General features: G+C 61.4%; 55 protein-coding genes and 1 riboswitch (1 of these 56 cut by a window edge). Of the genes, 29 read left to right on the plus strand and 26 right to left on the minus strand.

Translation table 11 applies throughout. From position 1 onward, the window contains the following. Positions 1-328 (plus strand): hypothetical protein (locus tag AC1D1Z_RS09645; protein WP_477850326.1); only part of this gene is annotated, 328 nt, incomplete at its 5' end. Positions 329-553: 225 nt separating this feature from the next. Then, positions 554-1,264: a methyltransferase family protein gene (locus AC1D1Z_RS09650; RefSeq protein WP_026188458.1), complete on the plus strand. Its 711-nt coding sequence runs from the start codon at positions 554-556 to the stop codon at positions 1,262-1,264. 51 nt (positions 1,265-1,315) lie between these two features. On the opposite strand, the gene AC1D1Z_RS09655 is transcribed toward AC1D1Z_RS09650, so the two are convergent. Together AC1D1Z_RS09655 and AC1D1Z_RS09660 are read right to left on the minus strand one after the other, a co-directional pair. Beyond that, positions 1,316-1,846, minus strand: coding sequence for a gamma carbonic anhydrase family protein (locus AC1D1Z_RS09655; RefSeq protein WP_018242733.1), 531 nt, complete (start codon positions 1,844-1,846; stop codon positions 1,316-1,318). Positions 1,847-1,856: 10 nt separating this feature from the next. Then, positions 1,857-2,552, minus strand: a complete 696-nt coding sequence (locus tag AC1D1Z_RS09660; protein WP_018242732.1) for a fumarylacetoacetate hydrolase family protein — start codon at positions 2,550-2,552, stop codon at positions 1,857-1,859. Positions 2,553-2,836: 284 nt separating this feature from the next. Between AC1D1Z_RS09660 and AC1D1Z_RS09665 the strand changes: the two genes are divergently transcribed. Continuing rightward, the gene (locus tag AC1D1Z_RS09665; RefSeq protein WP_130652713.1) at positions 2,837-3,589 is read left to right on the plus strand and encodes a nucleotidyltransferase domain-containing protein; all 753 of its coding nucleotides are present in this window, start codon (positions 2,837-2,839) and stop codon (positions 3,587-3,589) included. Positions 3,590-3,633: 44 nt separating this feature from the next. Continuing rightward, the gene (locus AC1D1Z_RS09670; protein ID WP_018242730.1) at positions 3,634-4,173 is read left to right on the plus strand and encodes a GNAT family N-acetyltransferase; all 540 of its coding nucleotides are present in this window, start codon (positions 3,634-3,636) and stop codon (positions 4,171-4,173) included. Positions 4,174-4,221: 48 nt separating this feature from the next. On the opposite strand, the gene AC1D1Z_RS09675 is transcribed toward AC1D1Z_RS09670, so the two are convergent. Further along, the gene (locus AC1D1Z_RS09675; protein ID WP_477850330.1) at positions 4,222-6,195 is read right to left on the minus strand and encodes a CHASE2 domain-containing protein; all 1,974 of its coding nucleotides are present in this window, start codon (positions 6,193-6,195) and stop codon (positions 4,222-4,224) included. Further along, entirely contained in the window at positions 6,195-9,983 is a 3,789-nt protein-coding gene (locus AC1D1Z_RS09680) for a FecR domain-containing protein (RefSeq protein ID WP_477850332.1), read from the minus strand. The genes AC1D1Z_RS09675 and AC1D1Z_RS09680 overlap by 1 nt, the downstream gene beginning before the upstream one ends. 128 nt (positions 9,984-10,111) lie before the next feature. Between AC1D1Z_RS09680 and AC1D1Z_RS09685 the strand changes: the two genes are divergently transcribed. Next, positions 10,112-10,651: a Pycsar system effector family protein gene (locus tag AC1D1Z_RS09685; RefSeq protein WP_130652711.1), complete on the plus strand. Its 540-nt coding sequence runs from the start codon at positions 10,112-10,114 to the stop codon at positions 10,649-10,651. 102 nt (positions 10,652-10,753) lie between these two features. Here AC1D1Z_RS09685 and AC1D1Z_RS09690 read toward each other — a convergent pair whose 3' ends face one another. Then, positions 10,754-11,242 (minus strand): RidA family protein, encoded by a 489-nt coding sequence (locus tag AC1D1Z_RS09690; RefSeq protein ID WP_130652710.1) that lies wholly within the window; start codon positions 11,240-11,242, stop codon positions 10,754-10,756. Next, positions 11,236-11,961 (minus strand): SDR family NAD(P)-dependent oxidoreductase, encoded by a 726-nt coding sequence (locus tag AC1D1Z_RS09695; protein WP_130652709.1) that lies wholly within the window; start codon positions 11,959-11,961, stop codon positions 11,236-11,238. The genes AC1D1Z_RS09690 and AC1D1Z_RS09695 overlap by 7 nt, the downstream gene beginning before the upstream one ends. A 193-nt stretch (positions 11,962-12,154) precedes the next feature. On the opposite strand from AC1D1Z_RS09695, the gene AC1D1Z_RS09700 reads away from it, so the two are divergent. Continuing rightward, positions 12,155-13,057, plus strand: coding sequence for a LysR family transcriptional regulator (locus tag AC1D1Z_RS09700; protein ID WP_113544290.1), 903 nt, complete (start codon positions 12,155-12,157; stop codon positions 13,055-13,057). 113 nt (positions 13,058-13,170) lie between these two features. Further along, positions 13,171-13,947, plus strand: a complete 777-nt coding sequence (locus AC1D1Z_RS09705; protein WP_028732776.1) for a DUF1194 domain-containing protein — start codon at positions 13,171-13,173, stop codon at positions 13,945-13,947. Positions 13,948-14,070: 123 nt separating this feature from the next. Here AC1D1Z_RS09705 and ampC read toward each other — a convergent pair whose 3' ends face one another. Then, positions 14,071-15,228: a class C beta-lactamase gene (gene ampC, locus AC1D1Z_RS09710; protein ID WP_477850337.1), complete on the minus strand. Its 1,158-nt coding sequence runs from the start codon at positions 15,226-15,228 to the stop codon at positions 14,071-14,073. Between the two features lie 123 nt (positions 15,229-15,351). Between ampC and AC1D1Z_RS09715 the strand changes: the two genes are divergently transcribed. Then, positions 15,352-16,236 (plus strand): LysR family transcriptional regulator, encoded by an 885-nt coding sequence (locus tag AC1D1Z_RS09715; protein WP_130652707.1) that lies wholly within the window; start codon positions 15,352-15,354, stop codon positions 16,234-16,236. Positions 16,237-16,354: 118 nt separating this feature from the next. On the opposite strand, the gene AC1D1Z_RS09720 is transcribed toward AC1D1Z_RS09715, so the two are convergent. Further along, the gene (locus tag AC1D1Z_RS09720; protein WP_028732774.1) at positions 16,355-17,044 is read right to left on the minus strand and encodes a VOC family protein; all 690 of its coding nucleotides are present in this window, start codon (positions 17,042-17,044) and stop codon (positions 16,355-16,357) included. A gap of 174 nt (positions 17,045-17,218) precedes the next feature. Continuing rightward, positions 17,219-17,653 carry a 6,7-dimethyl-8-ribityllumazine synthase gene (locus AC1D1Z_RS09725; protein WP_018242719.1) on the minus strand — a complete coding sequence of 145 codons (435 nt, stop codon included), beginning with the start codon at positions 17,651-17,653 and terminating at the stop codon, positions 17,219-17,221. 78 nt (positions 17,654-17,731) lie between these two features. Beyond that, positions 17,732-17,874: riboswitch (FMN riboswitch) on the minus strand. 243 nt (positions 17,875-18,117) lie between these two features. Here AC1D1Z_RS09725 and AC1D1Z_RS09730 point away from each other — a divergent pair. After that, positions 18,118-18,564, plus strand: a complete 447-nt coding sequence (locus AC1D1Z_RS09730) for an SRPBCC family protein (RefSeq protein ID WP_130652706.1) — start codon at positions 18,118-18,120, stop codon at positions 18,562-18,564. 233 nt (positions 18,565-18,797) lie between these two features. Next, complete coding sequence (locus AC1D1Z_RS09735) at positions 18,798-19,109, plus strand: GCG_CRPN prefix-to-repeats domain-containing protein (RefSeq protein WP_028732772.1); 312 nt, start codon at positions 18,798-18,800, stop codon at positions 19,107-19,109. A 114-nt stretch (positions 19,110-19,223) separates the two neighbouring features. Here AC1D1Z_RS09735 and AC1D1Z_RS09740 read toward each other — a convergent pair whose 3' ends face one another. Further along, complete coding sequence (locus AC1D1Z_RS09740) at positions 19,224-19,448, minus strand: hypothetical protein (protein WP_018446333.1); 225 nt, start codon at positions 19,446-19,448, stop codon at positions 19,224-19,226. Between the two features lie 203 nt (positions 19,449-19,651). On the opposite strand from AC1D1Z_RS09740, the gene AC1D1Z_RS09745 reads away from it, so the two are divergent. The 3 genes from AC1D1Z_RS09745 (at position 19,652) to AC1D1Z_RS09755 (ending at position 22,729) form a co-directional block, all read left to right on the plus strand. Beyond that, positions 19,652-20,770, plus strand: a complete 1,119-nt coding sequence (locus tag AC1D1Z_RS09745; RefSeq protein ID WP_130652705.1) for an adenylate/guanylate cyclase domain-containing protein — start codon at positions 19,652-19,654, stop codon at positions 20,768-20,770. A 73-nt stretch (positions 20,771-20,843) separates the two neighbouring features. Continuing rightward, positions 20,844-21,488 carry a winged helix-turn-helix domain-containing protein gene (locus AC1D1Z_RS09750; protein WP_477850342.1) on the plus strand — a complete coding sequence of 215 codons (645 nt, stop codon included), beginning with the start codon at positions 20,844-20,846 and terminating at the stop codon, positions 21,486-21,488. Further along, entirely contained in the window at positions 21,485-22,729 is a 1,245-nt protein-coding gene (locus AC1D1Z_RS09755) for an MFS transporter (protein ID WP_477850344.1), read from the plus strand. The genes AC1D1Z_RS09750 and AC1D1Z_RS09755 overlap by 4 nt, the downstream gene beginning before the upstream one ends. On the opposite strand, the gene AC1D1Z_RS09760 is transcribed toward AC1D1Z_RS09755, so the two are convergent. Both AC1D1Z_RS09760 and AC1D1Z_RS09765 read right to left on the minus strand, forming a co-directional pair. Next, complete coding sequence (locus AC1D1Z_RS09760; protein WP_130652702.1) at positions 22,716-23,648, minus strand: LysR family transcriptional regulator; 933 nt, start codon at positions 23,646-23,648, stop codon at positions 22,716-22,718. The genes AC1D1Z_RS09755 and AC1D1Z_RS09760 overlap by 14 nt on opposite strands. Before the next feature lie 174 nt (positions 23,649-23,822). Continuing rightward, positions 23,823-24,746 carry a phytanoyl-CoA dioxygenase family protein gene (locus AC1D1Z_RS09765; protein WP_130652701.1) on the minus strand — a complete coding sequence of 308 codons (924 nt, stop codon included), beginning with the start codon at positions 24,744-24,746 and terminating at the stop codon, positions 23,823-23,825. Positions 24,747-24,843: 97 nt separating this feature from the next. On the opposite strand from AC1D1Z_RS09765, the gene AC1D1Z_RS09770 reads away from it, so the two are divergent. Further along, complete coding sequence (locus AC1D1Z_RS09770; protein WP_130652700.1) at positions 24,844-25,668, plus strand: helix-turn-helix transcriptional regulator; 825 nt, start codon at positions 24,844-24,846, stop codon at positions 25,666-25,668. Between the two features lie 25 nt (positions 25,669-25,693). Here the strand turns inward: AC1D1Z_RS09770 and AC1D1Z_RS09775 are convergent, their stop codons facing one another. Further along, positions 25,694-26,716, minus strand: coding sequence for an LLM class flavin-dependent oxidoreductase (locus AC1D1Z_RS09775; protein WP_130652699.1), 1,023 nt, complete (start codon positions 26,714-26,716; stop codon positions 25,694-25,696). Positions 26,717-26,760: 44 nt separating this feature from the next. Here AC1D1Z_RS09775 and AC1D1Z_RS09780 point away from each other — a divergent pair, with 44 nt between their 5' ends. The 3 genes from AC1D1Z_RS09780 to AC1D1Z_RS09790 all read left to right on the plus strand — a co-directional run bounded on the left by AC1D1Z_RS09780 (position 26,761) and on the right by AC1D1Z_RS09790 (position 29,178). Next, entirely contained in the window at positions 26,761-27,078 is a 318-nt protein-coding gene (locus AC1D1Z_RS09780; protein WP_376775522.1) for an inositol monophosphatase family protein, read from the plus strand. A 309-nt stretch (positions 27,079-27,387) separates the two neighbouring features. After that, positions 27,388-28,341 (plus strand): ADP-ribosylglycohydrolase family protein, encoded by a 954-nt coding sequence (locus tag AC1D1Z_RS09785; protein ID WP_130652698.1) that lies wholly within the window; start codon positions 27,388-27,390, stop codon positions 28,339-28,341. Between the two features lie 189 nt (positions 28,342-28,530). Further along, positions 28,531-29,178 (plus strand): metallophosphoesterase family protein, encoded by a 648-nt coding sequence (locus AC1D1Z_RS09790; protein ID WP_112903946.1) that lies wholly within the window; start codon positions 28,531-28,533, stop codon positions 29,176-29,178. Positions 29,179-29,281: 103 nt separating this feature from the next. On the opposite strand, the gene AC1D1Z_RS09795 is transcribed toward AC1D1Z_RS09790, so the two are convergent. Both AC1D1Z_RS09795 and AC1D1Z_RS09800 read right to left on the minus strand, forming a co-directional pair. Next, the gene (locus AC1D1Z_RS09795; RefSeq protein ID WP_477850348.1) at positions 29,282-29,644 is read right to left on the minus strand and encodes a hypothetical protein; all 363 of its coding nucleotides are present in this window, start codon (positions 29,642-29,644) and stop codon (positions 29,282-29,284) included. Between the two features lie 5 nt (positions 29,645-29,649). After that, positions 29,650-30,447, minus strand: coding sequence for a DUF899 domain-containing protein (locus AC1D1Z_RS09800; RefSeq protein WP_130652696.1), 798 nt, complete (start codon positions 30,445-30,447; stop codon positions 29,650-29,652). 119 nt (positions 30,448-30,566) lie between these two features. Here AC1D1Z_RS09800 and AC1D1Z_RS09805 point away from each other — a divergent pair, with 119 nt between their 5' ends. The 3 genes from AC1D1Z_RS09805 (at position 30,567) to AC1D1Z_RS09815 (ending at position 33,702) form a co-directional block, all read left to right on the plus strand. After that, positions 30,567-31,787 carry a helix-turn-helix domain-containing protein gene (locus AC1D1Z_RS09805; protein ID WP_130652695.1) on the plus strand — a complete coding sequence of 407 codons (1,221 nt, stop codon included), beginning with the start codon at positions 30,567-30,569 and terminating at the stop codon, positions 31,785-31,787. Positions 31,788-31,836: 49 nt separating this feature from the next. Beyond that, a complete protein-coding gene (locus tag AC1D1Z_RS09810; RefSeq protein ID WP_115157653.1) occupies positions 31,837-32,469 on the plus strand; it encodes a Vgb family protein in 633 nt (210 codons plus the stop codon). A 318-nt stretch (positions 32,470-32,787) separates the two neighbouring features. Continuing rightward, positions 32,788-33,702 (plus strand): phosphotriesterase family protein, encoded by a 915-nt coding sequence (locus AC1D1Z_RS09815; protein ID WP_130652694.1) that lies wholly within the window; start codon positions 32,788-32,790, stop codon positions 33,700-33,702. Positions 33,703-33,812: 110 nt separating this feature from the next. Here AC1D1Z_RS09815 and AC1D1Z_RS09820 read toward each other — a convergent pair whose 3' ends face one another. Next, positions 33,813-34,346 (minus strand): GNAT family N-acetyltransferase, encoded by a 534-nt coding sequence (locus tag AC1D1Z_RS09820; RefSeq protein WP_018446317.1) that lies wholly within the window; start codon positions 34,344-34,346, stop codon positions 33,813-33,815. An 86-nt stretch (positions 34,347-34,432) separates the two neighbouring features. Between AC1D1Z_RS09820 and AC1D1Z_RS09825 the strand changes: the two genes are divergently transcribed. Then, a complete protein-coding gene (locus tag AC1D1Z_RS09825; protein ID WP_130652693.1) occupies positions 34,433-36,178 on the plus strand; it encodes a sensor histidine kinase in 1,746 nt (581 codons plus the stop codon). Positions 36,179-36,188: 10 nt separating this feature from the next. Next, positions 36,189-36,590: a response regulator gene (locus AC1D1Z_RS09830; protein WP_018242699.1), complete on the plus strand. Its 402-nt coding sequence runs from the start codon at positions 36,189-36,191 to the stop codon at positions 36,588-36,590. 65 nt (positions 36,591-36,655) lie between these two features. Here AC1D1Z_RS09830 and AC1D1Z_RS09835 read toward each other — a convergent pair whose 3' ends face one another. The 3 genes from AC1D1Z_RS09835 to AC1D1Z_RS09845 form a co-directional block, all read right to left on the minus strand. Then, positions 36,656-37,027, minus strand: a complete 372-nt coding sequence (locus AC1D1Z_RS09835; protein ID WP_130652692.1) for a nuclear transport factor 2 family protein — start codon at positions 37,025-37,027, stop codon at positions 36,656-36,658. A 190-nt stretch (positions 37,028-37,217) separates the two neighbouring features. Then, entirely contained in the window at positions 37,218-39,041 is a 1,824-nt protein-coding gene (locus tag AC1D1Z_RS09840) for a HAMP domain-containing methyl-accepting chemotaxis protein (RefSeq protein WP_130652691.1), read from the minus strand. Positions 39,042-39,240: 199 nt separating this feature from the next. Beyond that, entirely contained in the window at positions 39,241-40,653 is a 1,413-nt protein-coding gene (locus AC1D1Z_RS09845) for an aminotransferase-like domain-containing protein (RefSeq protein WP_130652690.1), read from the minus strand. Positions 40,654-40,755: 102 nt separating this feature from the next. Here AC1D1Z_RS09845 and AC1D1Z_RS09850 point away from each other — a divergent pair, with 102 nt between their 5' ends. Then, positions 40,756-41,619, plus strand: a complete 864-nt coding sequence (locus AC1D1Z_RS09850; RefSeq protein WP_130653547.1) for a DMT family transporter — start codon at positions 40,756-40,758, stop codon at positions 41,617-41,619. 61 nt (positions 41,620-41,680) lie between these two features. Here the strand turns inward: AC1D1Z_RS09850 and AC1D1Z_RS09855 are convergent, their stop codons facing one another. The 4 genes from AC1D1Z_RS09855 to AC1D1Z_RS09870 form a co-directional block, all read right to left on the minus strand. Then, positions 41,681-42,016 (minus strand): antibiotic biosynthesis monooxygenase family protein, encoded by a 336-nt coding sequence (locus AC1D1Z_RS09855; protein WP_018242693.1) that lies wholly within the window; start codon positions 42,014-42,016, stop codon positions 41,681-41,683. A 526-nt stretch (positions 42,017-42,542) separates the two neighbouring features. After that, positions 42,543-43,070 carry a cupin domain-containing protein gene (locus AC1D1Z_RS09860; RefSeq protein WP_130652689.1) on the minus strand — a complete coding sequence of 176 codons (528 nt, stop codon included), beginning with the start codon at positions 43,068-43,070 and terminating at the stop codon, positions 42,543-42,545. A gap of 199 nt (positions 43,071-43,269) precedes the next feature. Beyond that, positions 43,270-43,656, minus strand: coding sequence for a cupin domain-containing protein (locus tag AC1D1Z_RS09865; protein ID WP_028732752.1), 387 nt, complete (start codon positions 43,654-43,656; stop codon positions 43,270-43,272). A gap of 118 nt (positions 43,657-43,774) precedes the next feature. Further along, positions 43,775-44,992, minus strand: coding sequence for an ROK family protein (locus tag AC1D1Z_RS09870; protein ID WP_113544272.1), 1,218 nt, complete (start codon positions 44,990-44,992; stop codon positions 43,775-43,777). Positions 44,993-45,187: 195 nt separating this feature from the next. Between AC1D1Z_RS09870 and AC1D1Z_RS09875 the strand changes: the two genes are divergently transcribed. The 6 genes from AC1D1Z_RS09875 (at position 45,188) to AC1D1Z_RS09900 (ending at position 52,112) form a co-directional block, all read left to right on the plus strand. After that, a complete protein-coding gene (locus AC1D1Z_RS09875; protein WP_130652688.1) occupies positions 45,188-46,462 on the plus strand; it encodes an ABC transporter substrate-binding protein in 1,275 nt (424 codons plus the stop codon). Positions 46,463-46,595: 133 nt separating this feature from the next. Beyond that, positions 46,596-47,480 carry a carbohydrate ABC transporter permease gene (locus AC1D1Z_RS09880; RefSeq protein WP_018242688.1) on the plus strand — a complete coding sequence of 295 codons (885 nt, stop codon included), beginning with the start codon at positions 46,596-46,598 and terminating at the stop codon, positions 47,478-47,480. After that, the gene (locus tag AC1D1Z_RS09885; protein WP_115157262.1) at positions 47,480-48,331 is read left to right on the plus strand and encodes a carbohydrate ABC transporter permease; all 852 of its coding nucleotides are present in this window, start codon (positions 47,480-47,482) and stop codon (positions 48,329-48,331) included. Before AC1D1Z_RS09880 ends, AC1D1Z_RS09885 begins: the two co-directional genes overlap by 1 nt. A gap of 46 nt (positions 48,332-48,377) precedes the next feature. Next, on the plus strand, positions 48,378-49,523 hold the full coding sequence (locus AC1D1Z_RS09890) for an ABC transporter ATP-binding protein (protein WP_130652687.1): 1,146 nt from the start codon (positions 48,378-48,380) through the stop codon (positions 49,521-49,523). Between the two features lie 17 nt (positions 49,524-49,540). Beyond that, positions 49,541-51,679: a beta-galactosidase gene (locus tag AC1D1Z_RS09895; RefSeq protein WP_130652686.1), complete on the plus strand. Its 2,139-nt coding sequence runs from the start codon at positions 49,541-49,543 to the stop codon at positions 51,677-51,679. 211 nt (positions 51,680-51,890) lie between these two features. Then, a complete protein-coding gene (locus tag AC1D1Z_RS09900; protein WP_018446301.1) occupies positions 51,891-52,112 on the plus strand; it encodes a hypothetical protein in 222 nt (73 codons plus the stop codon). Positions 52,113-52,381: 269 nt separating this feature from the next. Here AC1D1Z_RS09900 and AC1D1Z_RS09905 read toward each other — a convergent pair whose 3' ends face one another. The 3 genes from AC1D1Z_RS09905 to AC1D1Z_RS09915 all read right to left on the minus strand — a co-directional run. Next, the gene (locus AC1D1Z_RS09905) at positions 52,382-52,627 is read right to left on the minus strand and encodes a hypothetical protein (RefSeq protein WP_155256924.1); all 246 of its coding nucleotides are present in this window, start codon (positions 52,625-52,627) and stop codon (positions 52,382-52,384) included. A gap of 1,052 nt (positions 52,628-53,679) precedes the next feature. Next, positions 53,680-54,327 (minus strand): hypothetical protein, encoded by a 648-nt coding sequence (locus AC1D1Z_RS09910; RefSeq protein ID WP_130652685.1) that lies wholly within the window; start codon positions 54,325-54,327, stop codon positions 53,680-53,682. Positions 54,328-54,517: 190 nt separating this feature from the next. Further along, positions 54,518-56,221, minus strand: partial view of a M48 family metallopeptidase gene (locus tag AC1D1Z_RS09915; RefSeq protein WP_477850360.1) — the 3' portion only. The gene runs 498 nt beyond the window's last position; 1,704 of the gene's 2,202 nt are visible here — the last part of the coding sequence; its start codon lies off the right edge, out of view — the gene reads right to left on this strand; the stop codon is at positions 54,518-54,520.

A 56,221-nucleotide genomic window follows, 5' to 3' on the forward strand; every position in this document is an offset into this window, starting at 1 on the left:
GAACTATCACTGGTTCGCTTACGGCAAGGCGGCTATCGTGACCGCCTGCAAGGGAACGATCCTGCAGCTCGAGCGGGAAGAGACGGTCTATTCCGAGCGTTGGGGCCGCCGCGCCTACACGGGCACCGGCAAGCGTTATCCCGGCGGCATCTGTCCCATTTCGGCGGTCGCCTGCGTTTGCGATACGCCCGACGACGTCAATGCCGTTATTCAACTGGATGTCGAAGCGCAGGACGAATTTTATCAGCTGATCGCCAAGGCCGAAGCCAGAGTTCAGGCTCTTGCCTCTTCATCACGAAACAGCCAGTTTCTGGAAGCTGCCGAGTAGGCGGCTCTTTACCGAATCCGCCCTGAGCCGTTATTGCGGCAACGGCAGAATTTCTCCGACATCTCGAATCCTGGATGCAAAGGCGTCGCTGCGATCAAGGCAGCTTTCGTCGCTACCCTGCCATTAGGGAGCGTTCCGTCTCCTCAATCCGGTGCGGTAGTGTTAGACTCGGGCGGCAGCCGTTGGGATGCAAACAGCTCGTTCCCGGTTGAACGGAGAGCGGTCATGACAGAGCAAGACACTCGGCCCAATCACTCGTTCGCAGCGACGGCGCCATCGCTCGGCTCGCTCGCCATCACCATTGCCGTGATGTTTGCCGCGCTATTCTGGCCGGCCGGTACGCTCGACTGGCCGCGTGGCTGGATCTTTCTGGGCCTCTTCCTTGCACTGACATGTGTCGCGATCGTCTGGATCTGGCGGACAAATCCGGAGCTGTTTGCGGCGCGCAGCCGATATCAGAAAGGCACCAGGCCCTGGGACGCGGTGGTGGCGACGCTGACAATCATTCTCTTTGCCGCCATTCTTCCGGTCGGTGCGTTCGACGATGGGCGTTTCCATTGGGCGCCGCAGCCCGGTTGGATCGTCCTCATCGGCTATCTCCTGATGACATCAGGTTATCTCGGCCTAACCTGGGCGCAATCCGTCAACCGGCATTTCGAGCCGACGGTGCGCATCCAGACCGACCGCAACCACAAGGTAATCGACACCGGACCCTACGCCGCCATCCGCCATCCCGGATACGCAACCGCTATCGTGCTCAGCATCGGCATGGCACTGTCGCTTGGATCGCTCTACGCGCTGATCCCCGCCGGCCTGCTCGTTATCGTCCTCTTCGGCCGTACGCTCGGCGAGGAAGCCGAACTGCGCAAGGGCCTCGAAGGCTATGCGGACTATATGGCGCGTGTGCGTTGGCGCTGGATTCCGGGCGTGTGGTGAACGCCTTGGCGGGCGCAAAGGGCGCCTGACCACCAGCCTCGCGTTATCCTATCAACCGATCTGCCTGAGATCGCGCGCGAAGCGTTGCCAGTTTGCGACGTAGTTTTTTGCCGAGCGGCGGATGGCTTCGATTGCCGCCTCGTCGAGCACGCGCACCGCGCGGGCAGGTGTTCCGACGATCAGGGAATTGTCGGGGAATTCCTTGCCTTCGGTCACCAGCGCATTGGCGCCGACAAGGCAGTTGTTGCCGATCTTCGCACCGTTCAGGATGGTCGCACCCATGCCGATCAGCGTGTTGTCGCCGATGGTGCAGCCGTGGAGGATGGCGTGATGGCCGATGGTGCAGTCTTTGCCTATCGTCAACGGGAAGCCCATGTCGGTATGGGCCATCACGCCTTCCTGGATGTTGGTGCCTTCGCCGACGGTAATCGGCTCGTTGTCACCGCGCAGCACGGCGCCGAACCAGATACCGACATTCTCGCCGAGCTCGATCTGGCCGATGATATTGGCGTCCGGTGCGATCCAATAGAGGCCGGCGGCGGGCAGTTTCGGCGTCGATCCGCCAAGTGCGTAGACGGGCATCGCTTTCTCCTCAGACGACCTCGACCGATAGGGTGGCGACGCCGTCGATGCCGCAGTTGATGCGATCGCCCCTGGCCACCGCGCCGACGCCGGCGGGCGTGCCGGTCATGATGATATCGCCTGGTGCGAGGGTGAAGAGCTTCGACAGTTCTGCGATGATCTCCGGCACCTTCCAGATCATCTGGTTGAGATCGCCGTCCTGCACGCGCTTGCCGTTCTGTTCCAGCCAGATCTTGCCTTCGGCGGGGTGGCCGAGGCGGCTTGCCGGAATGATCGACGAGACGGGGGCGGAATGTTCGAAGGCCTTGCCGACTTCCCAGGGACGGCCGAGCTTCTTTGCCTCGCCCTGTAGGTCGCGGCGGGTGAAATCGATGCCGACGGCATAGCCGTAGATGCAGTCGAGCGCGTCGGCGGCCTCGATGTTCGCGCCACCCGATTTCAGCGCCAGCACGCACTCGACCTCGTAATGCACGTCGTTCGACAGCGGCGGATAGGGAAAGGCCTTGCCCGCCGGCAGCAGGTTGTCGGCATTCTTCTGGAAGAAGAAGGGCGGCTCGCGGCTGGGATCATGGCCCATCTCGAGCGCATGGTCGGCATAGTTACGCCCAACGCAATAGACGCGGCGCACCGGAAAACGCTCGGCGCTGCCCTCGACCGGCAGCAGCACCGGTTGCGGAAGCGGGATAACGGTGACGGGATCGGACATTGGCGGGTTCTTCCTGTTTACGAGTCTTGCGCCATCTTAGACGGAAAACATCGCGCCGGGAAAGCCGTCCTTGGCGTCCGGCTTCGGTGCATTGACGCTCTCACGGTGGCGGGTTAACCTTAGCCATGAGCAGGATTTTTGCAATTTCGACGACGTCTACGACCACCGCGCCGCGGTGGGTGGTAGACGCGTGAACTGAATTCCGTTCATCGCTGCTAAGACCAACCCGCCGGAGACGAGCGGGTTTTTTGTTCCCGCCCGTGTCCGCATTCGAGGACGAGATCGTGGACGATATCCAGAAGCATATTCTTGCGGAGCGGGCGCTGGCCGCTGCCCGCAACTGTGTCGCCAGCCGCTTTGCCGGGGCTGCTTTCACTTATGTAGCCGGCTCCCTCATGCGCGGCGAAGGGACCGCCTTTTCGGATATCGATCTGGTCGTCGTGTTCCCGTCTCTCGAAAGAGCCTGGCGGGAATCGTTCACTGAGGACGCTTTCCCGGTCGAGGCCTTCGTCCATGATCCGCAGACGCTGGCGCATTATCTCCATCAGGATGCCGACAGCGGCTATCCGATCATGGTCAACATGGTCGCGACGGGCTGTATAATGGGATCGGATATCGACAGCGCGCGCGTCATCCAGGCAAAGGCGGCAAGGATGCTTGCGGCGGGGCCGAAACCTCTTGCCGGGGTAGATTACGACTTGCTGCGCTATCAGGTCACCGATCTGGCCGACGACCTGCGCGGAACGCGCCCGCCCGAAGAGATCGCCGCCATCGCCGCGCTGCTCTATCAGAAGCTCGCCGACCTGATCCTCCTCGGGCGTGGCGCGTGGTCTGGCCGGGGAAAGTGGGCGCCGCGTCTGATGAGAGAGCTCGACGCGCAATTGGCGGCCGAATTCGACATGGCATTCGGGCTGGCGGCAGCGGGTGACGGCGCTCGATTCCTGGCTTTGGCCGACCGAGAGCTTGCCGTGCATGGTGGCCGCTATTTCGAGGGATTCAGGCAGAACGCGCCGCTGGAAGCGCGCCGCCTGGAATAGTTTGGTATCGGTCACATTGCCGCGTTTTGAAAATTGGATGGAAGATGCTTGAGTATGAATTCAAGGGTGCCTTGCCGTCGGCGGTAAGGCGTACCGCCAGATTGCGTCTCAGAATTCCCGTGGAAGGGGATATCGATTTCCTGACCCGACTTTTTTCGCAGCCGGAATTGGTCGCGCACCGACCGGTACCACGGCCGGACTCGCGCGAGGAAAGTGCAGCGCGGCTTGCGCGCGACATCGGGCATTGGAAAGATCACGGGTTTGGGCGCTGGGCCGTCGAGGCGAACGGTGCGCTGATCGGTTTCGGCGGCGTAACCCTTTCCAAGGAATTCGACGGCCTCAATCTTTCCTATCATCTGCAACCCGAAAGCTGGGGGCAGGGGTATGCCACGGAATTGGTCAGGGAAGCCCTGGTGTTTGCCTTTGATGATCTGCATGGGGAGCGGGTGATCGGATTGGTTCGTACCGCCAATGCCGCTTCAAGACGTATTCTTGAGAAGTGTGGCTTCAACTTCGAGCGGGAGGTGATGCTGCATGGCGCGCCAACCAACATGTACGCCTTTGGCAAAACGAGCGGCTTATGAACGAACATCCGTGCGCAATTATCAGGCGTGACGAGACGTCGCCGCCGGTCATTCCTCGCCGGATTCAGCCAGCGCATCGCGGACGATCGCGTAATAGGGGGCAAGCTCGGGGATATCGGCGGCCAGCCTGTCGAAGGCGGAGTCGGATGGCGCAAGGGTGCCGGCGTATTTCGCTTGCGTGAAGGCCCGATGGGCGGCAAGGGCTTCGGCCTCGGCCTTGTGCACGACGGTATAGACAGGCGAGGGGACAGTGCGGCCTTTGACGATGATGCGATCGAGCTCGACGACGGTGTGGGTGCCGGCGACCAGCCTTGCGGTCTCCTCGCCGAGCAGCAGTGCTACGCCATAATTCTTCGAGGCGCCTTCGAGGCGGGAGGCGAGGTTGACGCTGTCGCCGAGGCAGGAATAGTCGAAGCGGCGGGTCGAGCCCATGTTGCCGACGATGCATTCGCCGGTGTTGATGCCGACGCCCATCTTCAGCACGTGCGGCTTGCCGCCGCGCGCCGCCGCCTCCCGTTCCAGCTCACGGTTCAGGCTCGATATCGCCGCCTGCATGGCGAGCGAGGCGGTGACCGCGTGGAGCGCATGGTCGGGATCGTCGAGCGGGGCGTTCCASAAGGCCATGATGCAGTCGCCCATATATTTGTCGATCGTGCCGCCATGATCCATCACGACGTCGGAAAGCGGCGTCAGCAGCCGGTTGATCAGGCCGGTCAGTTGCTCCGGATCGTCCTTCAGCGTCTCGGCGATGGTTGTGAACCCACGCACATCCGAAAACAGCACGGAGAGCGTGCGCCGCTCGCCGCCAAGCTTCAACTGCGAGGGATCGTTCGACAGGCGCCGGACCAGATCGGGCGAGATATATTGGGCGAAGGCGCGGATGATCTGCCGCTTGTTGCGGCGCTCCTCGGCATAATCGAAGGCGGCCTGGCCGAAGGCGACCGAGACATAGGCAACGACTGGCCCGAGTGGCGAGACGAAGACATGGGCAAAGCGGATACCCGCAAAACTCGCCGCTGCGAAGGCAAGCACTGCCGCGGCGCTGGCGACGATCGTCAACCATCCCGTCGAGCGCCAGACGGTGGCGGCGGCAAGCAGCACGGTGATCAGGATGCAGGCGGCGACCAGCGGCAGGCGGGCTTCCGCGATCGACAGGCCACGACGGATATTGTCGTAGATCGTCGCCTGGATCTCGACACCGGAGACCAGCTTGCCGGTGTGAACGGTATAGGGCGTGGCAAAGGCATCGACGCCACCCTTGTCGATGGCAGGCGCATTCTGCAGGCTGAGGCCGACCAGCACCACGCGGCCCTTGAAATAATCCGGTGGCAGCAGGTTCTCAGGGTCTAGCGCCTGGTAGTAGGAGACGGTGGGATAGCTGCGGGCCGGGCCGAAGGATTGGATGAGTCGGCCGGCCGACAACACCTCGGCCGGACCTCCGGACGCCTTTGCCAGCATAGCGGCGAAGCCGTCCTTATAGCCGGGAATACGCCGGAACGTGCCGTCGCCGCTGAGATCGATCGAGGCAATGCCGGTCACAGCACCCGCTTCGGTCAGTTGCGGCAGCGGCGTCGCGCGGATCAGCTGCGAAGCCTGTGGCGTCTCGATTAGTGTTTCGTCGCCGGCGAGCACGACATCGGGGCCGACGGCCTTGGTGATCGCATCGTCGTTGTAGGGGTTCGAGGGTTCGGCCATGATGATGTCGAGGCCGATGACACGGGCGCCGGCCGCGCGTAACTGCCTGATGAGTTCGGCATGCAGGCTGCGCGGCCAGGGCCATTGCGCATTGATATCGGCAAGCGAAGGTTCGTCGATCGCGACGATGACAGGCCCGCCTTGCGGTGGGCGTGGATCGTCGACGGTCGAGAGATAGTCGAAGCTTCTGAGTTCCAGCAACGACCATGCCGGCAGGCGCGACAGCAGCGAGATGGTGACGAGGGTGGCGAGCGCCAGCACCAGCAGCCTGAGATGACGGCTTTCAGCTTGCCCGCCGGCCGGCCGAGGCTTGCCTCGCACCGGCATCAGAAGCGGACTTTGAGCGTGCCCTTGAAGGCGCGGCCCCAGCCGGGCACGCCGGGCGTGAGCTCGAAATCCTCATCGAGCAGGTTATAGGCGGCCGCTTCCAGCGCGATGCGTTTGTCCAGGGGTYCCCAGATCAGGTGGGCATCGAGACTCCAATAGTCGTCGAGTTTCGTGCCGAGGTCGTCACCATCGCGCTCGCCGACATAATTGGCCGCCACAGTCGCCTTGACCTTGGCCTCATTGACCCAGGTCAGCGCGATCTGGCCAGAGTTGCGGGGAATGAACGGCAGCGAGCCGCCGTAGTTCGGCTCCAGCGGGTCCTTGTTCTCCGATTCCATGTAGGCATAAGTGGCGGAAAGGCCGAAACCATAGCCGAGCGCGACGTTGGCAGTCACGGCGGCGCGGTCGACGCTGCCGCGCGACAGCGGCAGGCTGTCGGCCGCCGGAAGCGAGATCAGCGGAAAGTCGATCGAGAAATCATGCAATTCCTGGTGCTGGTATTCGACCGAGGTGAAAAAACGATCGGTCCACTCGGCATCCCATTGCAGCGCGACCGTATCGCTATAACCTTCGATACCGACCGAGAACTGGTTCGGCTGCAGGCCGAGGATGCCGATCGGAGCGAGGGTGGGAACGCCGGTATCGACGCTCTGACGCATGAAGGCGGCGCGCAGCCAGTGGTTCTGAACGGGCGACCAGGCAAGGCCGAAGCGCGGCTCCAGCCGGCTGACATCGACGCCGTCGCCTGACATGTGCGTGCCGAACAGCGCATATTCGCCCTTCAGATCAGGCGCGATCTCGTGCAGCACGTCGACATAGGCGCGGGCGATATCGACGCGATTGTCGGCCTCCGTGGGGCCAAGCGTCGTGCCGTCGAGGAAGCCCGGAACGATATCCTCGATGTGCAGGAAGCTGCTGTTGTGGGCATCGATCCAGCCGCCCTCGATGCCGTAGCGGAAGGTCAGCGGTCCCGCCCCAATGTCGTGATTGAGGGCTGCGACATAGGTCTTCGAGCTCTGGTCCTGGCTGATCTGCGCGAAAGGGCGGATATCGGTGCCGGGACCGCCAAGGAACGGCACAGTCTCCCAATCGAACGCCAGTTCGTCGGTGGTCTTCGTTCGCGTGCCGGAATAGAGCAGCGCTGCATTCAGCACGTTTTCGTAGCCAAATGTGTGGCTCCAACCGATGCCGGCATTGGTCGCCGTAATGATGTCGCGCCGGGTCTGATAAAGCGGCAATTCGTCGGGCACACGCGGGATGCCGAAAAAGGGGACGAGGATGGGATCGAACAGCCCGTCGTTCAAAATGGTCGACAGCTGGGAATTGCTGCTCAAGGTATCGAGGTCGAAATCGCGTTTGGCGCCGTTGAAATAGGCGACGACACGATCATCAGGGGTGATCGTCGCTGTGAGATAACCGTTGCCGCTCAGGATCTTGTTCTCGGTGGAGAAGCCGCCGAAATCCGTATAGTCGCCATCGCGGGCGATCTCCTCCCAGTTCAGGTTGCCGTAGAAGCTGAGCGGGATGGTCTCGTTAGAGAAGCCCTGGATCTCGGCCTCACCGATGCGCCTCGTATGGCCATCGACGCTGTTGATGCCGCCGCCGAGTGAACCTTCGATGAAGGGGGTGCGCAGAAGCGTTGCCGAGCGCGAACGGCCCGACAGCATGTGCGGATCGAGCAGCAGTCCCTGGAACAGCGAGGAGAAGCTCGACGTGTTGACGCGATACTGGCTGATGTTGTCGTCGCCGAAATCGGTCGCATTATTGAAGGGGAAGATGCTGCCCTTGATCGACTGGTCGGTATAGCCGCTGCCTTCGAAGGGACTGAAGACGGCATCGCCATAATAACGGCCCCACGCGTCTAGGCCCTGCAGGCGGAAGGCGTTGTTCAGCGTCGAGCCGGCATCCTGGTTGGCGCCGAGCGCGCTGTAGTCGCCGCCGCGCGCCCTGGAGCGGCGGAGAAATTCCTGGGCGTTGCGGATCGCGCCGTCCGCGTCGTAGTCGTCGATGTCGACGGCGGTGCGGAAGGAGGAGATGACGGGATCGTTCTTGTCGAGCCTGTCAGCATTGTCGACCGCCTGTGCGGAGGGGATGCGGTCACCCTTTTCGTAATGGGCGGCGGCGAGCATCAACTGTGACTGCGAATGCGCCGGATTGGCGGTGCTGGCTGCCAGCAGGTCCGCCAGCGCCTTGTCGCGTTCGCCGGTCTGCAGGTAGTAGCGGCCGCGGGCGAGGAGAGCGATGTCGTAGGATGGATCGACCGCGAGCGCCGCATCGATCTCGCGCTTGGCATCCTTCATCCTGGACTGGTCGAGATAGAGAATGGCAAGATTACCGTGGGGAACCGGGTCCTGCGGATCGAGCGCGATCGCCTTCAGGAAGGCCGCCTCGGCCTCGCCATTGGCGTCGCGGGCGCTCTGCAGCAGGCCCATCGAGTTCAACGATCCCGACGCCCCCGGCGCAAGCTCGATGGCGCGGTTCAGATCGGCCAGGGCGCCGTCGATATCGCTTTCGTAGCTCGCCTTGTAAGACGCACGCGCGGCAAGGGCGATCGGATGGTTCGGATCGAGCGAGAGGGCGCGGTTCACCGCCTCCTGCATCTGGGCGCGGTCATCGATCAGCTGCGCCAGCTGGGCGCGGATCGCGGGCAGGGTGGGATCGTCGGGAAAACGCTTCTCGGCGTCCCTGATCACATCGACAGCGGCGCGCGGGTTTTGCAGAAAGCCGGCGGTGTAGGCCTGCATGATCGCGCCATAGGGGCCGACAGCTGATGACGGCGGCTTTTCGACATGGGCGGGATCGGCAAGCGAACGGGCGAAATAGCCGCCATATTGCGCCATGTTCCGGCGGTTGGCGTCGAGATGCGGCAGTGCTGCCGCAAATAGCCTTGCGGCTTCGTCGTAGCGTTTTTCGGAGCCGGCGATCGTGGCATCGATCAGGTCGACGCGGGCCTTCTGGGCGGTCGTCAGCTTACGGCCCCGAACTTCCTGAAGCGTGGCGGCTGCAACCTGCCGGCCATCGAAGGCGCTCTGCACTTCTGCAAGCTCCAGCCAGTCCTCGGTGGTGCGACGCTCCGGCGGCAAAGCCAGCAGCCGGCGGCGCTCGTCGGCCATGCGGCCTGCCGGCAGCGGCGAGGTCGGCATCAGCCCGAAGCCGTCACGCAGGTTCAGGTAGAACAGCATCTGCTCGCGATCGTCGGGTGTGACGATGACGAGCTTGCGCGGCGCCTGGCCGATCGTGGCGACCGCTCCTTCCCCCTCGTTCACCTCGACGCTGCCCTGCGGGTTGGTGAGCGCGACGCGGCCTTCGAGCACGATCATCGAGGTCTTGGCGCCCTCGACGGTCATCGTCCAGTCGGTGCCGCGGATGGCGGCTGCTGCCGCCGGCGTTTCCACGGTCAGGCCCTGGCCACCGCGCTCGGCGCGCGCCCAGATCGTTCCCGATTGCAGCTCCAGCGTCGTGTCGCCACTCGCGGCCATCTTCTTGACCTGCAGCGAGGAATTGCGGCCGAGACGGACCTGGGTGTGATCGGAAAAGACGATGGCGAGCTGGCCGTTGGCATTGGTGCGCAGCACGTCGCCAGTCAGGAGATCCTGATTGATGTCGACGACACGCCAGTTCGACACGTCGATGAAGCGGACCTCCTCGCCGGTCTTGCGGGCGATGACGGATCCGGCAACCGGTGTTGCACGCTGAACAGGGTCGGCCGCCGCCGGCGGCGAAAAGCCTGGCAAGACGAGCGCAAGCGCCACCCCGGCGCGACAGATGTTTTTCCAGCGACCCAGCATGACCCAACCCCAACTCCCACATCCCCTTTGTCCATGTAGAAAAGAAAAGTCAAGCGCATTGCACACGTGTTCTTGAATTCGCCGTGCAGTGTAATATCAGGGAAACACTTTGTAGCTGGAGTATTCAGGTGAGCGATTTCGAAAATGCAACTGATCTTATGCTGAGCGCGCCGTCGAGCGGTGATATCAGTTCCGAGTATTTCGACCATATCAAGAAAATCAACGACATATTCTACGACCAGGTCAAGATATCTGACCAGAAGGCTGCCTATATCTTTACTTTCATGCTAGCCTTCCTGGTGAGTTCGAGCGAGGTGAGGGCAGTCTTCAGCCCGGCACGCTACGCGAGCGGGGCGCCAGGGAGCATGCTGTTGTCGGGCCTGCTTGCTGCAGCCTCGGTCTTTTCCATCCTTTCGGCGATCCTCGTCGTGTTGCCGCGCCGTTTGGACAGCTCGACCTCGCTGTTCTGGGGCGCCTGGCAGAACCACCGCGACCCGTTCTTCGAGGCGGCACTGAGGCGCGACGAACGCTATCTCTTCGACCAGTATCTCGAAAACGCCAACATCCTCTCCGCCATCGCCCGCAGCAAATATCGTTGCGTTACCTTCGCGTTCCGCGGGCTGATGGTGAGTGTGATCGCTTACGTGCTGCTGTTGGTGGCGGTGTGAGCGCAACATGGCTCAAGAGAGCCTCGCCCTGAGGTGGCCCGGAGGGGCCTCGAAGGGCGAGGCATGCTTTCGCCGGGCACGCAGAAACGTGCCCGGCTACTTTCAATCCTCGACTTCGAGGATGAGTTCAAGTTCGATCGGCAGGCCGAGGGGCAGGCTGGCGACGCCGAGCACGACACGGCCTGAGAGTTTTTCCTCGCCGAAGACCGCAAGCAGCATTTCGGATGCTCCGTCCGCAACCTTCGGATGGTCGCGGAAATCGCCTTCGGTCGCGATATAGACGCCCAGCTTGACGACCCTAACGACCCTGTCCAGTGAACCGAGATAGTCCCTGGCGGCGGCGAGCGCGCTGAGCGTTGCCGTTTCGGCCGCCTTCTTGCCGCCTTCGGCCGTCAGAGCACCGCCGACGCGGCCGATATAGCGCGGCTCATGGCCGACGACCGGCAGCATCCCGCTGAAGAAGACCAGGTTACCGGTCCTTATCGCTTCGACATAGGCCCCAAAGGGTGTCGGCGGCGGGGGAAGCGTGATGCCGAGTTTCTGCAGCCGCCGTTCCGCGCCGGCTACCTGCGTTTTCGCATGGTCTACCATCTGCCCAGATGTGCGCCGCCGTCGACGTGCAGCACCTCCCCGGTTACGCGCGGCGCTTCGGTGAGGAAGACGACTGCGTCGGCGATCTCCTCGACGTTCGATATGCCTGCCATCGGCGACAACGTCTTCAGGAAATCCTTCGGATTGTCCTTGTGCAGCGGCGTGTCCACCACACCGGGAGCTACAATATTGAAGCGAATTCCTTCGTTCGCATATTCCATCGCCAGGTTCTTGGAGATGGCGTTGATACCGCCCTTTGTCATCATCGACACCGAAGCGGAGAAACCGGCGATCGGATGATCGGTCAATGGCGTGGTGATGCTGACGACGCTGCCGCCCGTTTTCTGTGTGAGCATCTGCCTGACGACCAGTTGGGTCAGGTGGATGAAGCCCTCGAGATTGGTCGAGGACAATTTTTTGAAGTCGGCCATGGTGAAATCGACGAACGGCTTGGCCAGGAAAATGCCGGCATTGTTGACGAGGCCGTCGATCGAGCCGAACCGGTCGATTGCGGTCCTTGCCACCAGCGCGGCGGTTTCGGCATCGCCAATGTCACCGTCGACGAGCGCCAGCTTGTCGGAGGCTTGGAAGGCGTTCGAAGTGCTGACCTGGCGCGAGGTGGCGACCACATTATAGCCGCGCTCGATGAAGGCGTTAACGAGGCCGGCTCCGATACCCTGCGAGGCGCCCGTGACGATGACTGTTTTTTTCGTAGTCATGCTGATCTCCATAAACTGGTTTGGGCAACGCGGGCCTTGCATTTGCGAAGGCCGGGTCGCTCGAGATGGGGCTGCTGCGAATGCGCCTCCATCGGGTTGTCTTGTTTTCGCAAGGTGAATATGGCGAAAACTCCATTACCCGATTAGATGGAAATGTCTGGATTCTCTTTTGCATCCATGCAAAAATCTAGCGATGGCTGATCTGAACGATATCGCAGTCTTCGTGAAGGTGGCGCAGTACGGCAGCTTCAGCCGTGCTGCCCATTCCCTCGGCATGCCGGTATCGACGGTCAGCCGGAAGGTGACGTCGCTGGAGGAGCAGCTCGGCGTGACGCTGCTGCAGCGGACGACCCGCAAACTGAGCCTGACCGCCCAGGGCCGGGCCTATTACAACAGGTGCAGTGAACCGCTCGCCCATCTCCTCGACGCCGAGCAGGTACTCACCGAGACACAGAGAAAACCGGAGGGTTTGCTGAAGATCTCCGTGCCTGTCATCTTCGGACAGGAGGTCTTTTACGAATTCGTCTCGGCCTTCCTGAAGGCATATCCGAAGATCCAGGTCGATCTCTTCGTCACCAACCTGTTCCTCGATCTGATCGCGGAGAACATCGACCTCGGCATCCGTTTCGGCGAACTCAAGGATTCGACCATCGTCGCGCAGCGGCTCGGGAAGAGTGTGCGCTATCTGGTCGCTGCGCCCGAGTATCTGAAGGGCAGGGTGCTTCCCTTGAAGCCCGAAGACCTGAAGGACCATCAGTGCATTCTGTTGAACGGCCGCAACGGCGAAGCGGAATGGGATCTCGTGAACGGGCGCAAAACTGTTCGCCTGCATGTGTCGGGGCCGGTATCGAGCCGGGATTTCGATGCGGTGAGCGCCTTCACCTATCGCGGACACGGCATCGGCCTGCTGCCTTCGACCTATTGCGACGAACAGATCAGAAGTGGCGAACTCATCCGCCTGCTGCCAGACTGGTCGTCCGAGGAAATTTTCGTGCACGCCGTCTATCCCACGCGCCGCTTCCTGCCTTCCCGATTGCAGGTCTTTCTCGATGCGCTGAAGGCATGGAAGACCCCCTTGTGGCTTCCCTTGCATTGAAGGCCTTCCGCTCCATCACCGAAAATTGAAGCCGTGCGCGTGGGCGAGCGTCCTGCGTCGGCCAAGCTGTGTTAGAGTTTGCTGGCTTGGATGGCGCAGGGATTGGATTACCAATGCTGACGACACTTGCGGTGCTTATGGGGCTGACAGGCATTACCCCGGCCGCGCAGGCGGGGGGAAGCGAGGTCGACGTGACGCTGGTGCTCGCCGTCGACACCTCGCGGTCGATGGATTTCGAGGAGATCGGCATCCAGCGCGAGGGCTATGTCGAGGCGCTCAAGCACAAGGAATTCATCGACGCGGTGAAGGGCGGGCTGACCGGCCGCATTGCCATCAGCTATTTCGAATGGGCAGGCTATGTCGTCCAGGATTCCGTGATCGACTGGCAGGTGATCGAGACGGAAGAGGATGCGATCGCGTTTGCCGACAAGCTCGAAGCCAGGCCGATTGCCACGCAGCGGCGCACATCGATCTCCACCGCGATCGCCCAGGGCGCCAGCATGATCGTTTCCAGTCCCTTTCAGTCCAGGCGACAGGTGATCGATGTCTCCGGCGACGGGCCGAACAACTCAGGCGATCCCGTCACCCCCGCCCGCGACAAGGCGGTGGAAGCGGGCATGATCATCAACGGCCTGGCCATCATGCTGCGACCCTCCGATGCGCCGAACGGGCTCGACAAATATTATGCGGATTGCGTGATCGGCGGCCCCGGCGCCTTCGTGCTGCCGGTCCGCAAGATCGAGGATTTCGCCGTTGCCGTGCGCCGCAAGCTGGTGCTGGAGATCAGCGACCTTTCCCGGCCGGCGACGGTGCAGAAGATCGCTGGCGCTGAGGCGGGCACTGACTGCCTGATCGGTGAGAAGCAGTGGCGGGACATCTTCGACCGCTGATGCCAGAACAGGATGATTTTAAGCCGGGTCGGCCTAAAATCTCAATCCTGTCCTGAATTACATAGTTAGAGCATGATGTCGTCCGAAAACCGCGCACACTTTTCGGCATCATGCTCTACCGGGTTAGCGCGCGGAAATTATATCCGTCAGTATTTGGTAAGCGGCAGAGACTCGATCCTCGTTGGGATAGTTTTTATTGGCCAAGATGACGATGCCAACTCGCTCTTTCGGGATAAACGAGACATAGGCGCCGAAACCATTCGTTGAGCCGGTCTTATTGATCCATACATCGTCGCGCGGTTCCATTGCGGGCATCAGTTGCTTGACGGGAATGGTTTTCAGCATCGCGCTGGAATTGTTGTCCATCAACGTCGTCAGCGTCGCGGGATAAGAATACTGCTCCCAAATAAGGTCTTGGGTCATTGCGCCGACATCGAAGTATTCCCTATGCGTATTCGTGATCGCCTGCCGGAGCTTTTCGTCCAGGTCGACGAGGCCCATGTTCGCGTCGATGAACCGGATCATGTCGCTTGCTGTGGATTTCACTCCATAGGCCTCGGATGAAAGAATGGCAGGTGTCATACGAACCGGCTCACCGCTTCGCTTGTAACCTTGGGCATAGTCGGCCATCCGCGATTTCGGCACATCGATAAACGTGCTTTTCAATCCAAGGGAGGGAAACAGTTTGCCTTCCATCAAGGCGACGAAACCATCGTCCATGCTTTTCGCCGTTATATAGCCAAGCATCCCGATGCTTGGATTGGCGTAAGTTCGATGGGYTCCAGCCTCGTATGAAGGATGCCAGGCTTCAAAATAGTCCATCAGTTGTTTTTCGGTTTTGACGTCATCAGGAATTTGCAGCGGAAATCCGCCAGCCGTGTGCGTGCCCAAATTCATCAGCGCGACATCGCCGAAGGGGCTTCCCTTCATCGATGGAAGATATTTGCTTGCCTTGTCCGACAGCGAAAGTCGGCCGGTCACCTCAGCGTAGGATGTGAGGGTCACTGTAAACGTTTTGCTGATTGACCCGAGTTCGAACATGGTGGCCGCAGTGACGGGCTTGTCGGTGTCCTTCGACACGACGCCGTAGTTGAAGATGTGGTCCTCTCCGTCAACGGTAATGGCAACGGCCATGCCCGGGATGCCGTATTTATCCATGATCGGTTTGATCGCGTTGTCCGAGATGGCTTGCAGTTTCATCTCGTCAGCCGCAAAGCCATTTGAGGAAATGCATGTCGCGACCAGGGCGGCTGATAGAATTCCTATCCAATCAAGCTTCATTTTTTCATCCTCCAGACGCGGTTCAATCAGCGCAAAGGCGCATGAGGACGGCATTTAATGGCACTGTTTTGCGGCAGCAAACGATGATATCTCGGAGGAGATACAAGAAAATCTAGGGCTAAGATGGTTCGGCAATTCCTCCCTTTGAATGGCTTGAGAGCCTTCGAAGCTTCGGCGAGACATCTCAGCTTCACCCGCGCCGCAATCGAACTTTGCGTTACTCAGGCCGCCGTAAGCCAGCAGGTCAAAAGCCTGGAGAAGCGATTGGGCGTTGCGCTTTTCCAGCGCCTCCCAAAGGGTTTGAAAATCACCGCGGAAGGTGAAGCTCTTTTGCCAACGTTGACCAATTCCTTCGATCAAATGGCAATCACGCTGGACAGGATTGAAGCCGGGCAAGTTCGGGAATTGCTGTTTTTGGGCGTGGTTGGAACCTTTGCTGTCGGCTGGTTATTGCCAAGGTTTCCGGATTTTCAACAGCAGCATCCATTCATCGACGTGCGCATTTCGACAAACAATAATCGCGTCGATATGGCCGCTGAGGGGCTGCATTTTGCCATTCGCTTCGGCAGCGGCTCCTGGCACGGCACAGAAGCACTGCGTCTGTTCGACGCTCCGCTTTCGCCTCTGTGCACCCCCAGACTGGCAGACCGTTTAAGATCGCCCGCAGATCTTGCCGAAGCGACGCTTTTGCGGAGCTATAGGGCCGACGAGTGGAGTACCTGGTTCGAGGCCGCGGATGTTCCGCCGGCGGCACAGGTCAACGCAGGGATCGTTTTTGACTCTTCCCTCGCCATGATGGAGGCGGCCATGCAAGGATTGGGAATTGCTCTGGCGCCGCCGTCGATGTTTTCCAGGCATCTGTCATCAGGGGCTATATTACAACCTTTTCCCACGACCATATCATTGGGCAGCTATTGGCTGACTCGACTTCAATCAAGGCCGCCAACGGCAGCCATGCTCGCATTTTCCGATTGGATAACGTCGCAGATCTCTTCCGCATCTCAATGACAGCTTCTGGCGGATCGCGATCCTCGACCTGACGAGGCATAGACACGATAAAACATTTCGGTATGGCGCGCGCCATACCGAAATGCCCTTGCTTCTCAGAGGATGTTGCCGCCTTTGCCTACAAGGGAAGCTGCTTGCCGGCCTGTTCGCTGACCATGTATTCGGCGTACCAGTCCGGCCAGCCTTCGTCGTGCTTGCCGCCGTTTCGCTTCTCGTGTTCACCATGGGCAGTTGCCGCACGGCGGAGTGCTGACGCAAGCTCGGTCGACGTCGTGAATTTCGTCTCGTCGGCGTCGATGCGCCCCGGCAGCCGCGTGGTGACTTCCTGGAACAGCCAGCCGTTGCCGTCGGGATCCTTGAATGAGGCGAAGGAGCGATAGCTGCGATGATCGGGATCGCGGCCGGCGATCCGCAGGCGGCCGAACAGATAGGGTTCGTCCTTGCCGGCATAGACGCCGGCAGCGTCATGGAACACTTCGCTGACCTCGATGCCGCGGGCGATGAGATCGCGGCGAGCGGCCTCGATGTCGGAGACGATCAGGTAGAGCCCCTGGGCGGAACCGGGGGCCGCGGCGGTGACGTTCTTGCCGAAGATGATCGCGCAGCCGGAGCCGGGCGGGGTAAACTGGATTACACGGAAATCGGCATCATTGGCGAAGTCGGCGTCGAGCCGCCAGCCCAGGCCGTCGTAAAAGCGTTTGGCGCGATCGACGTCGGAAACGGGGATGACGACCACCTCGAGCTTGGTGTCGACGGGCTGTGTTCTCGGGGTCTCAATGGGGGTTTCACTGCGCATTGCATTGCTCATCTTCAGCTCCTTGGGGTTTTGGATGCGTTAAGAATGGCGATACATGTCAGTGGCCAGTGGACCACAGTGCGGTGAGGCCGTCGAATCAATTATTCTGTCTGGTTTGGCCGTGTAGCGGAGTTGTATCGAAGCGGCGGGACTGTTCCCGCCGTCTTCTGTTCGTCGAACCGCTGACTACGCGGCAAGAGCGGCGCGGGTTTTGCCGATCGTCAGAGCTGCCTTTGCCGCTTCACGGCCTTTCTCGACGAAGTGCGCGCGGTAGATCTGCTTGTGATGCTCGGTTTCCTGATACTGGTGCGGCGTCAACGACACCGACAGCACCGGCACGCCCGTATCCATGCCGGCGCGCATCAGCCCATCGACGACGGCCTGGGCGACAAATTCGTGGCGGTAGATTCCGCCGTCGACGACGAAGGCGGCGGCAATGACGGCGCCGTAACGCCCGGTTGCCGCAAGATCGCGGGAAAGCAGCGGCATCTCGAATGCGCCGGGAACATCGAACACGTCGACCTGCTCGGGCGGAACGAGCTGGTAGAAGCCATCAAGGGCGCGGTCGACGATGTCGGCGTGCCAGCTGGCTTTGACGAAGGCGTAGCGGGTGGGTGTCACGGTAATCTCCTTTGGCGAACAGACACATCACCCAAGGCGATCACGAACGTCCCCGACAGCCGCAAGGGCGGCAGGAACGCACGTTCTCTTTCATCCGGACTATGACCGTCGGCTCAGGCATCTCACCTGATCTGCTGACCCTTCCTGAGAAGGCGCTCGCGGGCTCGCAATCAAAATTGCATACCGCCGGTAGGGACTTTCACCCCGCCCTGAGAACGGCACGAACAATAGGGGGAAGGCGGCGGGCTGGCAATAGGTCGAAATGCTTTCGCGGCCGGAGCTGGATCAGAGCTCCCCAAGCGGCGATTTCGCTCGTTCGTCGATGGCGACCGGCAATCCCTCTTGCGGAGGAGGGGCATGCGCCTACATGCTCTCTGTGAGGACATCTAGGTCAGAAATACCACGACAAGACAGGACGCGCTGTCTCCGCCTGGGCGGGGCCGTGACAACCATGGGAGAGAGTGATGCCAGAATTTTTCGTCGTTCACCGCGAGGCGCATATCGCGGCGCCGCCGGCCGCGGTGTTTGCGCTGATGACCGATCCGGAGAAGATCCTGCGCTGGATGGGAACGGAAGCGCAGGTCGAGCCGCAGCCCGGCGGACTCTATCTCGTCAACGTCACCGGCGCCCGCTTTGCGCGCGGCTCGTTTCGTGAAGTGGTGCCGGTTCATCGCCTTGCCTACAGCTTCGGCTGGGACGGCAGCGAGGTGGTGCCGCCGGGGTCGAGCCTGGTCGAGATCGATCTGATCGAGCAGGGGGGCGGAACGCTGTTGCGGCTCACCCATAGCGGCCTGCCCAGCGCCGATCAATGCGCCGGCCATGCGGAAGGCTGGGCGCATTACCTCGGGCGGCTGACCGAAGTCGCCGCCGGGCGTAGTCCAGGTCCCGACCCATTTTACGGCAGGACGTAGCCCAGCGTTTCCACCTTCGACATCGCGCGCTGCCAGAACAGGATGATTTTAGGCTGGATCGGCCCAAAGTCTGAATCCTGTTCTAAATTAAAGAGTTAGAGCATAAGGTCGTCCGAAAACCGCTCACACTTTTCGGCATCATGCTCCAGCGCCAAACATGAACGCGCAGTTCATCTCCAGTTCAATTTAGCGGCCATAAAGTGGGGACGGCTGGATTGAAAATGGAGTTCTCGATGAAAGCGCTTTCTATCGCGGCCGCCTTGCTCGTTGGCGGCCTCTCGATCGGCACAGCTGAGGCGACGCCGATGGGGACAATCAATGTCCAGAGCAATGTCACAAAGGTCGACTACGCCTGCGGTCGCGGCTGGCATCTGACGCGCTGGGGCGAATGCCGGCGAAACTGGAGACGCCCGCCGCCGGTAGCTTTCTACGGTGGTCCGCCCCGCTGGGGCTGGGAGCGGCGTCACCGGGATTGGGATGATGGCCCGCGCTGGCGCCATGAGAGGCGCTGGGATCGCGACCGGCGTTGGCGGGATGACGACTAAAGGTCTCGCTTAGATGTAATGGATGAAGGCCGGAGCGATTTTCGCCCGGCCTTTTCTAATGAAACAGCTTCGCCGACGCTGACAGCCAGCGTTCTCCCGATTTGCCCGAGAGGGTCAGATCCTGCCGACGAGCCAGTGCTTGTCGTCGATCAATTCCTCGAGCTCGATGGGATCCTTGACGCCGAATTCGAACCATTCGACGAGTTCTTTCGCCTTGCGGCTGCTCTCCTCCGCCGTCAGCTCGACCTGATACCTTTCGCACCATCGCCGAAGGATCGACGTCAGCAGCGTCATGTCATTCCCATCCAGCGGATCTTTCGGCCAGAATATCGTGCCCATCGTACCCCTCAATCACACGATGACGAACGGCCCTATAATGGAATCAAAGTCGCGCAAGTTTAAAGTGTTTATTTTTTGTTTTCCACCGTGGCGAATGGCTTTCGACAGGGAGCGGACGTCCTTTTTCGAACCCGGGGATGACCGCAAGCGGTCACTCCGGGGATGTCCTTGCGGCCGCCCCGGTGAGCGTGCGATGTTAAGCCATGGATCTGCCGTCCCCCCTTGCCTGGCTGATTGACGAGGCCGGCGCCTCGCCTGGTCCCGAACGGTTTCTGGCCGAACTCGGGCGCCGGCTGCTGGCCGATGGCCTGCCGCTTTCCGGTGGCGCGCTGACGCTTTCGGTGCCGCATCCGATCATCGCGCGGCGCACCTGGCTGTGGCGGGCCGAGACCGGTGCTGTCATCGAGGCGTTGGCCTTCGCCGCGGCTCCGCAGAGTGAGGCCGGGCGCGAGTGGCTGGCCGGGTTGGGACCGGTATGGGAGGATAGGATCGGGCCTGTACAGGACAATCAGATATCTGACAGACCGGTGCTCGGCTGGGCGGGTATCGCCAATGGGGCGGGGGCCGGTGCATTCGGCCCGGCTGAGGCTGGCCTGCTGCACGAGGTCGCGCGTTTTGCTGGAGCGCCGCTCGCCGCCTTGGCGGCGCGGGAGGCGAAGGCCGCGCTGCTTGAAGCCTATCTCGGCCGCCGCAGCGCCGCCCGGGTGCAGGCCGGCGCCCTTGCCCGCGGCACCGGCGAGACCATCCGCGCAGCCCTTCTCTGCGCCGATCTGCGCGACTTCACCGCGCTCTCCGAAGTGACCGAGCCTCACGTGATGATCACCGCACTGGATGCCTGGTTCGACCGCGTCGCCGGCGCCGTGCATGCCTTCGGGGGCGAGGTGCTGAAGTTCATCGGCGACGGCGTGCTGGCGATCTTTCCGGTCACGGCTACGTCGAGCGAGGGCGACGCCGCTCGAGGGGATTGCGAGGCCTGCGAGGCAGCACTGCGCGCGGTCGCCGCCAGCCGCGCCGGCATGGCCCATCTCGATCAGGTGCGCCAGGCGCAGGGGCTGGCGCTGCTGCCCTTCGGCGCAGCATTGCATTTTGGCGAGATCCTGTGGGGCAATATTGGTGCTGCCGACCGGTTGGACTTTACGGCCATCGGCCCCGCCGTCAATCTGGTCAGCCGGCTGGAAGGGCTGTGTAAGCCGCTCGGCCGAAGCGTGCTGATCTCGGGCGCGGTTGCGGCGAATACGGCGACGGCACTGATGCCGCTCGGAGAGCACACCTTGCGTGGCATCGCCGACCCTTGCGCGGTCTTCACCCTGCCTGAGGATTGAGCTGCGGACAGGGCAGTTGCATTTATGCAAAGAAAGCTTTGCAAAGATATCTTTGCAATAGTAGGCTTCCGGCATGAAAAATCCGCGCCCGCAGCCTGCTCAATCCGTCACCGCACCCCGCACCCTCAGCCGTGTCGTGCCCGATCCAACCGCGCTGAAGGCGCTGACGCATCCTGTCCGGCTGCGCATGCTCGGCATGCTCAGGCTCGATGGCCCCGCCACCGCGACGCAGCTTGCGGCGCGGCTCGGGCTGAATAGCGGCGCGACCAGCTATCACCTGCGTCAGCTCGCCCAGTACGGATTCATCGAGGAAGCGCCGCATGCTTCGCGGCGCGACCGCTGGTGGCGCGCCAGGCACGAGCTCACCTCGGTGCCGGCAAGCGAGGTTGAGGGCGAAGGGCTGGATCTCGATCTCGCCTTCAACCAGGCGATACTCTCTCTGCAGGTCGGCCATATGCAACAGGCGCTGGAGGAATATGCCGAGCTGCCGGCGGAATGGCGCAAGGCGAGTACAGCCAGCGACATCATCATCCCGATGACGGCGGAACAGGCCGAAGCCCTGACCAGGCGGCTGAYCGATATCATTCTCGAAGCGATGCGGGTGGCTCCGCCTTTGGGAGAGCGGGCACCCCCGGATATGGTTCCTTTCTCGATCATGCTGCACGCCTTTCCCTATCCGGGCCGGCTCCCGCATCGCGAGGGGGATGATGGGTCATGAAGAAGGGTGGGCCATTCCTGGCGCTTGCCGCGGCCGAGACGCTTTCGCTTTCCGGCACGCGGCTGTCGACCATCGCTATTCCCTGGCTGGTGCTGAGCACGACGGGCAGCCCCGTTTTAACCGGGCTGACGGCGATGATGGAGATGCTGCCCTATGTCGCCGCCAAGGCGCTCAGTGGGCCGCTGATCGACCGCGTCGGCCCGAAGCGCATCGCTGTCGTCTGCGACATCGCTTCGGTGGCCGTGGTGATGCTGGTGCCGATGCTCGACTGGTTCGGCCTGCTTGGTATGCCGCTGCTGCTGCCTGTTGTCTTTGCCATGGGCATGCTGCGCGGCCCTTCCGATGCCGCCAAGCAGGCGATGGTTCCTGATATCGCCGCGCTGGCGGCCATGCCGCTCGAACGGGTGACCGGCGTCGTCGGCGCCATCGAGCGGCTGGCCTCAACGGCGGGTGCTGCGGGTGCCGGAGCGCTGATCGGCTTGATCGGCCCGGGCCAGGCGCTCGTCGTCAATGCCATTACCTTCGCTGCCGCGGCGCTGATCGTTGGAGTGGGCATCCCCCGGCTCAGGAGTATGTCTGAGCTACGCGACGCGCCCGAGGCCCGGCCGGGCGGGATGTCGTCCTATCTCGGCGATCTCAGGGAAGGCTGGCGCTTTCTGCGCGGCGACGCGGTGCTCGTCAGCATTGTCATCATGGTGGCGACCACCAACCTGCTGGACCAGGCCTATCACGCGGTGCTGCTGCCCGTCTGGACCCAGAGCTCAGGCCATGGCCCAGAATTGTTGGGGGCGATGTTTTCGGCCTTCACCGGCGCCTCGATCGCGGGTGCTGCGATTGCCGCTGCGATCGGCGAGCGGATACCGCGCCTGATGGTTTATACCGCGGCCTTCCTGCTGACCGGATTTCCGCGCTTTCTCGTTATTGCCCTGGATGCGCCGCTCTCCCTCATCTTCCTCACCCTGACAATCGCGGGATTTGCCTCGGGCTTCCTCAATCCGATCCTGTCGGYGGTGATCTTCGAGCGCATCCCCAAGCCGCTGACCGGCCGCGTCACCGCGATGAACGCCGCCCTCTGCTTCGCGCTCATCCCCTTCGGCGGCCTCGTCGGCGGCGCACTGATCAGCATGATCGGCCTTGCCGCGGCGCTCTCGCTCACTGGGCTCACCTATCTCGCCGCAACGCTCTTTCCCCTGGCGCTGAAGAGCTTCCGCGGCTTCGACAAGCCTATCACCCAGAGCTAGCGTCGCGGTTGCGTGCCTGGCCCAGGTGCCCAAGCTCCTCGACCATCAGATCGATGAAATGGCGGACACGCGGTTCCAGCAGGCGCTTGTCGGGATAGAGAGCGACGATCTTTGCGTCGTCAGTTTCGAGGCCGGGCAGGACCTGCCGGAGGCGCCCGGCGACGAGATCATCGGCGACGAGAAAATCGGGAAGGAGGGCAATCCCCAGTCCCGCCAGGGCGGCGTCGCGGATCGCCTCTGCGCTGTCGAGCCTCAGACGGCTGCGCCCTTGCGCTTTGACCCAGGGACCGCCTTCCCCGCGAAAGCGCCAGCCCTGCCTTTGATTGCGGCTGGCAAAGATCAGGCAGTCGTGGGCCGTGATATCGTCGATATCGCCCGGCTCCCCGCGCTCTGCGAGGTAAGACGGCGAGGCGCAGAGCCGCGCCTTGTATCTGGCGACCGGCCGCGCGATCAGGCCGGTGTCCGTCGCCGTCGCGCCGATCCGGATTGCCAGATCGAAGCCGTCCTCGACGATGTCGGCCGGGCGATCGGTGAAGCTCACTTCGACCTGGATGTCGGGCCAGGCCCGAAGATATTTTTTAAGCAGGGGCAGCATGACGAGCCGCCCGAAGGCATCGGGAACCGTGAGCCTGAGAACGCCTCGCGGCGTGCTGTTCTGCCCTGCCACGCTCGCCTCCGCCTCGTCGACCGATTCAAGGATCTGCAGCCCGCGCTCGTAGAACATCCGGCCTTCGTCGGTCAGGCTCAGCGTCCTCGTCGTGCGGTTGAGCAGACGCGCGCCGAGCCGGTCTTCCAGTCGGATGACTGCCTTGCCAGCCGCCGAACGGGACAAGCCCATAGCCTGGCCGCCGGCGATAAAGCTCCCCGCATCGACGACGGCCATGAAGATCAGGATATCGTTCAGGTTCGTACGCGGCATGAGGCAACTCGAGCGGTTCGGCTACATCAATAAGTCGGGCAGTCATGGGATCGTTCAAGGCCCGGACCATCAACGCCCATCGCGGCAGTAAGGTCCCCACGCTTCGATTCTATGTAGACGTCCCTTCGCCAATCAACCGGATAGCAGGTCAAAGATGGGCACTGGAAAGCCGGGCTACAGCATGTCGCCGAGGCTCCAGTGGTTGTTCCATCGGACGTCGATCTCGTCGTCGACATTCTGATATCTTATGTCGGTGGAAAGGCGCAGCCGCCGGCTGCGGTCCTGATTGATGGTCGAGGCGTGGATCATGTAGGGCGAGTGGAGCACCACGTCACCCGCCTCATAATCGGCCGCGAGCCAGCGGGTGTCGAAGCGCTTCGCCATATCCGGGAGATCCTTCGAGACCCAGCCGCCTTCCGCCATGTGACTGTTATAGGCGCTGATCCGCTCTTCCGGAGAAAGATCGCCACTCGTGGCCCGGAACTCGGCTTCCATCTTGACACCCAACGCGTGCGAGCCTTCGAGGTAAACCAGGCCGCCCATCTCGGTGGGGATGTCGCCGATTGGAATCCAGGCCGTCACCAGGCGGCTGGTGCCGCCGCGGAGATAGACGAGATCATAGTGGGCGGGCGTGGCCGTCGGCGATCCCGGCTGGATGAAACGCATGAGCTTGCGCTTATGCAGATAGGAAATGCCCTGCAGGAAATCGTCCATGAAGCGGGCGAGTGGCGGTTGCGCACAAAAGCCTTCATAGGCGGCTGAGCGAACGAGCGACATCAGGCGCCGGTCCGCCAGGCTCCTGTCGAAGCCACCGGCAGACGCAATGCCAAGGGAAAAATCGCTGCCGGGTTCGACCAGTCCGGTTTCGGCGAGATGTTCGAAGACCCAGCGGCGGAAGTCGATCACGCCAGCCTTCGGCAGAAGGCCTTTCAGCCAGACATAGCCATCGTCCTGGTAGCGGCGGCGGATGGCGTCGACGCCGATGGCGGGATCGGTCGGCGTGAGCCAGCCCGTTCGCTCCGCAGGCAAGGTCTTGCCATGGGCGGCAAGGGAAAATTCCGGCTTTCGGACCTGCATGACCTCCGCAGCAATTGACATTTCACTCCTCCGTCGCTTCAGTTGGTTTGTCATCAATTACCTGATCTGGCACGCCAACCGACATAGAGGAAATTCATACCTGGACTTTTCGCTCATCATGAGAAACGCCGAAGCCATCTATAGAACGCCGCTTGCCGCTGCCGGCGGACTTGCTGTCACCGGCGGCGGCAGGCAGCAGGCCCGCCGCGCGGTGACTGAGCGGAAACTCCCGAGTTTCGCCGTCGTCCTGGTAGAGCGCGGGCAGGGCTGGCTGGAAACCGCCGCCAGCGGCCGGCTGGGCCTGACCGGACCTGCACTGTTTTGGCTGTTTCCCAACCGGGTGCATTCCTATGGCCCCGACGAAGGCGGCTGGGACGAGCGCTGGGCGCTTTTCGAAGGATCTTTCATGCGGGACTTCGTGAGGCTGAGGATTATCTCCGAGCGACATCCCGTCGTGGCTTTGCATCATCTCGATGAGGTGGTCCGGCTGTTCGGCAAGCTTCATGCCGATCTGCTTGACGATACCAATCTCGGGCAGGCATCGGCGGCATTGATGCTGCATCATATCGTCATATCAGCCGCCAGACAGGCAAGCGGCGCGGCCGATCGACGCCAGGAAAGGCGCGACATGGCCGACATCGTGGAAACGCTACGGCGGCGGGCGATGCAACCGTTGGACCTCGCAGCCTTTGCTGCCGAGCACGGCATGTCGCCGGCCACGCTGCGCCGGCGGCTCACGCTCGAAACCGGATTGCCTCCCAAGGCATTTCAGCTTCGGGCGCGCATGGACCATGCCAAACAGCTATTGGCAACCACCGACGAAAAGATCGAAACGGTGGCCGCCATGATCGGCCTGGATGATCCGTTTTATTTTTCGCGTGTCTTTCACGAACGCGAAGGCTGCAGTCCTCGCGAATTTCGCGCGAGGTATCCGCGAGTTTGAGAGCCCGGCAGCTGTGGCCGGAGCGTCAGCGCCAACCCATCGCAGGCGCGACATGGGTCAGGATCGCTTCGATGACATGGGCGTTGTATTCGACGCCGAGCTGGTTGGGGACGGTGAGCAGCAGCGTGTCGGCCTCGGCGATCGCCTCGTCCTCGGCGAGCTGCCTGATCAGGGCATCGGGCTCGGCGGCATAGCTGCGACCGAAGATCGCCCGGGTCTTCTCGTCGATGAAGCCGATCTTGTCCTCACCGTCGTTGCCGTAGCCGAAATAGGCGCGGTCGCGATCGTCGACGAGCGCGAAGATGCTGCGGCTGACCGAGACGCGAGGCTGGCGCGTGTGGCCGGCTTCTTTCCAGGCCTCGCGGTATGCCCGGATCTGGTCGGCCTGCTGGACGTGGAAGGGCTCGCCCGTTTCGTCGTCCTTCAGCGTCGAGCTCTGCAGGTTCATACCGAGCTTGGCTGCCCAGACGGCGGTGGCATTRGAGCTGGCGCCCCACCAGATCCGTTCACGCAGGCCCTCGGAATGCGGCTCGAGGCGCAGCAGGCCAGGCGGGTTCGGAAACATTGGCCGCGGGTTCGGCTTGGCAAAACCTTCGCCGCGCAACACTTCGAGGAAGACTTCGGCATGGTGGCGGGCCATGTCGGCCTCGCTCTGGCCTTCGGGCGGGGCATAGCCGAAATGGCGCCAGCCATCGATCACCTGTTCGGGCGAACCGCGGCTGATGCCGAGCTGCAGACGGCCGCCGGCGATGAGGTCGGCCGCACCGGCATCTTCGGCCATGTAGAGCGGGTTTTCGTAGCGCATGTCGATGACGGCAGTGCCGATCTCGATGCGGCTGGTTCTCGCGCCGACGGCTGATAGCAGCGGGAAGGGTGCTGCCAGCTGTCGGGCGAAGTGGTGCACGCGGAAATACGCCCCGTCAGCCCCGAGCTCCTCGGCCGCGACGGCAAGGTCGATCGACTGCAGCAGCGCATCGCCGGCCGAGCGCGTCTGCGATTGAGGCGAGGGCGTCCAGTGTCCGAACGAGAGAAAACCAATCTTCTTCATGCCGATGCCGCACCTTGATCCGTTGTATCTGGGTTCGACCGGTCATCGCACAGTTTCGGCCCGGAAGACAATCGGAACCGAAAGGGGCCGAGCGCGTGCAGCGCTTTTCCCGCACGACCACATGGCGCTGCTCGGCCTATGAATACCGGGCGGTGGCGACGGGCGCGATGAGCTTTGCCCTGAACGCCGAGCTCAAACCCTGGGACCACGCCGCCGGCGTCCTGATCCACCTCGAAGCCAGCGGCTATAGTGCGCTCCTCTCCGGCGAAGCCTATCGGCCGGCGATGACCAAGGGCTGGCTGCTGTTGGCGCCGGATGCCGAAAGCTGGGAAGCGATCCGGCGGAGTTTTGCCGAGGGGTGATGGCGGTTAGCACGCTGGCGGAAAATCTAGCGAAGGCGCCCACTTGAAGCGGGAGGCGCAAGACGCTGCCCTTGACCCAACCCTCTTCCAGTACACGGGGCGAGGGGACGTGGCATGCGGGAGGTGGGCAGGGAACGGAGAAAGTGCAGGCAGGCGGATGAGGGCTTTTATTTTGTGCCGATGGCGGTCGCTCGAACATCGTAACGACTAGCGGAAACCTGAGCGTATTTGTATCGTCGCTTAGCGGGGTTGCGCCATTTGCATGACAGGGTGATCCCATCAAGGCGCTTACTACTCGCCAGAGGCTGCATGAAAATCATAGATAGTACAACGACGTCCCGTGCAATCGGTTGTATTCTCGGTCAACTGGCAGGAGATGCGCTTGGCTCGCTGGTGGAGTTTCAGACGCCCCAAGAAATACGCCAGAAATATCCCCGTGGCGTCCGCGAAATTCATGATGGCGGCGCATGGAACACCATTGCCGGTCAACCGACTGATGACTCCGAGATGGCGCTGGCTTTGGCCAGATCGATTGTCGCGGAAGGAGCATACATTCAAGACGCTGCCCGACGGGCCTATGAAGACTGGCTGGCATCCAAGCCTTTCGACATTGGCCGGACGGTATATAATGGAATTCGCTACGAGCCTGATCATCAAAGCCAAGCCAACGGTGCGCTCATGCGCGTGTCACCTCTCGGCATTTTTGGATCTCAGTTTCCAACCGAACGGGTCGGGTTCTGGGCGGAACAGGACGCCATCATCACACATCCGAACCTTGTGTGCCGGCAGATCAACAATCTCTTTGCTCGCGCGCTATCGTACACAATTGCCGAAGGCCCGACGCCTCGAGATGTTTATCAGACGATCAGAAAATGGTCCGATGAGCTTGGTGTCCATGACAGCATTCGTGATGCAATCGCCGCCGCCGAAAAGGAACCGCCAAAGGACTTCGTGAATCAGCAAGGCTGGGTCCTGATCGCGTTTCAGAATGCCATTTTTCAATTGCTGCATTCGAATTCCTTGGAGGACGGCGTAGTGAGCACCGTCTCAAATGGTGGTGATACTGATACGAACGCAGCGATTGCTGGAGCTCTGCTCGGTGCGATTCATGGGGAGTGCGCAATTCCCAGCCGATGGCGTGAATCGATACTTTCCTGCCGACCACACGAGGGAAACCCAAAGGTCGCGCATCCAAGGCCTGAACTATATTGGCCGGTTGATTGCATCGAGCTGGCCAGCCAGTTGTTGAAGAGGGCTGGTTAGCAATGCCGTACCCATCCGCAGATCGGCATCCTCGGCGGCCGATGCGCCGATCAATATGCGAACTCAAGCCAAAGGCGAGGCAATCGCCGTAAGTGCCGGGAAATGAGTCGGATTTTCTGTCGGCAGTATTGAGATCTGCCGCGGCGATCCGGACTTCACCTGACCCCCGACAGGCGCTAAAAATGAAACATGCGCTACACGTTCGCCATAGGTGATATCCACGGCTGTATCGATCCGCTGAACAGGATGATCGATCGGGTCGAGGCTTATGCGTCTGAAGGGACCGTCGTCTTCCTTGGCGACTATGTCGATCGCGGGCCTGACAGCAAAAGCGTCCTCGACCGGATCATCGCCGGTCCATCGGACCCGTGGCGATGGATCTGCCTGAAAGGCAATCATGAGGACCTGATGGTTGCTGCCTATGCCGATAGCGACAGCAGAGACGTCTGGATCGGAATCGGCATCGGCGGACTTGAAACCGAAATGTCCTATGGCGGCAGAGTTCTGCCCCAGCATCTGCAATGGGCGGCCGATCTTCCCTTCATGCACATTGATCGATATCGCATCTTCGTCCATGCGGGCGTCGATCCAGCATTTCCGCTGCAGCAGCAGAGCGAGCACGATCTTCTCTGGTTACGGTTCCCTCCCGGTGAGTCCAGCGACTATTGGGGCAAGCACCTGGTCCACGGCCATACACCGTCGCTGTCTAACCCGGTGACGACAGGAAACCGCACCAACATCGACAGCGGCTGCGTCTTCGGCGGCAAGCTTTCCTGTGCGGTCTTCGACGACGATGTTGCCGGCGGGCCGATCGACTTTATCGAGGTGAGGGCATGAACTTGGTCGCGCCGGTAGGAGGTAAAGCCGGACGCGGCTGAGTGGGAGTGCGGCTTGCTCCCTCTTCTCCCCGCTGGGAAGATACCGGTGGCGTCGTGGAGCGTTATCGGGGGCTTGTGCCCCGCCAGCCAGCGGCGAGCCGCAGCCAGGGTGCCAAGTGGAAGCCGCTCATCAGCAGGTACATCGGCACCATTCCGCCGATCGGGAAGGCATCCGGCATTGTCGTGCAGATCATGTCGGCGCTGCCGGTCGTGGCTGTCAGCACCGCCATGATCGCGAATGTCGGAGCGGCTGCAAGCGACAGCCAATCGGCGGCGCGGCCGGTGATCCGGCTGCTTGGGCTAGCCATGCCACCGCTCGGTTTCCCAGCTGATCCATCCKCGGCGGCAGCCAGCGAGAGCCATTCGGCGGCGTTGAGAGCGACGTTGCCGTCGCCTCTGCTTGGAGTGTGGGCGGAGAACAGCATCGGCGTCACTCCTTGCCGTACCGGTCGTGGTGGCGCCACCAGATGCCGGTTTCGTTGCGGCCCTTGGGGGCGCGGTCGAGCCATTGATACATGCCCCATAACCCGTCCAGCCCGCGCGCATAGCTGGAATAGCTGTGGTAGACGGCACCGTCGATGAGCTCGAAGGCGCTGACACCCGGGCGGTCGCGGGTATAGGTGGGGACATCGGTGCCGGTCATGGCGGCGATCTGGGTGATCGGCGCCTCGCTGTCGCGGGGCTGCCGCTCCTGGACAGTCCTTGCGGTGAGCGGTTGGGGGGCGGGAGGTTCGCGGCGATAATTATAGTCTACATCGCCCTGGTGCTGCTGCTCGGCAGAGAACCAGACGCTGAAATCGCCGTTGAAGTCGTTGCCGAAGGACGACGCCCAGGGAAAGCTCCAGTCCATCCGTCGCTTGAATGCTTCGAGCTTTGCCAACGGCGCCCGGGAGACCGCCCAAAAGGCGACGTCGTGGTTCTCCAGGTGAACGAAGAAGCCGTTGAAGCCATCGGCGATCGACGAGCAGGACGGGCATCCCGCGGTATAGTCCGGCCCGAACATGAAGTGATAGACGAGAAGCTGCGAGCGGCCACCGAAGAGGTCCTTCAGCGAGACGTTGCCGCCGTCGGTGTCGAAGCGGTATTGCTTGTCGATCCTCACTCGCGGCAATTGCTGGCGCTTCATCGCCAGCGCGTCGCTCTGCCGGGTCAGTTCCTTCTCCTCCTCGAGCAGATCGAGCCTTGCTGCCAGCCACTGCTGGCGTGTTGCGTTCAGCTGTTCCGTCATGGGTCTTCTCCTTTGCCTGTCTCTCGTCGTAGCATCCGGCGCAGGCTTGCTTGCCGGTCGACGACAAATCTAAGGCCAGGTGGGGAAACGGTGGGAGTGACAAGTGTGACGGGATTTGAATGGACTCGCTGATCACGGCGGCGGCGCAGGCGCTGGCAGCGGGCGATGCGCTTGGCGCGCTGAAGCGGGTGGCGCTGCGCGACGATGCGCCGGCGCTGGCGCTGCGCGGCATTGCGATGGCGCAGCTCGGCGATCTCGTCCGCGCCAAGGCGCTGCTGAAGAGTGCGGCGCGTGCCTTCGGCCCGCGGGAGGCGATGGCCCGGGCCCGCTGCGTGGTCGCCGAGGCCGAGATCGCGCTCGTCTCGCGCGATCTCACCTGGCCGCCCAAGGCGCTGGAAGCGGCGCGCAAGGTGCTCGAAGCGCATGGCGACAGGGTCAATGCCGCCCATGCCAGGAATGTCGAGCTTCGCCGGCTGGTGCTGATCGGCCGGCTCGACGAGGCCGAGCGGGCGCTGGAAACGCTCGATCCAACGCCGCTGCCGCCGGCGGCGAGGGCCGCTCATGAGCTGGTGGTCGCGGGCATCGCGATCCGGCGCCTGCAGACGAATGCGGCGCACGAGGCTCTCGACCGGGCGAGGCGGGCTGCACGCGAGGCCGGTATGCCGGTATTGACGGCGGAGGTGGAAAATGCCGCCCACGTGCTCAGCGCGCCGGTGGCGCGGCTGATCTCGCGCTGGCGGGAAAGCCCGCTGTTGCTTGAGGAGGTGGAAGAGCTGCTGGGTTCGGGCACGCTTGTCGTCGATGCCTGCCGCCACGTCGTGCGCGACGATCAGCTGTCGGTGTCGCTGGCAACGCGGCCCGTGCTCTTCACGCTCGCCCGGACGCTTGCCGAAGCCTGGCCGACGGATGTGGCACGCGGCACGCTCATCGCGCGCGCCTTCCGCGGCAAACATGCTGATGAATCGCATCGCGCCCGGCTGCGCGTCGAGATCGGCCGGCTGCGCGCCGAACTGCGGGGACTGGCGGAAGTTTCGGCAACGAAACGCGGCTTTGCGCTTTCGCCGCGGCGTGCCGAAGAGACCGCCGTGCTGGCGCCGCTGGTCGAAGGCCAGCACGGGGCGGTGCTCGCCTTTCTCGCCGATGGCGAGGCGTGGTCGAGCTCGGCGCTCGCGATTGCGCTCGGCACCAGCCCGCGCACCGTGCAGCGGGCGCTGGATTCGGTCGCCGATGAAGGCAGGGTGCAGTCCTTCGGGCGCGGGCGGGCGCGGCGCTGGATGAGCCCGCCGCTGCCCGGTTTCCCGACGATCTTGTTACTCCCGGGACCGTTGCCAAGCGATTAGTATGGCCTGACTGATGAGGATGGCCCTACGGGCGAACAGGATGGAAGAGATGAAAAAATCGGCTGCGACGATCATCCGTGAATATGGACCCTTTCCCGGTGCCGAGCGCGTCAACGGCGTCACCTTCGACGGTGAGCACGTCTGGTTCGCATCGGGTGACAAGCTGAATGCGCTCGATCCCGCAAGCGGCGAGGTGGTGCGCTCGATCGAGGTCGCATCGCATGCCGGCACGGCCTTCGATGGCGAGTTCCTCTATCAGATCGCCGAGGATGTCATTCACAAGATCGACCCGAAGTCCGGGCGTATCCTTTCCACCATCCCGGCGCCGGGCAATGGCGGCGATTCCGGCCTTGCCTGGGCCGAAGGCTCGCTCTGGGTCGGCCAGCACCGCGGCCGCAGAATCCATCAGATCGACCCGGAAACCGGCAAGATTCTCCGCACCATCGAATCCAACCGCGTCGTGACAGGCGTCACCTGGGTCGACGGCCAGCTCTGGCACGGCACCTGGGAGGGCGATGACAGCGACGTCAGGCGCATCGACCCGGAAACCGGAGAGGTGCTGGAGCGGCTGGAGATGCCCGAGGGCACCGGCGTCTCCGGCCTCGAATCCGACGGCGGCGACTGCTTCTTCTGCGGCGGAGGCGGCAGCGGCAAGATCCGCGCGGTGCGCCGGCCGGGTTGAGCGCGATGCGCCACCGTGGTGAGGCCCGGTCCGGCGAAGCGGGAGCAATCGATCCAGTGAACCGATTGCAGGGCCGAACGCCCTGAGCCATGCGAAGGGTTGGGAGAGGCAAGTTGACATGGGGAAGTAGTCGATGCGGCGTATCTTCCCCCCGGCGACAGTCAGCTCGCCAAGCCGGACGTCGATATCAAGGTCAGTCGTAAGAATTTCGATCAAGTGAGCGATTGATTTCATCACGTCACGATCTACTTTCGCGGCAGTGTCGAGGTTTCGGTCGAAGGCTGTACGCAAAGCCGGTATGATCGCGGGGGAGAGACTTTGAAACATCTGCGCACGACGCTCGGGCCTAAGAGCAGATCCGAACTTGGGATGATCCTCCCGCATGAGCACGTCTTCGTCGACCTCAGGACGCCGGACCAGCCCGGTTATGCAGAAGCAGACATCGAAGACGTCGTTCGGTTGATGGCCCCCGAAATCGAGCGGATCAAGAAGCTCGGGGTGACGGCACTGGTCGAATGCTCGACGGGCGGTGTTGGACGCCGTGCGGATATCGATCTTGCCGTGTCGCTCGCGACGGATTTTCCGATCGTCGTGCCCACCGGCAATTACCGTGAACCCTGGATTCCCGAATGGGTCCGTCAGGCTTCCGAGAAAGAGCTGGAGGCATGGATGCTTCGCGAGCTGACGGAGCAGATCGACAAGACCGGGTTCCAGGCAGGCTGGATCAAGCTCAGCGCCGGCGATGACGGCATGACGGCGCTCGAGACGAAAATCCTGCGGGCAGCCGCGCGCGCCGCGGCGCAGACGGACGCCGTCATCGGCAGTCATACGATCAGGGGACGGGTCGTCATGGATCAGCTCGATGTCATCGAGGCAGAGGGCTACAGGGCTGACAGGTTCATCTCGATCCATACGCAGGAAGAAAAGGACTTCGCCTATAATGTCGCTGTCGCCGAGCGAGGCGCCTGGATCGAGTATGACCATGTCGGCCGGGGCGGAGACAACGAGGTGGCGGAGCTGGTGATCAGGGCGCTGGAGGCGGGCTGCGGCGATCACCTGTTGTTGAGCCATGACCGGGGCTGGTTCGATCCGGCGTTGCCGATGGGCGGGATACCCAAACCGTACACCCATCTTTCCACCGTCTTGCTGCCCGAGCTGAAACGGCGGGGCATAGACGACGGGACCCTGATGCGCCTGACCCACGACAATCCATTCGAGGCATTCGCCCGATAGGGGAGTGGCTGGCCTAATTGCTCGAAAGGGCATTTGTTTCAAGTTCAGGCCGAAATGTTGATCAGCCGGGCTCGCGGGGGCCCATTCAGAAATCGACGCGATACCGGGATCTATGCCGCGCCGCGCTCGTCGAACAAAAGCGCCATGCTGATCGCATCGATGAACTGACCGTCGATGCGTGCCGCACGTCGGACGATGCCTTCGCGTGCAAATCCCATCTTTTCGTAGAGAGCGATAGCACGGGCGTTGTCTTCATAAACATCGAGTTCAACCCTGGCAAAACCGCTTTTCTGCGCGGCTCTCAATGTGGTCTCGATGAGCCTTCGTCCGAGGCCCTTGCCCCGATAGGCGGGAAGGATCCCCATTCCGAGTTTTCCGCGATGGGCGTGGGACGGGAAAAAATGCCGGCTGATGTCGCACCAGCCGAGGACCTGGTTTTCAGCGGTGGCGACGAATTGCGGATTGCCTTTTGCAATCATGTCCATCACGAACTCACGCATCTGCGGCAGGGGCGTTGCTTCCAGCATGGACAGGTATTTTTTCTCCCGCGCGACCACGTCGAGCGCATGATGAAAGCTGTCGATATGGACGGCAGCGATCGGCTCGATCCTGATGCCTGATTTATCCGACGATGCTGCATCCATGTGCTTCTCCTTCAACGATTGCGATGCCTATGGGGGGACCTGCCGCAGACCCGCACGGGAGCGCATAATTCACGGTCCGTCAACCTTTGCGTGTCAATTTCTCGGCAGCGGGCGCCATCAAAAGGTTGCAGGTATTGAAGGTCGGGCTCACATCGCACATTACGTTCGTCCTGGTGACGCTCACCTGCGCGGCGGCTGTGTTGCTGTGCGGATTTGCGTGGCTCGCAGCGGTGAAGGTCGATGATCTCTCGCTCCGTCGGCAGGCCGAATTCGTCCGACAGGGACTGGAAGAGCAGATCGCGGCACTTCCGCGGGAGCAGGAAAGCGTCACCAAATGGGACGATGCCTTCCTCTATACCAAACAGCGGAACCATGAGTGGCTGCTCGACAATATCGGCCAGTGGACCAACCGGTATTTCGGGCACGACAGAACCTACATCTTCGACGACACCAATCGCCTGATGTTCGCCTTCCGTGACGGCGCCGATGCCATGCCGCCGCGGCTCGGTGACGACGACGGCCAAGAAATGACTGCTCTCGCCGGAGAGATTCGCGCCGTTCTCGTCGAGCGGGCTGCAAAGCCCGGCGCTGAAGCGCTTGGTCAACTGGCCAAGGTTCGGACGATTATGATCGGCAACAGACCGGCAATTGCCAGTGCGCGTCCCATTCTGCCGAGCTCGGCCAGGATGCAGATCGAGGCGGGCCAGGAGTTCATCGCCATCTCGGTCAAGTTCATCGATGGAATAACTGCCGAAAACATCGCCCATCATGCGCTGCTCGAAGGGTTGCATTTCGCGCCTTCGAAAGGTGAGGACGAGCGGGCGCAAGTGTTGGTGTCGTCCCATAACGGCGGCACGATCGGCTATCTCGTGTGGCCGCCTATCCTGCCCGGTTTTATGCTGCTTCATCAAATCGCGCCGGCAGGGCTCGGTTGCCTGGCGCTGCTGATCACCGTGGTGTTCTGGCTCGGACGAGGTCTGCATCGCACCTCGCTGACCCTGCTGGACAGCCAAGAGCAGCTCACCCACCACCGCAACCATCTGGAAGAGATGGTGGCCGATCGAACGGCCGAGATCGAAAGGCAGAGAGAGGAACTGGACCGCCTGCTGGTGCACGAACGCCAGGTGAATGCGCTCCAGCGCCAGTTCGTCGCCATGGCCTCGCACGAGTTTCGCACGCCGCTCGCCATCATCGACGCCGCTGCGCAGCGGCTCTGCCGCTCGACCACCAACGTCAGCGGCGATTACGTTCACGAAAAGGCCGGCGTGATCCGCAGTGCGGTGGTGCGCATGGTCGATCTGATGGAGAGTATCCTCGCCAGCGGGCGGCTCGAAACCGGACAGATCACACTGAAGCGGAGCGAAGGTGACCTGAAAGCGGTGCTCGTCACGTGCTGCGACAGGCAGCGCCATCTCAGCCGCACGCATGTGTTCCATCTCGATCTTGAGCCCATACCGGATGTATTGACGTTCGACCGCAGCGCGATGGAACAGGTCTTCACCAACCTGATTTCGAACGCCGTCAAATATTCACCCAACGCGCCTGACATTCATGTTCGCGCCCGGGCCGACGACAAGACGGTGGAGATCGCCATCTCCGACAGCGGCATCGGCATGGATGCGGAGGATCTGCCGAAGCTGTTCCAGCCCTATTATCGCGCCCGCAGCGCGACGGGCATTGCCGGGACGGGCATCGGTCTCAACGTCGTCAAGCAGGTTATCGAACTACACGGCGGCACCGTCGAGGTGACGAGCGAGCTTGGCAAAGGCACAACATTTACCATTCTTCTGCCAATAGAGTTTCTATTGTCGGATCAACAAGTCGCAGCTTAAGGAAGAGCTCATGGTTACAGTCCTGTGCATAGAAGACGAAGTCGAGATCCGGAACCTCCTCGTCGAAGAGTTGAGCGAAGCCGGCTACAGGACGCTCGAGGCCTCGAACGGCGCCGAGGGACTGGAAATGATCCTGTCGAAATGGCCCGATATCGTCATTAGCGATATTTCGATGCCGGTCATGGACGGGCACCAGCTTCTGGCGGAAATTCAGATCAATCATCCCGAGCTCTCCAACATTCCCTTCATCCTGCTGACGGCACTGACCGACCGGGAAAACACGCTAGCCGGCCTGCGCGGCGGAGCGGCGGACTATCTGACGAAGCCGCTCGACTTCGATCTGCTGCTCGCCAAGCTCGAAGGCTGCGTGACGCGCCTTGCCAATGACAAAGCGGTCCACCGGTCGTTCTGATGATCGACGGGGTTAGGGGGCGGCTGCGTCAATTCCACGCCTCGCGCGATTTTGACATTGGCGGCTCAGCCGGCAATGGTTCCCTGATGGAAGACGATCTTCCAGCTCCCGCCAGAGCTTTGCCAGATGGTGGTTCTGAGCGTCGTTCTGCCGGGTTCGTCCAGCGTGTAGTTCAGCAGATAGAGGTTTTCGGCGAGTCGGCGGATCGAGAAGTCCCGGCAGGGCCAGTCATGCCTTTCCGGCTGCTGGTAGCGCTCCAGTAGGTTGGCGATGACGAAGTCGCGCTGGTAGATCCTGCCACTTGCGCCAATCTCGAAGAAATCCTCCGCCGTCATGGCTTCCAGATCGTCACGGCTCGTGCCGAAGGCACGCCGATGGAATATCGGCTCCCTCTGCAGGAGTTCGCCCAGAACGGTTTCGAGATCGAAATCAGACATCGTGAAATTCCCTAAATACGCGAATGTCGAACGATATCACTTTGTTCTCTCGCGGCGCTATCGCGACAGCCCGCCTGCTCAGCAACGTTAGCTAGGACCAGCATCGAAGGTCGCGCAGGGAGGCCGCGGCCCGCATTCCGGTTCGCAAAGCCGGTAGACTCCGTGCTTCGCGATGCGATCGTCCTCCGGCTCAAGCCGTTCTGCGACGCGCGTAAGCGCTGTCCTGCACGATATCGTTCAAATTGAATTGCCTGATCAACTGGCGAAGCGTGGCGCCTTCGTCGGCAAGCGATGCGGAAGCGGCGCTCGCCTCTTCGACCATGGCTGCGTTTTGCTGCGTGGTCTGGTCGAGGCTGTTGACGGCCGTATTGATCTCCGCCAGTCCGACGGATTGTTCCCGGGCGGAGACGGCGATTGCCTCGACATGGCGGTTGATGGCAACGATCAGCTCGCCGATGGTTTTCAACGCTTCGCCGGTTTTTGAGACCAGTCCGACGCCGGCTGCGACTTCTCCCGCCGATGCATGGATCAGCGTTTTGATTTCCTTGGCCGCCTGCGCGGAGCGCTGCGCCAGTTCGCGGACCTCCTGCGCCACCACGGCAAATCCCTTGCCTGCCTCGCCGGCGCGCGCGGCCTCGACACCGGCATTGAGGGCCAAGAGATTGGTCTGGAACGCGATCTCGTCGATCACGCTGATGATGTTGGAAATCTGGCTGGAGGATTGCTCGATCCGACTCATGGCCTGGACCGCCTGGCTTACGATCTCACCTGATGTCGTCGCACCGGCATTCGCCTGCGCGGCCACCTCGCGGGCTTCCTCGGCGCGCTTGGAGGCGGATGCGACATTGGCTGTGATTTCATCGAGAGCAGCGGCTGTCTGCTCGAGCGCCGCTGCCTGTTGTTCGGTTCGTTTCGCCAGGTCGTTTGCGCTGTTGGCGATTTCATTCGAGCCGCCGTCGATATTGACGGCTGATCCCGCCACTTTGGCGAGGGTCTGGCAGAGTTTTGCGACGGCGCCGTTGAAATCCCCGCGCAGGCCCTCGAAATCCGCATCGAAAGGCTCGCTGATCTGAACGGTGAGATCGCCGCCGGCAAGTTGCTTCAGGCTCTCTGCCAATCCGTTCGTGGCTTGCGCCATCGCGGCAGCCCGCGCGCGCTCCGTCTGCTCGCGGCGCTGCCGCTCGGATTCCGTCAGCACTCGATTCGTTTCGATATTTTCATCGGCTCTGATCTTGGCAAGCGCCGTCTGCCGAAAGACCTCAACCGCCGCCGCCATCGCACCGATTTCGTCCGTGCGGCTGGAATAGGGAATCTGCGTGCCGGTGTCGCCAGCGGCCAGCCCGGTCATCGATTGCGTGATCTTCTTGATCGGACGCGAGATCTGGATTGCCACATAGGAGATCGCGCCGGCAACGATCGCAATCACGAGTGCCGTGAATACCGAGGTTGTCCAGAGAATGCCCAAGTACGTGGATTGACTGTTTTCGTAGGACGCCTCGGAGCCATTGACGTTTATCGTCAGCAATTCATTGGCCAGTTCTTCCGCGCGGTCGACGAATGGCTCCATGTCGGAATAGAAGATCGTCTTGGCAACATCGTTGTCGTTCTTGCGGGATTTTTCCAGCATAGGCTCGGACGATTTCTGGTAGCTCGCGGCCTGCTCCTCGATCTGCTGCAGCAATTGGCCTTCGCGCGGCGAGGATATGAGCGGCCGATAGGCTGCAATCGCATTGTCAAGCTCAGTGCGCTGAGAGGTAATCTTTACTTCTGCAGCGGCGATAGCCTGGTCGCTGATCGACATGATATGGTTGGCGTAGGCAAACTTCATGCGTTCCAGCTCGAAGCCGATATTGCGGGCTACCGAAACACTCGGCAGCCAGTTCTTGGCGATTGCCGTCGTGTCCTGGTTAACCTGCTGTACGCTCCTGAGGGAAAACAGCCCAAAGCTCAGGAAGATGAACGCAAATGTTACATTGATGATTGTCAGCGAGGTTCGAACCTTTGGCTTGCGCATGCAACACCTTCTTCGGAGCAATGATCAGGCCAAAGTTCTAGACTTGGTGATCGTTTGGCGTGTGCGAATTCTAACTCTCTGCATTTAAAGAAAAATGAATATATGTATGTGGCATAGCGGGCAGGCGGCTGTGTTCCCCGCGTCTTACGCGGATGACCACTAGTACGAGGACTGTTGCCGCCGAAGAGCACCCTTGTGCCTAATGCCTCTCTTTCGCCAAGAAGTCGCGGAGCGCCTCGAGGACGCGCGGGTCGAGCGTTTGCGACACGTTGAAGCGCATGAAATTCGTTGCCGATTGCGACAGGCTGAATGCATTTCCGGGCGCCAAAACGATCCTCCTTTCCAGTGCGGCCCGCGCCACATCAGCCGCATCGATGCCGTCGGGTAGCCGGCACCAGAGGAACATTCCAGCCTGGGGCTCCAGCCAGGGCGTTATGCCGAGATTCTTCAGCCGGGCCGAGACCTCGCTCATCGCTCGGGAGAGCCGGTGTCTCAGCGTCTCCATGTGTTTGCGATAGCTGCCGTCGCTCAAGACGTTCAGCACCAGTTCCGCCGTCAGCCGGCCGCCGCCGAAGGAGGTGGCGATCTTGAGGTCTGTCAGGCCGTCGATCCATTCCGGTTTCGCCACGACGAAGCCGCAGCGGGCCGAGGCCGACAGGGTCTTCGAGAAGCTGCCGATGTGGATAACCCGCTCGAGCCCGTCGAAGGCGGTAAGGCGGGGAGCCGGCGTATATTCGAAATCGGCGAAGATATCGTCCTCGATGATGGTCAGGTCGAACTGGTCGGCGAGTTTTAGAACGCGGTGGGCGGTAACAGGAGACAACGTCGCGCCTGTGGGATTGTGGATGGCGGAGTTGGTGATGTAGAGCCGCGGACGCTCATCGGCGACGACTTGCGCAAAGGCTTCGATATCGGGACCGGACGGCGTGTAGGGCACACCAACGATCTTTGCCCGATGGGCGCGCAGGAGCGCATGGAAATTGAAATAGCAGGGATCGTCGACCAGCACCGTGTCGCCGGGTTCCAGCAGGAAACGGCAGAGCAGATCGATTGCCTGCGTGCCGGAATCGGCCAGCATGATTTGGTCCGGGGAGGCTTCGATCCCCCGTTCGCCCAGGCGGCGGGAAATCAGCTGGCGCAGTTGCGGCAAGCCGAGCGGCGAGCCGTAATCGGCGAGCGCCGGCCCGTCGGCGCGGGCAAGCGTTCTGAGCCCGCGGCGCATGCCGTCCCCCGGTAGCCAGGAGGGCGGCAGCCAGCCGCAGCCGGGCTTCAGGTCGGCTTCGGCTGCCTCCAGCGATTGCCGCGATATCCAGAACGGATCCACCGCGCGGTCGAGCTTCGGTCCGGTCTCGGCAAGCGCAAAGGGCGCTGCCTGGTTGGCGACGTAGAATCCCGAGCCTGGTCTTGCCAGGATCGCGCCTTCGGCGACCAACCGCTCATAAGCGTCGACGACTGTCGATGTTGACAGCTTCAACGTCGCCGCCAGCCCCCGCACAGAGGGTAGCTTTGCGCCCGGCGTCAGGCTGCGCCCGGCGATGCGCTGCCTGATCGTCGCGGCGACCATCTCCACACGCGTGCGTCCTTCGTTCATCCGTATTGCTTTTCGCACCATTACAGTTTCGCGAAATTGTATCAGACTGTGACTGTCATAACCATCCGTGTTGGCCGATAAGAGCGAGAGAATGAAGGAGTGCAGTGCATCATGGAGCGCGAGATGGACCGCATGGCATCGGGATGGATCAATGGTTTTATCGGGGTGGTGATCTTCAGCGGATCGCTGCCGGCGACGCGCGTGGCGGTGATGCAGTTCGATCCGGTCTTTCTCACCGTAGCGCGCGCGGCGATCGCCGGCATTCTCGCCCTTGGCCTGCTGATCGCTTTCGGAGAGAAGCGACCGAGCCGGCGTGACATCCTCTCCCTTGCCGTCGTGGCGCTGGGCGTCGTTGTCGGCTTCCCCCTGCTAACGGCGCTGGCGCTGCAGCATGTCACGTCAGCCCATTCGATCGTCTTCATCGGCCTGTTGCCGCTCGCAACGGCGATCTTCGGCGTGGTCCGTGGCGGAGAACGGCCGAAGCCGGCATTCTGGCTCTTTTCGGTTCTCGGCAGTGCGCTGGTGGCGGGATTCGCACTGACGCAGGGGCTGACGGCCTCGCCGGTCGGCGATCTCCTGATGCTGGCGGCAGTCGTCGTCTGCGGCCTCGGCTATGCCGAAGGCGGCAGGCTTTCGCGCACGCTCGGCGGGTGGCAGGTGATTTCCTGGGCGCTCGTGCTGTCGTTGCCGGTGACGGTCGCGGTCGCGCTTTTCCATAGGCCGGAGACCTTCTCTGGCATCGAAGTGCCGGCGCTGCTGGGCCTTGCCTATGTCTCGCTGTTTTCCATGCTGATCGGCTTCATCTTCTGGTATCGCGGCCTATCGCAGGGCGGCATCGCCGCCGTCGGCCAACTGCAGCTGCTCCAGCCGTTCTTCGGGCTGGCGCTCGCCGCAACCCTGCTGCACGAGCCCGTGACCTGGGCCATGCTCGCCGTGACGGTTGCCGTCATCCTCTGCGTTGCCGGCGCCCGCAGGTTTGCGCGGTAGGCTTGTCCGTCGCTTTACAGAGGATACCGTTTTAGGGGGCAAGATTCTTCAACGAGTCAACTCATGTCTCTTCAATATTGAATCCATAGGCTCGCGTGACGAGCGCAACACGGATTTCGTACCGAGTATACCAATCTGACCGACCGCGATTTTGCGCCTGAATGTGATCGACGACTGATTTCCAGGCTCGAATGCTATCCTCATCCTTCCAATAGGAGATGAGTATGCCGAAACCGTCTGCCCCGCGAGCACTTTCGAAGCCGAGATAACCTGGCTGCTGTTTTGCAAGTTCCGTCATCGCATAACCCATCTCGCCATAGCCGTTGTCGAGCTTTGTTCGTTGAGAGGAAAAACTGACCATATAGTATGGCGGTTCAGGCAAAGCGGCGGTGGACATTTGGGCTCCGATCGATTGCTATGTGTGTGGTTTATCGCCGCGATCGCAATGACTGCTGTCGGCATACYGCGAAAGCGAGCAATCTTAGGCGCGGCGGATTGCCCCTCATCTTGAGTCAGCCATCTGCCGTGACAGCTCGATGCCGTTTTGCCATGGTTGCGCCGGGGCTTCGGACTGAATACCATCCATTATGGTTCGACAAGTTCTCTTTGATCGGTATCAGCGATCCGTTGTGACGGCTGGGCCCTCGCTCGCTCAATGTCGGGAAAGCGCAAGAGTTGCTCTTATGGCTATGGCCCCCGACCAGGTCTGCCGGCGGCAGGTGCTGGCTTCGACAATTTCGCTCACCCGTTTTCGTCGGCCGTGGCAAACTGCGATGGTGGTGATCGCGGCATTTCTCGCGAGATCACCATCTACCCGCTGAATTCAGACGGAGGCACCGCAATGACCCGTCGAAGCTCCAAGCAGGCGTTGGTCTCCGCTTTGCGCGACGCCGACATTGCGACACGCAATCACCCCGGCYGATCTATTCGCTGTTTCCGCCACCCTTTGCTTCCCGCACCAGGTCCGGCATTCCGTCGTGGGGACCGAGGGCGTGGGTGGGATGGCCATCCCACCAATCATCGTGCAGCGGTCGGCGGTGAGGGTGGAGCGGATAGAAAATGCGGTTCTCGGCCTTGTGGCGCTCGCCGACGACGAGGAGATGCACCTCGGCTTGCGTATTGTTGAGGAAACTATGGGCGATCCCGGTGCCGGCCGGAAATCCGACGGCGTCGCCCTGTTTCAGTCGGCGGAGATGGCCGTCGAGCCAGACGTCGGGCTCGCCTTCGAGAACGTAGACGAATTCTTCCTCGGCGCTCTCGGCATGCGGAAAGGAGGTGCGCCGGCCAGGAGGCAATCGCTCGTGATGAATGCCCAATTTCGTCAGGCCGAAATATCGTCCGAAAGGTGCACCAATGCTCATCAGTTCGTCGTCATCGTCATAGTGTGAGTCGTCCGGCCGTTCGATCTCGCTCCAATGGACGACAAAGGACGGCTGCTCCAGCGTTGCCATGGTAATCCTCCTGAGTGTGAGAGGTCAGATGACTGGGGACACGAATTCCATCAATCCGTATGGCCATGCTGCCGTGAATGGAAAGCGACCGCAAGGGCGAAACGGCGCTCCCACGCAAGCGGCGCGGTCCTGAAGGTTCGGGGGCGAGCGCTTCGTGCAGCGGCGGCTCCCTATCCAGACGCGGGTTTCTACAACTGACTCACTTCGCAGGCACGACGAGCGTCTCTCCCTTGCGGACGATATAGGTTGCCAATTCCGAAGCCTTGCCGCTGCCGACGTTCTTCGCCGAGTGAACAACGCCTGATGGAATGAAGAGGGATTGGCCGGCTTTAAGGGTAACCGGCTGTCTGCCTTCGAGCTGGTATTCCAGCGTTCCCTCAATGACGAAGGCGATCTCCTCGCCGGGATGCGAGTGATGGGGGGCGAGAACGCCCGGCGCGAAATCGACGCGGACCTGAATGGCCTCGTGGCCGGGCACGTCGATATCGTTCCTGATGAGATCGGTGCGCTGCAGCGGCTGTTCTGCATGTGCTGTTGCTGCGCCGCCGAGAACAAAGGCGAGCGCGATAGCCTGGATCATTTTCATGTGGTCATCCTTCCTGGATTTAAACCAATCTCGACCATTGGGTCGTGTCCGGATTTCACCTGAGGATTGAACCAGGGATGTGTCTGAAAACCCCCCATTTTTGTAATCCAGTGTATCACTACGCCGCTGACGACGAGTCTACGGGTCTGACGCCGGCGAGGTTGGCAATATCCGTGATGCCGCCGGAGGATTCGAAGTCGAATATTTTCTGAGTCACCAGCGCAGCGGCACCCCGAGCCCAGGAATTGTCCTCCCAGTCAGGCAGGAGGGGCGGGGCGGTTCGGAAGGTCCGGGCGGCGAGGGCTTCACGCAGTGGCGTCAGGAAAGGGTCGCCGAGGGAGACGGCTTCGCCGCCGGCGACGATAACTTCGGGATCGGTGATGTTGACGAGATTAGCAAGGGCGGTTCCGATGCCGCGGCCGGAATCGGCGACGAGGGCGAGGGCGACGGCGTCGCCTGATGCGAGCGCAGCCGACAGTTCTGGCAATCCCAGTTCCTCGCGGCCGGTCGCTTCCCGCCAGCGTCTCAGCATCGATGCTTCGGAGTGATAGGCCATCAGGCAGCCGCGCTTGCCGCATTCGCAGAGCCGGCCATTCTCCTCGTAGAGGGTGTGGCCGAACTTGCCGGCCGCGCCGTTTGCGCCGCGGTAGAGCTTACCGTCGATGACAAGCGCGCAGCTGATGCCGACGCCGACGGCGAGGACGGCCATGTTGCGATGCTGGCGGCCGAGCCCGAAGAGCTGCTGGGCAATGGCATAAGCGTTGGTGTCGTCCTCCAGCCAGACCGGTACATGGACACGGCTGGCGACGAGCGAGGCGAGGGGGACGTTGTTCCAGCTGAAGCGGTGGCTGCGCACGCAGGCCGTCTGTTCGTGATTGATGACACCGGGCATGGAGATGCCGATGCCGGCGAGCTTCGCATCTGGCCGGCCGGCGAGCTTCACCAGTTCGGGAACGGTGCCCGCCAGCAGGTCGGCGACCTTATCGGGGTCGTGGCCGTCGAGGTTTACTCGCATGGCGGCGACGGGGTTGGTGGCAAGGTCGGTTGCCACGCACTCCACCGAGTCGACCATCAGTTTGAAGCCAACGGCGAGTGCGTGCTCGTAGTTGATATCCACCGGGATCGGGCGGCGGCCGGTGAGGCCGGGCACGGTCTTCCCTTCGATGACGATGCCTTCCTCCAGAAGGTCGGCGACGACGAAGGTGACGGCGGCAGGACTTAAACCAATCACCGTCGCGATGTCGGCGCGGCTCCTCGGCCCCTCGCGCCGGAGAAGGTTGAGGATGAGGCGTCGGTTCATGGCTCTCGCCGTGGTCTGGTCGCCTTTTAACTTCACGATGCATTCCTTAATTTTGTAAATTAATTATTGCGGGCTGCAAAGATCTATGCATAAGTTCGGCCGCGGATCAACTCAGCCAGACGGATTATCGCTGGAATCGCCGAGCGGATCGCAGCGTTGAATGCCTGGTCGGTCGTTTCATGGAGGAGGCGACGGTCGGGAGATGTTGATCGATCAACTGGGAGGAATTCAATGACATTTTTGAAGCAATTTCCGACGACCACCCGCAGACGCTTCCTGAAGGGCGCGGGGCTGGTTTCCGCYGCAGCGGTCACCGGCAGCTTTCCGATCCCGGCGATCGCGCAGGCCCAGGAGGTCACGATGATCTCCGCCGAAAACAATGGTGCCGCACTCGATGCGCTGAAGGCGATTGCCGCGGGCTTCAGCAAGGAAGCCGGCGTCAACGTCGTCATCAACAATATGGACCACGAGGCCCACAAGACGGCCATTCGCAACTATCTCGTCGCCGGCGCGCCCGACGTCTGCTCCTGGTTTTCGGGCAACCGCATGCGCGCCTTCGTCAAGCGCGGCCTGTTCGACGACATCTCCGACCTTTTCGAGAAAGAGAAATATAAGGACGTGCTCGGCGCGACGGCAGGGGCCGTCACCGACGGAGGCAAGCAGTATGGCCTTCCCACCGGAGGCACGCTCTGGGGCATGTTCTATCGCAAGGATGTGTTCGAGCAGCATGGCCTGACCGTGCCGAAGACGGCCGAAGAGTTCATGGCCTATGGCGACAAGTGCAAGGCCGCGGGCATCACGCCGGTTGCGATCGGCACCAAGGAATTATGGCCGGCGGCCGGCTGGTTCGACCAGATGAACCTTCGCATCAATGGCCTCGACAAGCATATGGCGCTGATGAACGGCGAGATGAGCTATCTCGATCCCGCGCTGACAGCGGTTTTCGACCAGTGGGCGGCGATGATTTCGAAGGGGTTCTTCACGGAGAACCACACGTCCTTCGGCTGGCAGGAGGCCGCGGCGCTCTTGGCGCAGAAGAAGGCCGGCATGATGAATCTCGGCGCTTTCCTGCGCTCGGCTTTCACCGCCGAAGATCTACCGCAGCTCTCCTACGCGACCTTCCCGGCGCTCGACGCCAAGGTCGGCCACTACGAGGAATTCTCGGTCAACTCGATCCACATTCCCGCCAAGGCCAAGAACAAGCAGGGCGCGCGCGAATTCCTCGCCTACTTCTACAAGCCCGAGAACCTGGCGGCCTATCTGGAGCCGGGCGGCAACGTGCCGCCGCGCCACGACCTGCCGCCAAGCAAAGACCCGCTGGTCAACGTCGCTGTCGAGACGATGAAGACGGTGCAGGGCACGTCGCAATATTACGACCGCGACAGCGACCCCGATATGGCGCAGGCCGGCCTCGTCGGCTTCCAGGAGTTCATGGCCAAACCCGACCGACGCAAGGCTATCCTGACGCGCCTCGAGGGCACGCGCAAGCGCATCTACAAGATCTAGCAGCTCTCCCAGGGGCGGCGGCGAACCGCTGTTCCCAAGGTGTAGAGGCTGTTTGCCTCCGCACCTTGGGAGAGGTGCGCCTCTGCTCCCGGAGCACGCATGAGTCTGCTCCTGTATTAATGAGGTTCTTGAGATGTTGATGTTATGGCGCCGCCAGCGCTGGTGGCTCACCCCGACTTTACTCATCGCGCCGGCGATATTGCTGTTCTTCACCGTCATCCTGCTATCGGCCGTCAGGAGCCTCTGGATCAGCCTGCACGACTGGGACGGCTTCGGCCCGATGGTCTGGATCGGCTTCGGCAACTACGTCGAGCTTTACAACGATCCGCAATTCTACGTGTCGCTGAAGAACAACCTGATCTGGCTGGTAATGTTCATGGCGGCACCGCCGATCGGGCTCGCCATCGCGCTGCTGGTCAACCAGAAAATTCGCGGCATGCGCTTCCTGAAGTCGCTGTTCTTCATCCCGCTGGTGCTCGCCTCGGTGACGGTCGGCGTGGTGTTCACCTGGGTCTATACGCCGGAGTTCGGGTTGCTCGCGCTGATCTTCAGGGCGTTCGGGGCGACGGCTCCGGCGGTTCTCTCCGACGAGCATTTCGTCACTTTCGCCATCGTGATTGCAGCACTCTGGCCGCAGATCACCTTCTGCATGGTGCTTTATCTCGCCGGGCTCAACAATCTCAGCGAAGAGCTGATCGGTGCCGGGCGCGTCGATGGGGCGAGGGGCTGGAACATGTTGTGGCACATCGTGCTGCCGCAGCTGACCCAGGTCACCTTCATCGCCATTGCCGTCACCGTGGTCGGGGCACTCAGGTCCTTCGATATGGTATCGGTTATGACGAATGGCGGCCCTTTCGGTTCGTCCTCGGTTCTCGCCTACCAGATGTTCGAACAGTCGATCTTCTCCTACCGCTTCGGTTACGGCGCGGCGATCGCCTCCGTGCTGTTTGTGATCATGGCCGCCTTCATCGTCTGGTACCTCAGCCGCATCATCCATACAGAAGAAAGGGGAGGCTGATGTATCCTCGTCCCATTCCCGAAGCCGACGTCTGGCAGCGCCGCCTCTATGTGCTCGCTGTCGTCATCGTCCTTCTGCTCTGGCTCTGCCCGCTGTTTGCGATCATCCTCACCTCGTTCCGTTCGACAGAGGATGTCATGGGCGGCAATCTGTGGGGATGGCCGACCGGCATCGGCGTGGTCGACAATTACACGGCTGTCTTCACGCAGACACCGATGGCCCGCTACTTCCTCAACAGCCTGACGATCACCATTCCCTCGGTGATCGGCGTCCTGGTGCTGAGCACGCTCGCCGGCTATGTGTTGTCGCGCTACCGCTTTCCCGGCAACATGCTGATCTTCGCGCTGTTCGTCGGCGGCAATTTCCTGCCGCACCAGATCATGATGATCCCGGTACGCGACCTGATGGTCCGGCTCGACCTGATCGACACCACGGCGGCGCTGATCATCTTCCACGTCGCCTTCCAGACCGGCTTTGCAACGCTGTTCATGCGCAATTTCATTGCCGCACTTCCCGATGAACTGTTCCAGGCGGCCCGCGCCGAGGGGGCCTCTCCTTTCCAGACGCTGGTGCATGTGGCGATCCCCTTGGTGCGGCCGGCCCTTGCCGCGCTCGCCATCCTGATCTTCACCTTCATCTGGAACGATTATTTCTGGGCCGTGGTGCTGACCGTCAGCGACTCCGTCAAGCCTGTTACCGCCGGCCTTGCCAATCTTCGCGGCGAATGGGTGTCGGCCTGGAACCTGATTTCCGCCGGCACCATCGTCGTCGCCGTGCCGCCCGTCGTCATGTTCTTCCTGATGCAGCGCCACTTCATCGCCGGCCTGACGATGGGAGCGGTGAAGGGATGAGCGATCTCCTAACGTTCCAAGTTTCAACAGCAGAGAGCCAGGACGCATGACCAGTCTCGAACTCCGACAGATCAACAAGAATTACGGCGCCTATCATGCGCTGCGCGGCATCGATCTTTCCGTAGCGCAAGGCGAGTTCATCGTCATGGTCGGCCCCTCCGGCTGCGGCAAGTCCACGCTTTTGAAGTCGATCGCCGGCCTGGAGGAGATCTCCTCCGGCCAGATCCTGATCAACGGCCGCGACGTCAGCAAACAGGAGCCTGGGGACCGCGGCATCGCTATGGTCTTCCAGTCCTACGCACTCTATCCGCATATGACGGTGGCGGAGAACATGGGCTTCGGTTTGCGCATGGCCAAGCGCCCGAAGGCCGAGATCGAGGCGGCGGTGGCCCGCGCCGCCAAGATCCTGAGGATCACCGACCAGCTGGAAAAGCGGCCGAAGCAGCTCTCCGGCGGCCAACGGCAGCGTGTGGCGATCGGCCGGGCAATCACCCGTTCGCCCGACGTTTTCCTTTTCGACGAGCCGCTGTCGAACCTCGACGCAGCACTTCGAACCCAGATGCGCGTCGAGCTCAGCAGCCTGCATGCCGAACTCGGCGCCACCATGGTCTACGTCACCCACGACCAGGTGGAGGCTATGACCATGGCGAGCCGGATCGTCGTCTTGAACCAGGGGATAATCGAGCAGGTGGGCTCACCGCTCGAGCTCTACCGCAACCCTGACAACCTCTTCGTCGCGGGCTTTCTCGGTGCCCCGCGGATGAACTTCCTCGGCGTTACCGTCGATGAGGTGTCCGGCCGCAATATCACGGTTTCGGCACCCGGCCTTGTGCCGGTGACGGTGGAATTGGCGGAGGCCCCGGTGCTGCCGAAGGGCGCCAGCCTGACGCTGGGTGTAAGGCCGGAAAACATATCGGTGGTCGCCGACGCTGCCCAAGGCGGGGCGATCAGCGGTGCGGTCCGACTGGTCGAGCATCTCGGGCGCGAAACCATCCTCTATATCGACGCCGGCAATCTCAGGACCATCGCCTCGGAAAGCGGCACCGGCAACATCACGGTGCAGCTGAGCTACGTCGCGCCCGTTACCGCCGACCAAAACGTGGCGCTGAAGCTCGACGCCAGCGAACTTTATCTCTTCTCGCCCGACGGCGGACGCACGATCAGCGCCCGCAAGACGATCCTCGACAGATAATCACAGGAAACATCACCGTGTCCGACAAGACCGCAAGCCTTTCCGTATGGAACTCCGTCAAGACCGACCGCTTCCTCGTCGGCGCCCCGCATTATCCCGAGCACGTCGATGAAAGCTACTGGGAGCGCGATGCCGAGCGCATGGCGAAGGCCGGCTTCAACGTGGTCAGAATGGCCGAATTCGCCTGGCATATTCTCGAGCCGAAACTCGGCACCTTCGATTTCGATCTGTTCGACCGTGCCATCGCCATGCTCGGGCGCTATGGCATCGACACGATCATGTGCACGCCGACGGCAACGCCGCCGCGCTGGCTGACCGTGGCGCACCCGGAGATTCTGAGGGTCGACGGCAAGGGCCGACCGATGAGCCATGGCTCGCGGCAGCATTGCGACACGGCGAGCCCGGTCTTTCGCGAACACAGCCGGCGCATCACCAAAGCGATGGCCGAGCACTATCGCGACAATCCTTTTGTCGTCGGTTGGCAGACCGACAACGAGCTGAATACCAGCATGCCGGAGAGTTTTTCGAAGGCGACGCTCACCGAATTCCAGGCCTTTCTGGCCGGCAGATATGGCGAAATCGACAAGCTCAACACGGCGTGGGGCGGCGATTTCTGGGCGACGGCCTATGACAGTTTCGACCAGGTGGTGCTGCCGATCGAGTTCGGCCCGACCTTCCCGAGCCCCGGACATCTCCAGGATTATCACCGTTTCCTGGCCTTTTCGACGGCGCGCTTCCAGCACGACCAGGTCGAGATCCTGCGCGCCGTGAAACCCTCCTGGTTCGTCTTCCACAATCTCGGGGGTCTCAGAGATATCGACTTTCGCGGCCAGTTCACCACCGATCTCGATTTCGTCGGCTACGATATCTATCCGATGCTCTACGACGAGTTCCAACGGCTCGGAAACCACGCCAAGGTCCAAGCGCTGCACCTCGATATCTGCCGCGGTTTTTCCGGCAACTACATCGTTCCCGAGCAGCAATCGGGCTTCGGCAGCCAGCCGGGCTTCTGCACGCTGACGCCGGAGCCGGGCGAGCTTCGCCGCATGGCGCTTTCCTCGGTCGCCCATGGCGCTGACGGGTTGATGTTCTTCCGCTGGCGCCCCGCGCATTTCGGCGCCGAGATCTATTGGATGGGCATCATCGACCACGACGACGTCGCCCGCCATCGCTATGACGAGGCGAAACGCTTCGCAACCGAGATGACAGCGCTAGCGCCCAAGATCCTCGGCACCTATGTGCGTATGGATGTCGGCATCGCCGGATCCGACTTCGACAATCAGGAAGCTCACAAGACCTATCCAATCGGCCTGCCGAGCCCACAGGACGATGCGATCCTGCTGCACCAATATTGCTACGACCGCGGCATTGCCTGCGGCTTCATTCATCCCGAGGACGATCTTTCCAAGCTCAAGCTGCTCTATGTCCCCCATTGGGTGATGTGGAAGGACGAATGGACAGAAAGGCTGAAATCCTTCGCCGAGCATGGCGGCACTGTCGTCATCGGCGCGCGCACCGGCACGCGCAACGAAGACAACCACGTCATCCGCGAGACCGCGCCCGGCACCTCGCTGTCTCAGCTCACAGGCGTGCGCGTCGAGGATTTCGGCCGTCTTGCTGCTCCGGGCGCCAACGGGCTGTTCGATGTGATGGAGCGTTCGGGCGGGCTTGTCATTCCTCCGAACAAGCCGGCGGAATCGCACCGGCGCGAGCGCCGCTTCAAGATTGGCAACCGCGAACTGGCTGCCGGCTATTTTTATGAAAACCTTGCGACCGACGGCGATGTCGAAGTGGTCGCGGCCTGGTCGAACCGCTATGCCGAGGGCCAGCCGATGGCGACGTCGCGCAAGGTCGGTAAAGGGCAGGTGGTCTATGTCGGCACCTATCTCACGCCGGATCTGACGGCAGCGCTTGCCGGGCGGCTATTTGCGCCCGTCGGCATCGAGCCGCTGATCGGCGAGCTTCCCGAGGGTGTCGAGGTGACCATGCGGATGAATGACGACCGTCGGCTGCTGTTCATCCAGAACTACACCGACCAGCCGGCCGCCATCGGCGGCGTTCCCGCTGGCCGTGATCTCCTGAATGATGAAAACCCCGTTGCCGGCCGGCTCGATCTCAAAGGCTATGGCTGCGCGATCATCGAACTGGAGGGATGAGCCTGCGCGCGCCGTCGAAGCCCAAGAGCTGCGTCACACCAACCCTCTCCCCCAAATGGGCGAGGGAACGTGCCTGAAGCTCCTTCGGCTCAATACCGGTCATCATCGGGGAGCACCAGTCTGGGGAAGGAAGGCGGGAACGCAATGAATTTACTGCTCGTCGTTGAATGCAGTTTCGTGGAACTCATGTCCTCGACATGGGCGGCAGGTGATGATCTACGCTTATCCTCGCTTGGATCAGGTCACGCGCAAAGATGTGAAATCGAAGATTTTGCAAACAGCTCTTGAGCTTTTCTCGAGCCAAAGACGTAGATTCGCCCCGGAGAACGCCCCCGGCAATTTCGGCTTCCTGGACCGCGATCTGGATTCGATCATCGGTGACCCGTCGCGTGGCTGCTTCAAGTGCGGAGAACTCTGCCATTGCTCATCATAGCACAGTCCGAAGATCGAAACTGAGATAGTTTAAACGCGCCTTCATGAGTGCTGCGGGCGCCTACACAAGCCTGTTTACGAAAGGTCGAGCGGTCGCACCGGCTGGAAATGTGCTGCCACCTGCAAATACGGGGTTCCGCCTCGAGGTTTGCTGTCATGGACTACAAAAACGGATGCCGTGTTTCGTCTCGTCGCAACTGCGCGCCGCATTGGGAAACGACAGGGTCATGTCACTACTGTCTGTTTTTCAGGCGATCGCGACGTCGTTTGCTATATCCCCTGCATTCGCCGAAGTGCCGGCGGTAAAAGATCGTCTCGACGTTTCAGCGCCGACAACAATTCGTTTTCCGAGGATACGCCATTTCGAAACTCCGATTTGAGAAAGGTAAGCGCGGCACGCTTTTCTTCGGAGTCTGCAACAGCGTGGCTGCCCCGAAAGCCGGCACTTCGAAGGACTGTCCTGATAAGGCCGATGTCGGTTGGATCATCAATTTCTGACAAATGAGTGGAAGACACGACGTCCTCCTTGCTGGGGCTAGGGTAATTGCCCTCAAACAGCAGCGCCCGTGACATGGCTGCCGTCAGCTTTAACGTGGTTACGATACCTTCAGTTTGCAATGATGCCCGCGGGCGGTGAACGTGGCATCACGCCGCCCGCCGATGCATCGAGAGCGACCGGGGCGCTATTCGAGGAGTTCCGCCGTGGGGATAGGGACCGGCGAGGCAGAGCCAAACCGGTTTCAACTCAGCTGTTCTAGGAACTCGTTTTGATCCGCCTTCGTTCCAAATCAGGCGTGAAGCCTAGAAAACACTGCTCGCAACAGCTGGAATGCTCGAAAGTTCTTTATGCGTTCACGTAAGTATCAGTAAGTGTGCATAAAGAAAAATAGTGAAATTATCGAACCGTTGAAAATAAAATTTATAAAATACCTGAATAATTCATCATTTTCCAATCCATTCTATTCCGGATTCAATAGTATTATAATTCGTTGCGTCAACAATTCACTTGGCTCTTAACCGAAGGATTGGAATTCAACGCGATCAAGCGCCGAAATATCCGGCCGCGATCCGCTTGAGATGACCAGGCGCACTTTCGAGAAAATTACGACCAGCGAAATCGCAGAACGCGCCGCAAAAACCGTTCGCCTTAAAGCATGGGCGGCTGACCTCCACTGTGGTCATCCCGCGTTAAATCCGGATGATCCTACATCCAGCAAGGTGAGCTAAAGCTTGGGCCGGAAGTTTGGGAAGGGTCTCATGATTCAGTGGGAGTGTCGCTTTTGGGTCGAGCGCAGCGTCGACGGCATCTGGGCTATGAGCGACAGGAGAACCTGTTTGCCCGCCCGGCCTTCTGATAAATAGGAAATAACGATGATGACTTGGCGTCGTGAAATTGTTCGATGAACTGGGCTGATAGAGGCGCATTCATCTTGGAGCAGTTTCAACAGAGGGTTCTGTGTCTGCAAAAAAAGAGCATATCCGTACTCAAACAAAACGGAAATGCTCTTTCGTAGTTTAGTGCGGAGCCATACTTGTCAGCTCCACACCGCTCGCACCTGAATTCTCGGCTATTCGTCTGATGTCACCGGCGCCGCGTTCTCCAGAGAGGCGCGGATCTGATCGATCTTCCCGTTTGCGTCGCCAACCCCCAAGATGGTTTTGGCTTCGTCCAAAACCGCCGGGCTGACTTCTCCGGTTTTCGTCGCTGAAGCCAATGCGTCCTCCAGCGCCTGATCCCCCAACAGAGGGTCATCGGCTGCGGGCTCGATTCCATTGTCGAGTTCATATTGGGCATAAGCCACGGCATAGGCCGCGATAGCGGTCATGCGTGGATCTGACGTATGCATCAGTGCCTTATAGTTCCGCTTCAAGGAGTTCAGACCCGCAAGCTGCGCCGACAGGTTTTTTTCTTTCGTGCCGATTTTAGTCTCGTCTGCCTTCGCGGACTTCGACTTGCTTGACGCCTCGGTGGATTTGCCTTTCACGCCTTGAGATTTGGAGTTGCCGTGGTTTGAACTGCCACCCTGGCTGTTGCTGCCATGGTTGCCACTGTTTCCACTGCCGCCGCCGTGACCGCCACCATTGCCGCCACCATTGCCTCCACCGTTTCCACCGTTCTTCGCCAGTGCGGTCATATCGATTCCGACAATTGTTGCCGGGCTCGCCGCAAGAGCCAGCGAGAGCGCGGTCAGGGACGCTAAGGTTGCGATCCGCATTGTTTTCCTCCAAATCAGATCAAGCGCCGCGCAGATACACGGCTTGAGCAGATAGGAGAGGTTAGACGGTGATCGCACATTGCACATCGGACCGAGGTCCGATGCTGGCCCGGCAATGGTCTTAGACGACCTGAAATGCTTAACGATTCCCTCTTCGCGCGAAGCGGCCATCGGTTGAGCTCATTGCTGCTCAGTATTTTCCGGCTGTCTCGTCTGCGGACGCATCGCGGGACGGGTGCAACATAGCGGCGGCGAGCTCCTGTCGGGCGTAAGCGGCCTCGTGATACCGGCCGACGAGTGCGCTGAAGTCGGCGGCCTTCACCCCTTTAATCCCCAGTGCACCCAGCGTGATGATGCGCTGCCGGCGGTCGATTTTACTATAGATCGCACGCCAATGTTTTTTTGGCACTGGCGCATCCTGATTGAGCCAGAGGCGCAGGGCAAAACGGCTCGATGCGTAGACCGCGTAGCCCGCAACATCCGTCCAGGCAACCGGCTTGTCCAGTCTGGAGGCGAGCAATGCATCCGGGGTCAGCACCATGAGCGGTCGTGCCGCGCTCCGATACAGAAAGGCCGCGTAGAGAAGGGAGGTGACAGCGCCGAAGGCGGTGATCGCGGCGATCAGTGACTGTGCGAATTCATCGTAGCCGAGGCCCAATTGGCCGCTGAGAAAGACGACCGTCAGGCCAAATCCGGCGAAAATCATGGCGACGATCACCATCGTCCAGATCATCGGCTTGACGTTGTCGTAGACGACGGTCTCCTGTGAGGCCCCGGCAACCACCTTTTCAAGCACTTCGCGACGGCGGTCACGCATCATGCGCGCGTCGTCGATGAAATCCTTGCTCAACAGACGGCATAGTCCGGCCCAATCCGAAAACAGATCGTCCGCAAAAGAGCGAGCTCCCGGCTCCGGCTGACGCATCGCTCGTCTCAGGAGGTCATCGCCAATTTCCACACCGAGGGCCGATATCCGCTGGATCGTCGGCGGATGGCTGTCGGTCGGATGCGGTTGCCGATCTCCCAAAAGGGGCATCGGATCGCTCCATCCATTGGTGGTGACCAGTTCCGTTGTCTGCGCGACGAGGTCAGGCCAGGCATCATCGGAACCGGTATCATCCGGTCCGGCATATGCGCGCTGAAGAACATAGGCGACGGCGGGAGCGATAATCCCCGTGCGGATGAGAGCCGAGGCGGCGTCTGCCGGCGTCGCCAGCAGACTGCCGCTACGGTCAGCATCGAATTCTCGCAGCCGGCTCCAGTGTGCGACGGCATGATCGAACCGCTGCATGGCGTGAAAGCCGAGCTTCACCGCCGGATACAGGACGAAGCGACCACCGTCGGCGCGTCCAAGAGCTGCAAGAGCACGCCAGAGGCCTGCATAAATCGGCGTGAATTGCTGGCTATAGGTGGTGTCTTCGCCAGAAAAATGGGCGAGCTCATGGCCGATGATTGCCGCGATTTCGGCCTGGTCGAGAAGATCAAGATAGGCCGCAGGCAGATAGAGCGACCGTCCGGTCACCAGTCTGTCCTCAGGCCAGAGACGCAGCTGGCTCTCCGTTACGAAAAAGCCCTGGCCGAGGCCAACGATGATCGTGTCGGGCAACAAAGCGTGTTGCCGCCCGGCCAGGCTGCGGACGAAACGCCAAAGTTCCGGAGCCTCCGTTTCTTCGATGACGCGTCCCGCCGCGACAAGCGGTTCGGGTGTGAACAGGGCAAAGACATCTTTCAAGCCACGCAGCGCCGTGAAGGCGCTGTAGGCTGCGATGACGGCGAGGACGACGGCGACCGCGAAAAGCTTGGCACTGCCCGTGGTAAAATCTGCCCATAGTCCCATGCTGACTGCTTCGAACAGGGCCGCCGAAATGACGCCGATAGAAAACCCAATCACAAC

It is taken from the genome of Rhizobium sp. P1_E1 (genome assembly GCF_056406015.1).

Excerpts from the sequence above, each read along its gene's own strand:
- AC1D1Z_RS09790 (WP_112903946.1), top strand. The coding sequence starts at position 28,531 with ATGCGCTACACGTTCGCCATAGGTGATATCCACGGCTGTATCGATCCG.
- AC1D1Z_RS09770 (WP_130652700.1), top strand. The coding sequence starts at position 24,844 with ATGAGAAACGCCGAAGCCATCTATAGAACGCCGCTTGCCGCTGCCGGC.
- AC1D1Z_RS09855 (WP_018242693.1), bottom strand. The coding sequence starts at position 42,016 with ATGTCCACCGCCGCTTTGCCTGAACCGCCATACTATATGGTCAGTTTT.
- AC1D1Z_RS09885 (WP_115157262.1), top strand. The coding sequence starts at position 47,480 with ATGTATCCTCGTCCCATTCCCGAAGCCGACGTCTGGCAGCGCCGCCTC.
- AC1D1Z_RS09740 (WP_018446333.1), bottom strand. The coding sequence starts at position 19,448 with ATGGGCACGATATTCTGGCCGAAAGATCCGCTGGATGGGAATGACATG.
- AC1D1Z_RS09660 (WP_018242732.1), bottom strand. The coding sequence starts at position 2,552 with ATGTCCGATCCCGTCACCGTTATCCCGCTTCCGCAACCGGTGCTGCTG.
- AC1D1Z_RS09880 (WP_018242688.1), top strand. The coding sequence starts at position 46,596 with ATGTTGATGTTATGGCGCCGCCAGCGCTGGTGGCTCACCCCGACTTTA.
- AC1D1Z_RS09805 (WP_130652695.1), top strand. The coding sequence starts at position 30,567 with ATGGACTCGCTGATCACGGCGGCGGCGCAGGCGCTGGCAGCGGGCGAT.
- AC1D1Z_RS09735 (WP_028732772.1), top strand. The coding sequence starts at position 18,798 with ATGAAAGCGCTTTCTATCGCGGCCGCCTTGCTCGTTGGCGGCCTCTCG.
- AC1D1Z_RS09720 (WP_028732774.1), bottom strand. The coding sequence starts at position 17,044 with ATGAGCAATGCAATGCGCAGTGAAACCCCCATTGAGACCCCGAGAACA.
- AC1D1Z_RS09785 (WP_130652698.1), top strand. The coding sequence starts at position 27,388 with ATGAAAATCATAGATAGTACAACGACGTCCCGTGCAATCGGTTGTATT.
- AC1D1Z_RS09840 (WP_130652691.1), bottom strand. The coding sequence starts at position 39,041 with ATGCGCAAGCCAAAGGTTCGAACCTCGCTGACAATCATCAATGTAACA.
- AC1D1Z_RS09800 (WP_130652696.1), bottom strand. The coding sequence starts at position 30,447 with ATGACGGAACAGCTGAACGCAACACGCCAGCAGTGGCTGGCAGCAAGG.
- AC1D1Z_RS09715 (WP_130652707.1), top strand. The coding sequence starts at position 15,352 with ATGGTTCGGCAATTCCTCCCTTTGAATGGCTTGAGAGCCTTCGAAGCT.
- AC1D1Z_RS09745 (WP_130652705.1), top strand. The coding sequence starts at position 19,652 with ATGGATCTGCCGTCCCCCCTTGCCTGGCTGATTGACGAGGCCGGCGCC.
- AC1D1Z_RS09730 (WP_130652706.1), top strand. The coding sequence starts at position 18,118 with ATGCCAGAATTTTTCGTCGTTCACCGCGAGGCGCATATCGCGGCGCCG.
- AC1D1Z_RS09650 (WP_026188458.1), top strand. The coding sequence starts at position 554 with ATGACAGAGCAAGACACTCGGCCCAATCACTCGTTCGCAGCGACGGCG.
- AC1D1Z_RS09845 (WP_130652690.1), bottom strand. The coding sequence starts at position 40,653 with ATGGTGCGAAAAGCAATACGGATGAACGAAGGACGCACGCGTGTGGAG.
- AC1D1Z_RS09890 (WP_130652687.1), top strand. The coding sequence starts at position 48,378 with ATGACCAGTCTCGAACTCCGACAGATCAACAAGAATTACGGCGCCTAT.
- AC1D1Z_RS09760 (WP_130652702.1), bottom strand. The coding sequence starts at position 23,648 with ATGCCGCGTACGAACCTGAACGATATCCTGATCTTCATGGCCGTCGTC.
- AC1D1Z_RS09695 (WP_130652709.1), bottom strand. The coding sequence starts at position 11,961 with ATGACTACGAAAAAAACAGTCATCGTCACGGGCGCCTCGCAGGGTATC.
- AC1D1Z_RS09690 (WP_130652710.1), bottom strand. The coding sequence starts at position 11,242 with ATGGTAGACCATGCGAAAACGCAGGTAGCCGGCGCGGAACGGCGGCTG.
- AC1D1Z_RS09835 (WP_130652692.1), bottom strand. The coding sequence starts at position 37,027 with ATGTCTGATTTCGATCTCGAAACCGTTCTGGGCGAACTCCTGCAGAGG.
- AC1D1Z_RS09850 (WP_130653547.1), top strand. The coding sequence starts at position 40,756 with ATGGACCGCATGGCATCGGGATGGATCAATGGTTTTATCGGGGTGGTG.
- AC1D1Z_RS09900 (WP_018446301.1), top strand. The coding sequence starts at position 51,891 with ATGATCTACGCTTATCCTCGCTTGGATCAGGTCACGCGCAAAGATGTG.
- AC1D1Z_RS09860 (WP_130652689.1), bottom strand. The coding sequence starts at position 43,070 with ATGGCAACGCTGGAGCAGCCGTCCTTTGTCGTCCATTGGAGCGAGATC.
- AC1D1Z_RS09670 (WP_018242730.1), top strand. The coding sequence starts at position 3,634 with ATGCTTGAGTATGAATTCAAGGGTGCCTTGCCGTCGGCGGTAAGGCGT.
- AC1D1Z_RS09705 (WP_028732776.1), top strand. The coding sequence starts at position 13,171 with ATGCTGACGACACTTGCGGTGCTTATGGGGCTGACAGGCATTACCCCG.
- AC1D1Z_RS09765 (WP_130652701.1), bottom strand. The coding sequence starts at position 24,746 with ATGTCAATTGCTGCGGAGGTCATGCAGGTCCGAAAGCCGGAATTTTCC.
- AC1D1Z_RS09810 (WP_115157653.1), top strand. The coding sequence starts at position 31,837 with ATGAAAAAATCGGCTGCGACGATCATCCGTGAATATGGACCCTTTCCC.
- AC1D1Z_RS09820 (WP_018446317.1), bottom strand. The coding sequence starts at position 34,346 with ATGGATGCAGCATCGTCGGATAAATCAGGCATCAGGATCGAGCCGATC.
- AC1D1Z_RS09655 (WP_018242733.1), bottom strand. The coding sequence starts at position 1,846 with ATGCCCGTCTACGCACTTGGCGGATCGACGCCGAAACTGCCCGCCGCC.
- AC1D1Z_RS09830 (WP_018242699.1), top strand. The coding sequence starts at position 36,189 with ATGGTTACAGTCCTGTGCATAGAAGACGAAGTCGAGATCCGGAACCTC.
- AC1D1Z_RS09910 (WP_130652685.1), bottom strand. The coding sequence starts at position 54,327 with ATGCGGATCGCAACCTTAGCGTCCCTGACCGCGCTCTCGCTGGCTCTT.
- AC1D1Z_RS09700 (WP_113544290.1), top strand. The coding sequence starts at position 12,155 with ATGGCTGATCTGAACGATATCGCAGTCTTCGTGAAGGTGGCGCAGTAC.
- AC1D1Z_RS09865 (WP_028732752.1), bottom strand. The coding sequence starts at position 43,656 with ATGAAAATGATCCAGGCTATCGCGCTCGCCTTTGTTCTCGGCGGCGCA.